Below are 57,671 nucleotides of genomic sequence, written 5' to 3'. Positions count from 1 at the left end.
GATGACCATGCGCAAAGACCTTATCGCGGCGGGCGTCGATCCTGCGGACATTGTGCTTGATTACGCTGGCTTCCGTACGCTTGACTCCATTGTGCGTACCCGCAAAGTGTTTGATACCAACGACTTTATTATCATCACTCAGCGCTTCCACTGCGAACGCGCCTTGTTTATTGCGTTGCATATGGGCATTCAGGCGCAGTGTTACGCGGTACCTTCACCCAAAAATATGCTGACAGTGCGCCTGCGCGAATTTGGCGCCCGCTTTAGTGCGCTGGCGGATCTCTATATTTTTAAACGCGAACCGCGTTTTTTAGGCCCGCTGGTACCTATTCCCACGCAGCATCAGGTGCCGAATGACGCCCAGGGGTATCCGGCAGTTACGCCGGAACAATTGCTTGAACTGGAAAAGAAAAAAGGGAAATGATCATGGATGTACAGACGATATTTGTCATATTAGCCTTTCTGCTACTCCCGCTTTTTTGCTTCCGTGAGGCCTGGAAAGGCTGGCGAACCGGCGCGGTAGATAAAGTTGTCAAAAATGCGCGAAAACCGGTTTATGTCTATCGCCATGCCGATCCCGTACAATATTGGTCTTATCTTTTTCTTTATACCGGTTGCGGTTTTTTATTTACTGGAATGATTATTTATCTTCTTTTTTATCGTTAATCTATTTATTATCCCTTTAAAATTGAGAATAGTTATTATTATGATATAAGGAACAAATGCTGTTTTGCATTCTGGTTTCATTTTTTTGTGAATTCTTTCACAGAATACCCTTCTTTCAATGCTTAGGCTGGCGGTAGATTTTAGATCATTAAAACGCGTTATTTGCGTTTCGCCTTAATTTATTCAAGCATTAAGGAAGATTATATGCCGCAACAAAATTATCTGGATGAACTCACGCCTGGTTTTACGCCATTACTGGCAATAAAAGAGGCTTCACGTTGTTTATTATGTCACGATGCGCCCTGTAGTCAGGCTTGCCCGGCGCAAACCGATCCGGGGAAATTTATTCGTTCTATTTACTTTCGCAATTTTAAAGGCGCAGCGGAAACTATCCGGGAAAATAATGCGCTTGGCGCCGTCTGCGCCAGAGTCTGTCCGACGGAAAAATTATGCCAGCGCGGATGTACACGTTCCGGGATAGATAAACCTATTGATATTGCACGCCTGCAACGTTTTATTACCGATTTTGAACAGCAGACTGCCATGCAGATTTATCAGCCCGGGAGTAAAACACGCGGGAAAGTCGCGATTATTGGCGCGGGTCCGGCAGGTTTGCAGGCAAGCGTGACGCTCACGCATTTAGGCTATGACGTCACCATTTACGAAAAACAGCCGCAGCCCGGCGGATGGCTGCGTCACGGCATCCCGGCATTTCGTCTGCCGCAAAGCGTACTCGATCAGGAAATTGCCCGCATTGTAGAAATGGGCGTCAATATTAAATGTAATTGTGAGGTGGGCGGGTCGCTATCGCTTGCACAACTCAAAGCCGAATATCGCGCCGTGCTGATGACCGTCGGGATGTCCTGTGGATCTGATTTACCGTTATTTGAGCAAGCCAGTCACGTAGAGATTGCCGTTGATTTTTTACAGCGCGCCCGTCAGGCCGACGGCGATATTAGCGTTCCGCGTAGCGCATTAATTATTGGCGGCGGCGACGTAGCGATGGATGTCGCCAGTACGTTAAAAATTCTCGGCTGCCCTTCCGTCACCTGCGTGGCGCGGGAAGAATTAGCCCAATTTCCCGCCAGCGAAAAAGAATTTACCAGCACGCAGGCATTAGGCGTATCGATTATTGATGGTTTTACGCCTGTCGCCGTCAGCGGAAATAAAGTGACCTTCCACCATGTACGCCACTCAGGAGAACTGACGCTGGAAGCGGAAAATATTATTCTGGCCGTAGGGCAGCACGCGCGACTGGATACCTTTGCGGAGATAAAAGCGCAGCATAATATTATCGACACGCATAATTATCAAACCGACGACCCGGCGATCTTTGCCGCTGGCGATATTGTTAAAGGTGATAAGACCGTCGTTTATGCGGTAAAAACCGGAAAAGAAGCCGCTCAGGCTATTCATCATTATTTAGAGGAGGCCTGCTCATGTTAACAAAAGATTTGTCTGTTACCTTTTGCGGCGTTAAGTTTCCCAATCCGTTTTGCCTTTCTTCTTCTCCGGTAGGCAATTGTTATGAGATGTGCGCCAAAGCCTATGATACCGGCTGGGGCGGGATCGTTTTTAAAACCATTGGTTTTTTTATTGCCAACGAAGTCTCTCCACGTTTTGACCACCTGACGAAAGAAGATACCGGTTTTATTGGTTTCAAAAACATGGAGCAAATTGCTGAGCATCCGCTGGAAGAGAATCTGGCCGCCATTCGACGGCTAAAACAGGATTATCCGGATAAGGTGCTGATTGCTTCCATCATGGGGGAAAATGAGCAGCAGTGGCAGGAACTGGCGCGTCTGGTTGAAGAAGCCGGCGCGGATATGATTGAGTGTAACTTCTCTTGCCCGCAGATGACCTCGCACGCCATGGGAAGCGATGTAGGGCAAAGCCCGGAACTGGTTGAAAAATACTGCCGCGCCGTAAAACGCGGTTCATCTTTGCCAATGCTGGCGAAAATGACGCCGAATATTGGCGATATGTGTGAAGTCGCGCTGGCCGCCAAACGCGGCGGGGCCGACGGTATCGCCACCATCAACACCGTGAAATCCATTACTAACATCGACCTGAACCGCAAAATCGGGATGCCGGTGGTTAACGGTAAATCCAGTATCTCCGGTTATTCAGGAAAAGCGGTGAAACCCATTGCGCTGCGTTTTATCCAGCAGTTGCGAATGCACCCTGAACTGCGCGATTTCCCGATTAGCGGTATCGGCGGCATTGAAACCTGGGAAGACGCTGCCGAATTTCTGCTGCTGGGCGCGGCGACCCTACAGGTGACGACAGGCATTATGCAATACGGTTACCGCATTGTAGAAGATATGGCGAGCGGCCTCAGCCACTATCTGGCCGATCAGGGATTTGCCTCATTACAGGAGATGATCGGGCTGGCGAATGGCAATATTATCCCGGCGGAAGAGCTGGATCGCAGCTATATCGTCTATCCGCGGATTAATCAGGAGAAATGCGTCGGCTGCGGACGTTGCTATATCTCCTGCTATGACGGCGGTCATCAGGCGATGGAGTGGGATGAACACAGCCGCACGCCGCATTGCAATACGGAAAAATGCGTCGGTTGTCTGCTGTGCGGTCATGTCTGCCCGGTCGCCTGTATTGATTTAGGCGAGGTCAAATTTAAAAAAGGCGAAAAAGAACACGCGTTAACGCTGTAGCTCACGGTATGAAGCCCGGCGCGCAGTTTCACTGCGCCGGGTTATCTGATAAGCAAAGTAATACGTCTGGATAACTACTTCTTACGCGCGTATTTCAGCGAGTCCAGCGCCACGGCGAAAATGATAATGCCGCCTTTGATAATATACTGCCAGTACGGGTTTACCCCGATATAGGTCAGGCCGTAGTTGATGACGGTAAAGATAATGACGCCGGTTACCACGCCGAAGACCGTACCCACTCCGCCGCTAAACGATACGCCCCCGACCACGCATGCGGCAATCGCATCCAGTTCATACATAAAGCCGAGGTTGTTGGTGGCAGAACCAATACGCCCTGCTTCCAGTAAGCCGCCGAAGGCATAAAACACGCCGGAGAGCGCATAAATCATCAGCAGGTTCAGCGCCACGTTTACTCCAGAAACTTTTGCCGCTTCCGGGTTGCCGCCAATAGCAAAAATGTTTTTACCAAAGCGGGTCTTATTCCACAACACCCAGACAAACGCTACCGCAATCAGGGCGTAAAAGGTGATGTAGGAGAGCCGGAAACTGCCCATCGCCACAAAGCCCTGCGCAAAGGTGGAAAAGCCGCTGTCAAAGCCGGAAATGGGCGAAGCGCCGACAAAGTCATAGTAAAGGGAGTTGATTCCATAAACGATAATCATCGTGCCAAGCGTGGTAATAAACGGCGTCACATTCAGGTAAGCAATGATGATGCCGTTCACCAGGCCAATCACCGCGCCAATCGCGCAGACAATCAGGATGACCAGCGCAATCGGCATGGTCGCCATTTCCGGAAACACTTTATTGGCGTTTTCCATTGATTGCAGTAATGTTGCCGCCACGACCGCCGCCAGCCCTACCTGACGCCCCGCCGACAGGTCTGTCCCCTGGGTGACGATGAGTCCCGCCACGCCCAGCGCGATAATAATACGTACCGAAGATTGCGTCAGAATATTACTTAAATTCAGCAAACTTAAAAAAGTCGGGTCCTGGAAAATAATAATCGCCAGCAACACTAAAAGAACGACGTAAATTCCGCCCTCTTTCAGCCAGGTCAAAAAGCTTTTCTTGTTTAACGCACTCATAAGGAGCCCCTGATCTTAAAGGTGCAAAGAAGCAAGACGCAAAATTTCGTTTTGCGTTGTTGTTTTAGTATCGACAATGCCGGAAACGAGACCGTTACTCATCACCAGGATACGATCGGTAATCCCTAACAGCTCCGGCATTTCAGAAGAGATAATGATGATCCCCTTGCCTTTTTTCGCCAGTTCCGCAATAAGCTGATAAATTTCAAACTTTGCGCCGACATCAATGCCGCGGGTCGGTTCGTCCAGCATTAATATTTCCGGCTGCGTTAATAGCCAGCGACCAATGATCACCTTTTGCTGATTGCCGCCGGAAAGCGAACCAATTTGCGTGCGATGCCCCGGCGTTTTTACCCGCATGGAATCAATGACCCATTGGGTGTCGCTTTTCATCCGGGAATTATCCAGTAACCCCACTTTATTTTTATAATTACGGATATTCGAAATTAATGAGTTAAATCCGATATCCAGATAGGCGTAAATTCCGGTGGAACGACGCTCTTCCGTCACCAGCGCAAAACCGTGGTTAATCGCTTCGTTCGCAGTGTGATTATTAATTTTCTTGCCATGTAAAGTGATTGTCCCGGACGACTTCTCACGAATGCCAAACAGCGTTTCGACGATATCGGTACGCTTTGCCCCAACCAGACCGGCAATGCCCAGAATTTCGCCCTTGTGCAAATCAAAGGAGACATCGCGAATGGAAGGCTGGCGCAGCGAGGTCAGGTTACGTACCTCCAGAATCACGTCGCCCGGCTTATTTTCTTTATCCGGGAAGCGCTGGTTCAGGGAACGCCCGACCATCATCGCAATGATCTTATCCATATCCAGCCCTTCCAGCGGCTGGGTGGCAATCCACTGACCGTCGCGCAAAATAGTAATTTCATCGCACAATTGAAAAATTTCTTCCATTTTATGCGAGATATAAACAATACCGCAGCCGCGTTCTTTCAGCTTGCGAATAATGGTGAACAGATGATTAACCTCTTTCTCAGTTAACGATGAGGTCGGTTCATCCATAATAACGATCTTAGCGTTATAGGAAAACGCCTTCGCAATTTCGATCATCTGCATTTGCGAAACGGATAACGTTCCCACGCGCGCGCGCGGGTCAATATCGATATCCAGCTCATCAAATATCGCTTTGGTATCCTGGTACATTTTATCCTGGTCGACAAACATACCTTTGGTGGGATAACGCCCCAGCCACATGTTATCCATGACCGAACGTTGTAATACCAGGTTTAACTCTTGGTGTACCATCGAAATCCCATTCTCCAGCGCTTCTTTCGCCGAATGGAAGTCCACTTCTTTTCCCTGAAATACAATGCTGCCGGAGTCTTTTTGATAAATACCGAAAAGACATTTTAATAATGTTGATTTGCCTGCGCCGTTTTCGCCCATTAATGCATGAATAGAGTGCGGACGAACGTTTAAGTTGACATTATCAAGCGCTTTCACGCCGGGAAATGATTTGTTAATGCCACGCATTTCCAACAAATATTCACCCGACGGCGGAGAAATCGTGCTGCCCATAATGATACCCTGTCGGCCTTTTTAATTATGACTATCCGCGCCGGATGGCAAAAGAAATACGTTATCCGGTCTGCGGCGCGTCACCCTTCCACGGTTTCAGGGCGCAACAAAATTGCGCCCACAGACGGAAAAGTTATTTTTGGGTAAATTCGCTCAGATTGTCTTTGTCCACGCCGACATAAGGCACGCGCACGATTTTGTTCTCAATCTTCCAGCTGGAGCCGTCAGCCGCGCCCTTGCCTTCGGCGAGGTTTTTCGCCAGATCGAATGTCGCTTTCGCCTGATTGTTGGCGTCATTCAGTACCGTACCGGCCATCGCGCCCGATTTCACCAGCGCCAGGGCTTCCGGTAACGCATCGACGCCAAAGACCGGAATCGACGATTTATTATGCGCTTTCAGCGCCTCTACCGCGCCCATCGCCATCGCATCGTTATTCGCGATAACCACTTCAATCTTGTTAGCGTTCGGGCCAGACAGCCAGGCATCCATCTTATCTTTTGCCTGCGCGGTATCCCACATAGCGGTGTCTAACGCCAGTTGCTCGGTCTGAATACCTTTATCATTTAACTCTTTCACCACATACGTCGTACGGGCTTCAGCATCCGGGTGCCCCGGCTCGCCTTTCAGCAGAACATACTGAATTTTACCGTCTTTATTCAGATCCCAACCCTGATTCGCCTGCCAGTGTTTGGCAATCAAGTCGCCCTGAATCACACCGGATTCTTTAGAGTCAGTCCCGACATAATACGCCTTGTCATAGCTGTCCAGCGCTTTGCGGGAAGGCTCTTTGTTAAAGAACACCACCGGCACATTTTGCCCGCGCGCTTTCTCAATCACCGTACCGGCGGCTGCCGGGTCGACCAGGTTAATCGCCAGAGCTTTAACCCCTTTCGCCAATAAAACGTCAATTTGATCATTCTGTTTGGACTGATCGTTTTGCGAGTCATTCATCAGTAGCTGAACATCCGGCGCGGATTTGCCATCTTTTTCAATAGCCTTACGCACCACGGACATAAAGTTATCGTCATATTTATAAATCGTCACGCCAATACGAGTATCAGCCGCGTGTGCGTGCGCGCCGAATAACAGACTTGCCATCACGGCAGAAAGGGTCAGTACCTTCTTATTCATGGTAGCTCCGGTTTTATTATGTAGGGTATAGCGTAAAAAAATGCCCGGCTGTTCAGCACGTTAACGCATGTTACTGAACGCCGAAGCGTATTTAGAGCCTATCCCACCAGGCGTTATTGGCGCAGCCAGTTTGGACACGGACAGCGCGCAAAAACCGGAGCGTACACGTAGTACGTGAGGTTTGACTCGCTACGCTCGCCCTTCGGGCCGCTGCTAGCGGCGTTCAAAACGCTAACGCGTTTTGGCGAGCACTGCCCAGGTCCAAAATGGCAAGTAAAATAGCCCTAATGGGATAAGCTCTTATTCAACTCTTTATTTTTGTCCGGTAGTCGCGGGATATTGTGATAACGGTTTTTATAAGCGAAATACCCCAGCAAAACTGACAACTAACTGTTACACATTAGTTACAGTGCGACAAACGTTGTCATCATAGCTATCACAATGTTAATAAACTGTGAATTTACTCACAGATTGAAAACGGTTACATGCGGGGCGTAATCAGTTAGTGATCAGTACCGCATTCTGTCGCCATGCCACCGAATGGCGCCGCACCAGGGTCGGCATAAAGCAGTACGTCGCCGTGATATCCAGCGTGCCTGCGGCCCCCTGTAACGCCAGCTCGGTCGCGATTTTCGCCATAGAAGCAATAGGATAGCGCACGGTAGTCAACTGAGGATCGGTATAACGAGCAATAGGGATATCATCGAAACCGATGACAGACAGATGCAAGGGAATGGCGATGCCGTTATCTTTTAACGCCGTCAGCGCGCCCGCCGCCATGTTATCGTTATAGGCAAATACCGCCGTCAGTTGCAGATTGCGTCCCAGCAACTCAACCATTGCCGACTCGCCGCCCTGCATGTCCGGCGTGCCGGTGCCTATCCAGCTCTCCGACGCAGCAATCCCCTGCTCTTGCAGCGCGTGTAACCACCCTTCTCTGCGCATCGCGTCATCTTCAATACGGTGGCTGGAGGCCAGGTAGCCGATGCGTTGATGTCCATTATTCAGCAACATTCGGGTCGCCATTCTGGCGCCGCTCACATTGTCGAGACAAACACAACGATGCGCATAACCCGGCACGATACGGTTAATCAGCACCATACCGGGGATCTGATCCATAAAGTCGCTCAGCTCGCGATCGGTTAAGGCTTTTGAGTGAACAATCAATGCGTTACAACGCTGACGGATCAAGACTTCAATCGCATGGCGCTCTTTTTCCGCCTCATGATAACTGTTGCCAATGAGAACATATTTCTGGTGCTGCTGCGCGACCAGATCTACGGCTTTCACCAGAGCGCCGAAAAAGGCATCGGAAACATCCATGACCACGACGCCGATGGTGTCGCTCACCTGGGTGGCCAGCGCTTGCGCATTCGCATTTGGCCGATATCCCAGCAGGGTGACGGCCTGCATAACGGCGTCACGGGTGTCGGGACTGACCAACGCGCTGTTATTCAGTACGCGGGAAACGGTCGCTACAGACACGCCAGCCTGGCGCGCTACATCACGAATGGTGATCATATTCACTGCCCTGTTTGAGTTCAAAAATGCTCACAAATGCCCCGTTAACAGGCGGCTATTTTGTCAGCACCCTGCCCAGGACTACGTGAGAAACATCACAGGGATGGAAACGGTTACAGCGATTTTGTTAATGAATGTGATTCAGATCGTTATCTGAGCGATCCTGACGCGCGCAACGTGAGTTGACGCCATAACCACTCGACCGGTCCCTGTCGCCAGAAACGTAGCCAGATGACGGAAAAGAGAAGGTTTATTGCCCATACCGGAACGACAAAGAACAAGAGTTCCAGCCGATTGAATTCCATAAATAAGCCAAACTGATAAAACAGCGTGGTACAGATGATCGTCTGCAGCAGATAATTGGTCAGCGCCATTCGCCCTACGCAGGCAATGGCAAGCGTCAGTCTGCATCGGCTAAGCTGCGGCCAGAAGCCAAACATCAGCGCGGCATAGCCCAGCGTTTGCAACGGCGCGCTCAGTTCGCGCGGCGCCTGCAATAAGAAGGCGCACCAGCGGTACGCCCAGTCCAGCCGCCATTGTAAGATGACCGCAGGCAGGTTGATCATTAGCCCTAACGCCACCAGCAGAGCCCCGGTACGGCGATAGTGCCGCAGACTGTACTGACCTTTCAGCCAGCCGCTACGCATTAGCGCGGCGCCCAGCAGCATCATACCCGCCAGTTGCCAGCCATACTGCGCGCCGAGCGCCAGTAAACTATTCGACAGCATCTCTGCCCGGTTGCTGATAGCCTCCATGCCGCCATTCAGCTTCCAGTATTTTTCATACAATATTGCCGACGCATCCGGCGTCCAGGCGCGGCTGGTTTCGCTACTCGATACCACGCCCAGCAGCAGTAGCACGCCAATCCCGACCAGATAAAGGAGTATGCCAGTATTGAACAGGCTTTTTACCGAAGGCGCGTCGCGTACCAGTCGCCAGCAAATTAACCCGACCAGACCGTAGGCCAGCAGAATGTCGCCGTCCCAAAAGAATAACGCATGGATAAAACCTAACAGTACCAATAGCGTTAAGCGCGACTGAATCCACTGTTTACCACGCGGAAGCAGCATTTGTAGCCCCGCGCCAAACAACAACGCGAACAGAGTAAGAAACTTAGCCTGCGCCACAATATCGAGAATCGCCCAGGACCAGGCGTCTTCGGGAACGATCGCGCCGTACCAGGCGGGATTGAGATAAGCCGCCTTCGGCAATCCAAAGGCGCTAATGTTAAGAAGCAGGATACCGAGGATAGCGACGCCACGTACAAAATCCAGCGTGACATTACGTTCCATCGTCTCCGCCTTAATCATGGATGATGGCGAACGGCACGCAGAAACTCCTGGCGCGTATTCTGGCTGGACTTAAACAATCCGCCCAGCGACGTCGTCGTCGTGGCGCTGGTTGCGTCACGAATACCGCGCGCTTTCACGCAGTAATGCACCGCATCAATCGATACCGCTACATTATTGGTGCCGAGCAAGGTTTGCAGCGCCGTCAGAATTTGTTGGGTCAAACGTTCCTGAACCTGCGGACGCTGGGCGAAGAATTGCACGATGCGGTTAATTTTCGACAGGCCGATCACGGAATCTTTGGGGATATACGCGACGGTCGCTTTGCCATCAATGGTCACGAAGTGATGTTCACAGGTGCTGGTCAGCGTGATATCGCGGACGGTGACCATTTCATCCACCTTCATTTTATTTTCAATGAGGGTAATTTTCGGGAAATTGGCATAGTCGAGGCCGGCGAAAATCTCGTCAACGTACATCTTAGCGATACGATGCGGCGTTTCCATCAGACTGTCATCGCTCAAATCGAGATTCAGCAACTGCATAATCTCAGTCATATGCCCTGCGATAAGACTTTTTCGCGTTTCATTATCCAGTTCATCCATAGGCGGGCGCAGCGGCGTTTCCAGCCCCCGGGCAACCAGCGCGTCATGAACCAGGGCCGCTTCTTTACTGAGTGATGGCATTAATCGTGTTCTCCTGCAGGTGTGGCGCCTCTGCCCTGCATGGGGCAAAGTTTGTCAATATTGTGACAGTGTGATTATTGTGCGTGAGGTAGCGCACATAATCCAGTATTCACGCCCATAATTGTTGAAATTGTCGCTGCCTTTCATGACATCTTTTCCGGTGCGAGAATGCTGGCAGGACAAAGGGCATATTTGTTAACGCAACGTTATTTAAATGATGAAGCATGTTTATGTATTACGGAAGTGAAAGTTACTCACAACGCGGTGAATAATCTGTATTATGAAGAATCTGCATACCTTATCAGGTTCACTATAAAAGGAGCCCCCGCATGGAAATGCTCGAAGAGCACCGATGTTTTGGCGGCTGGCAGCAGCGCTGGCGTCATCATGCCGCCACGCTAAACTGCGCCATGACATTCAGCATTTTTCTTCCGCCGACTCAGGATAATGAACCGCCTCCGGTACTGTACTGGTTGTCCGGGTTGACCTGCAATGATGAGAATTTTACCACCAAAGCAGGCGCGCAGCGTATCGCAGCAGAACTGGGCATTGTATTGGTGATGCCGGATACCAGTCCACGCGGTGAACAGGTCGCCGACGATAGCGGATACGATTTAGGCCACGGCGCCGGGTTTTATCTCAATGCCACACAGCCGCCCTGGGCCAGCCATTATCGCATGTACGATTACCTGCGCGATGAGCTTCCGGCGCTTATCCAGACACAGTTTAACGTCAGCGACCGTTGCGCCATCAGCGGGCACTCGATGGGCGGCCACGGCGCATTAATCATGGCGCTGAAAAATCCGGGCAAATACACCAGCGTCTCTGCTTTTGCGCCTATCGTCAACCCCAGCCGCGTGCCGTGGGGAATCAAAGCGCTTACCGCTTATCTCGGCGAAGATGAATCAGCCTGGACTGAGTGGGATAGCTGCGAATTAATGCTGGCCAGCCAGCCGCAGGACGCCATTCCTGTGCTCATCGATCAGGGCGACAGCGATCAATTCCTCGCCGATCAACTTCAGCCCGCCGTACTGGCGGAAGCCGCGCGGCAAACCACCTGGCCGATGACGCTACGAATCCAGCCTGGCTACGATCATAGCTATTATTTTATTGCGTCCTTCATCGAGGACCATCTGCGCTTTCATGCCCGGTATTTACGGGACGAGCGTGAGACGTCACCAACATAATGAATTTTCCAGCGCCGCGCTGTAATTCACCTCCTCCGACTGCGGCGCGGAAGATTTATTATTTAAATCCGCGGCCTGCTGGCGTACCTGAAGGCGGCCGCTGCCCTCTCCACCTTCATAACTTTCGTGAAAATTACGCAGCTCGGATTCAAACAGCACCGCATCAAGATTATGCAACTTATCCAGCGCCCGCAGGAGAGAAATTAACGTATCAAGATTGAGCCCTCCCCCCTTCTCGATACGCTTGATGGTGGCGATGCCAACGTGCGCGCGATCGGCAAGCTGCTGCTGGGTCATCGAAAGAGACAGACGCGTCTCCTTTAAGCGGGCGCACAACGACAGGATAATCTCGTCGTTATTCATCGTATTGTATTTCACGCTGTTACCCTCTCTTGCGCGGCTGAATTTTCCCCAGCGAACCATGATACGTTTCACGGTATTTAGCGCTCATGTCTTTACCGGTCTCGTACATCGCAGCAATGATCTCATCGAGCGAAATACAGGGTTCGCTTACGCGACTCATCGCCATCGTCGCCGCGTTTATCGCTTTCACGGCAGAGATGGCATTTCTCTCTATGCAGGGAATTTGTACCTGCCCGCCCAGCGGATCGCAGGTCAATCCCAGATGATGTTCCATGGCAATTTCAGCGGCGCTCAGCGTTTGCTCCACGGATGCGCCCATCAGTTCAGCCAGGCCCGCCGCCGCCATTGAGCACGCCACGCCGATTTCCCCCTGACAGCCAACTTCAGATCCCAGAATAGAGGCGTTTTGTTTAAACAATATCGCGATAGCGGCAGCGGTCAGGAAGAAACGGGTCAGAGCACCGGGCTCCAGCGGCGTGACAAATTTATCATACCAGCAGAGCGCTGCCGGAATGATGCCGCACGCGCCATTGGTTGGCGCGGTAACAATCTGTCCGCCGCTGGCATTTTCTTCGCTTACCGCAATCGCGAAGGCATTGACCCAGTTCAGCGCGGTTAAAAAATCGCTGGCGGAGCGGTTAGCCTGTAACGTCTTATGTAACGCACAGGCGCGCCGCGGTACCTGATAGGGACCGGGTAATACCCCCTCAGTATGCAGGCCGCGATAAACCGCCTGCTGCATCACGTCCCATATTTGCGCCAGATAATTCTGCAACATCTGTGGCGAGTGGCGGCACAGCTCATTTTTCATCATCAGCGCCGCCACGGACAGGCCATTACGTCGGCACAGCGCCAGCAACTGCGCGGCATGACTAAATTCAAAGGGCGACACTGTACGCAAAGGAAGCGATGGCGTCAGCGGCTCGCCATGTTTGCGAACCTGTCCGGCGCCGGTCGAAAACCAGGTCTCTTCATACACCGTGAAATAATCATCTCTGGCGCGAAACGTCATGGCATAAGGATGGCCTGGATGCGCCTGGTGATTGGCGATAATCTTGACTTTTATCGTGATTCCGCCCGCGTCGGAGAGCGGGAGTTCGATTTTGTTTTCATTTTCCGCACGCTTAATCACCGCCATATGCGAACGGAGATCGACATTCTCCGGCTGGCAACCCAGCAGCCCAAGATAAAGGGCGGTATCCACATTGTGGCACTTGCGGCTTAACGATAACGCGCCATACAGCTCGATTTCAATTTCCCGAATTAGCGGCAACGTCTCTTGTTCTCTGAGCAATGAAATAAAGTGACAGGCGGCGCGCATCGGCCCTACGGTACGTGAGCTGGATGGACCTATTACTATTTTGAATATATCAAGGCAACTCTCCATCGTTATATCAATCCTTTCAGTGTCATTCGCGTTCAGTAATAAATAACATCCTCGCACAGTTGGCATATCAAAAGTGATACCTTTTGTGTCTGAACTTTACCTGGTATCAAAAACAACGCTTTTTTAGCCCTTTTCTGGCTGTGATATCTGTGATAGCACGAGATTCCACACCACAAAAGAGCCATTATAATACCCGTAAATTAAGGGAGTTATCATATGAGCATTATTTATTTTATTACTACACAGGATATCGATACGTTTCAGAAAAAATTACAGGAAACGTTATTTAATGCCGTCACCATGCCGTTTCCGCTATTATTTGATAAACGTTATGCCGCGCTTATCAATACCGCTTATTTAAAGCTTACGCTGCCAGCGGAATGTCTGACGCCTGAATTTTATCGCTATTTACGCGAACTCTCATTGCAATGGCAGTTTGATTTTTTTATTAAGCCGCAGCCACTGCCTGCTAACGGTATTATCGCGTTTGATATGGACTCGACATTTATTGCGGAAGAAGGCGTGGATGAAATTGCCCGCGAGCTTGGCATGTCGACGCAAATCACCGCCATTACCCAACAGGCGATGGAGGGCAAGCTTGATTTTAACGCCAGTTTTACCCGACGTATCGGAATGTTGAAAGGCACACCGAAAGCAGTGCTGAACGCCGTATGCGATCGCATGACCCTTTCGCCAGGCCTGTTAACTATTCTGCCAGTCATCAAGGCCAAAGGATTTAAAATCGCGATTATCTCCGGGGGACTGGATATATTCACCCAGCGTCTAAAAGAACGGTATCAACTGGATTATGCCTTTTCGAATACGGTTGAAATACGCGATAACGTTCTGACGGATAACATTACCTTGCCGATTATGAATGCCGCAAACAAAAAACAGACGCTGGTTGATCTGGCTGCCCGGTTAAATATTGCCACGGAGAATATTATTGCCTGCGGTGATGGCGCCAACGATCTGCCGATGTTAGAACATGCTGGCACCGGTATTGCCTGGAAGGCGAAGCCGGTTGTACGGGAAAAAATCCACCATCAAATTAATTATCACGGTTTCGAATTGCTTCTTTTTTTTATTGAAGATGAATTATAACGCGACTCACCTCGCCGGAAGGGAATTTTAAAATGAGTATAAAAACATTTATTTTCAGCCAGCCCGATAAGCCGATTGTAAAAGAGAAAAAAGAGATAGACCAGACCTATAAAAAATTTCGTTTTGAGATTATCGCCTCGGTCTTTATCTCTTATGCCGTCTTTTATCTTACCCGTAAAAACTTCTCCGCCGCGATGCCGGCCATGCTGACGGAAACGTCGCTGACCGCAGAAGACTTCGCCATTATGTCTTCTATTTTTTACATTCTTTATGGCGCGATGAAGTTTGTCGGCGGGATGCTGGTCGATAAAATTAACCCGAAAGCCATGACCGGCCCGGTGCCGATTGGCGTGGGGATTGTAAATATTCTGTTCGGCTTTTCCGACAGCGTGGCGGCATTCTACGTGCTGTACAGTCTCAACGCGATATTACAGGGCACCAGCTTTCCGCCGATGGCGAAAATTATGGCCTCGTGGTTTTCGAAAAACGAACGGGGACGCTGGTGGGCTATCGTTGAAGCGGCGCACAATATCGGCGGCAGCCTCGCGCCGCTGCTGACCAGTTTTGCTATCGCCTTTAGCGGTAGCTGGAAAATGGGGTTTTATGTTCCCGGCGCCATTTCGCTGCTGATGGGGATAGTGGCGCTATTTACCATTAAAGATCGTCCCGGTACGTTAGGTTTGCCCAACGTGGGGCAGTGGCGTAACGACCCGACGGAACTGGCCCAGGTCAAGGCCAGCCCGGTCAACCTGAGCTTCTGGCAGATTTTTGTAAAATATATCCTGACCAATCCACTAGTATGGATCATTATTATCGGCGATATGTCAGTTTATATTGCGCGCACTATTCTTAACGACTGGCCGCAGATTTACTATTCGCAGGTTCACGGCTGGAGTCTGATAAAAGCGAACTCGATTATTTCCTGGTTTGAGGCGGGCGGACTGGCAGGTGGGTTGCTGGCAGGCTACTTGTCTGACTTTATGTTCAAAAGTAACCGCTGGATGACCGGATTAATCTTCGCGTTGGCGCTGTGCATATGCATCGTGCTGGTGCCGCTGGTTCAGGATACCTCTTACACCCTCACCGCGATTCTGTTCACCATCATGGGCTTCGCCTTATACGGACCGCATATGCTTTTTGCCGTCGGCTGTCTGGATGTGACCCATAAGGATGCGGCGGGATCGATTACCGGCTTTCGGGGATTGTTCAGCTATGTCGGCGCGGCAATGGCCGGTGTGCCGGTAATTATGGTGAAAAATAGCTGGGCGTGGTCGGGCGTTTATATCTATGCGTTAATCGCCATTCTGCTAACGACTCTGTCGCTGGCGTTGCTCTCCAGGCTACATCGGTTATAACATTCTGGCGATAGCGGCAAAACGCGGCTGTCGCCAGTCTCTGTCAGAAACGGTAATCCACCGCCATAAAGTAACGACGTCCGTCTTCGGTATAACCGTAGTCGTCGCGTTTGAGATCTTTATCGCCCACGTTCAGAACGCCCGCACGCAGTTTAACGTTTTTCGTCGCCTGCCATGCCGCGCCGGTATCCCAGACCACGTACCCGCCCGGCGTTTTCGCTGTTGCGCTGTCGGCCCGCTTACGCCCGGTATAATTCCCTGATACGTAGAATGACCAGTCTTCGAGCTGCACCGGTTTCCAGTCCAGCGTACCGTTCGCGGTGTGGAACGGCAGATCGGAAAGCGGCTTGTTCCCGCCATTACTGACGTCGCGTCCGTCGTTATAGGTGTAATTCAACGACAGTTTCCACGCCTCGTTAAACGGAACTTTCAACTCGGTTTCCACGCCCTGAATACGCGCTTTATTCACGTTGTAATAACGGAAGACCGGAACGCGCTGTCCCCGACTGTTGGTTTCGAAACCGACAAAGTTGGAATAGCCGGGCGCGGCGTTAACGTCAGGGGTACGACTAATGCTGATGCGATTGTCCACATCGTTACGGAACGTGGTAACGCTCGCTTCCACGCCCTCCAGTATGCCTTCTTCGCCCCGGTAATAAAGGCCGAGCTCCCAGCTGTCACTGGTTTCAGGTTTCAGATCCGGGCTACCGACAATGCGGCATCCGCCACGGCAGGAGTTGGTCGCCCAGTCCGGACTTAATTGCAATAGCGACGGCGCTTTAAAGGCCGTGGCCCACCCACCTTTCACCGTCAGGGTATCCGTTGCGTTATAGACCAGATAAGCACGCGGGCTCCAGTGATCGCCATAGGTTTCATGGTCATCCATACGAATACCGGTGGTCAGCGCCAGCGGTTCGAAGATGCGCCACTCATCTTCAAGGAACAGAGCATACTGGCTGGCGGAGGTTTTAGTACTGGAACCGCCGGTCAGGTTCACCGCATCGCTCAGTTTATCGTGACGCCATTCGCCGCCGAAGGTGAGGAACTGGTTGACAGACGCTAACGGCAGAACGTATTTCCCGTCAATCGAATTGCTTTCTGACGTGATAGGGCTACTGTTGCCGGGGTTTTTGTTTTCCACTTTTTCGCCGTAGAATTTGAGCTCACTATTGCCGAGATCCCAACGTCCGTTATGGCTCAACGCATAGTTTTGCCGTTCCAGACGGTTTTTATCCAGCGAGTCGGAGTCCCGGTCCTGGCGATCAAAACCGTAGCCTGCGGTAACGTCATGATTTTCGTTTGGTGTCCAGGCAAACTCGACGTTTCCATCCCGGCTGGTAAATCCTTCAATGCGCGGCGTTTCACCCGTAGCGGTGGTGGCGGAACTCTGCTGCTCGTCTTTTTCGCGTTTCGCCAGGCTACCGTAGGCTTTCATTCCCAGCACGCCGTCGATCAGCGGACCGCTGGTAAAGAACTGACCGTTATAGGTATCGCCACGGTCGCGATGTTCCTGAATAGTGGAGTCAACCGTGACGCTGCCGTGCCATTTCTGACCAATTTTTTTGGTGATAATGTTGACCACGCCGCCCAGCGCATCGGAGCCATACAGCGAGGACATGGGGCCACGCACCACTTCAATACGTTCGATAGCGTCAACCGGTATCCAGTTCAGATCAAAATCATTATGGCGGAAGACCGCGTTACGGGAGTTAACGCGCTTACCGTCGATCAGGATCAGCGTATAACTGCTGTCCAGACCACGAATACTCACGCCTTTACGGTTATCCCCTTCGTTAGTGAGCTGTACGCCCGGCACCTCTTTCAGGACATCTTTCAGGTTTTGCACGGGCCTGCGCTGTAAATCTTGCTGGGTAATGACGCTGATACTTGCTGGCGCATCTTTCAGATTTTGTTCGATGGCGGACGCGGTAACGACCATGGTTTCACCATCATCCGTTGCCGCGGCAACCGGCCAGGCCAACGTAACTGCGGACATACAAAGCCCTACCCGAACGAAAGGGTTAAACCTAAACATTCCATTTCTCCATGAGGTAAATACGACAAAAAAATCGGTTATCGCTCACAACGCATTACGTTTCGCCTGCGATAACGGTTATCACGGCGAACTCTTTTTATGCAGGCGAGTCGGGCTCATTAGTGACGGTCGCGCCCGAATCTTCATCCTTTCTGATTTTGAGTGTAACGATAAAGCAAACGATAATAATTATCAATTTAATTGTTAATGATTATGTCATTTGAACCAATCATAAAGAAAAAACAAAAAACCCTCTCGAATGAGAGGGTTAGAAGGGTCAGGTTCAGGCAGTCCGTGCCGGATGGCGGCATAAAGCCTTATCCGGCCTATGACGAGAATACTACGTTACTTTTTAACGCGTTCCGGGAAGTGCATTTCGCTATAGCGCACGAAATGCGTACCTTTTATCAGCTTGTAGCCGAACCAGATAAGCAGGAACAGCGGAATACCGATATAGGTCGCCGCGACGCCGCCCCAGTCGATGGTATCTTTCAGGAACGCTTCATAGTTCTGCCCCAACGTAATAATCAGGCACAGTACAAAGGCGAAAATCGGCCCCAGCGGGAAGAACCCGGAACGGTACGGCAAATCATTCACATCATACCCTTGTATCACGTAACCGCGACGGAAGCGATAATGGCTAATGGCAATCCCCAGCCAGGCGATGAAGCCCGTCATACCGGAGGTGTTCAACAGCCACAGATAGACCGTCTGGTTGCCGAACATTGAGGTCAAAAAGCAAAGACCGGCAATCACGGTGGTGGCATAAAGCGCATTGCGCGGTACGCCGCCGCGGGACAATTTCGCAAAAATACGCGGGGCCTTACCGTCACAGGCCAGGGTGTAGAGCATACGGGTCGAGGCATACATCCCGGAGTTACCCGCAGACAGTACCGCCGTCAGGATAACCGCATTCATTATCGCCGCCGCAGACAACAAGCCCGCATGCTGGAACACTAAGGTAAACGGACTGACGCTAATGTCTTTGACGTCGTTACGCAGCAGGTTTGGATCGGTATAAGGAATGATCAGGCTGATAATCAAAATCGCGAAAACATAAAACAGCAGAATACGCCAGAACACCTGACGCACCGCGCGTGGAATATTCTTCTCCGGGTTTTCAGATTCCCCGGCGGCAATACCAATCAGCTCAGTTCCCTGGAAAGAGAAGCCCACGATCATCGCGACGCCAATCATTGCCGCAAAACCGCCAGCAAAAGGCGCATCGCCCGTCGTCCAGTTGCTCCAGCCGACCGGCTCAACACCTTTAAAGATACCGATAATCATCGCTACGCCAACGATGATGAAGATAATAACGGTCGCGACTTTAATTAACGAGAACCAGTACTCCGCTTCGCCAAAACCGCGCACGGAAATGTAGTTCAGCAAGAAAATGACGCAGAGGAATAGCGCGCTCCAGATCCAGCCCGGCGTGTCCGGGAACCACCAGCCCATCACCAATTGCGCGGCAACCAGGTCAACAGCGATAGTCACCGCCCAGTTGTACCAGTAGTTCCAGCCCAGCGCGAAACCAAAGCCTTCTTCCACATAGTTCTGACCATATGTCGCAAACGAGCCAGATACCGGCATATAGGCCGCCAGCTCGCCAAGACTGGTCATCAGGAAGTAGACCATCAAACCAATCAGAATATAAGAAAACAGCGCGCCGCCTGGCCCCGCCTGAGAAATTGTCGCACCAGATGCAACGAAAAGACCTGTCCCGATGGAGCCGCCAATGGCAATCATCGTCAGGTGACGCGCCTTTAATTCGCGACGTAGCGCGGGCGCTTCTGTGGTTTTAGTTTTGGAACCCATGTGAAAATGCTATCCATCCAAAAAATGAGGCGCGATTGTAACAGACGAAATACTATCCTTCCGACACAAATGCGCGGTTATAAGAGACCTTCATGACCGGCCACGGATTATAAGTAAAGCAGAGAATAACGTATACGTAAGCGGATACTAAAAATGGCGATGCCGCCCGGGCAGCCCTCCTCTTCACCTTTATTCACAGTAACTCAAAAAACGCTGCAACGCGTTAGAAAGATGTTTCTGCCGATGATGAACACGCCACAACGTGCGCACCAGGCGCGGTAACGGCACCGCGACTTCGCCCAGGGTTCCCGCCTGAAGTTGTTCAGCAATCACCCGGCGCGATAAACAGCTTATCCCCAGTCCATGACGCACCGCATGTTTGATCGCTTCTGAATTCCCCAACTCCATCGCCATATGAAAGCGCGGCAAATGCGACAACAGCAAATAATCGACAATTTCCCGCGTACCGGAACCGCGCTCGCGTAAAATCCATGGGGATGCCGCAAGCTGTTCCAGCGTCACCGGCCCCTGCGTCAGCGGCGAGGACGGCGCGGCAAAGACCACCAGCTCATCTTCCAGCCACGGCTCAGAAATAATCTCTGTACTGTGACATGGTCCTTCAATCAGGCCGATATCAACCCGAAAATCCAGCACCGCGTTAATCACGTCCTGGCTGTTTCCCACGCTGAGTTCCAGCGGTAAGGCCGGATAATGCTGGCGATAGCGGGCAATCATGGCGGGTAAAATGTAATTGCCGATGGTGCTACTGGCATAAACCCGTATCGCGCCGTTATCTTCACGAAATAGCTGCTCAATTTCTACCGCTTGCTCCAGCAACGCCAGCGCGCGCGGGTATAACAAGCGCCCATGTTCGTTGACCACCAGCCGTTTCCCCACCCGATCAAACAACTGTACGCCGAGCTGACCTTCCAGATCGGTGAGCGCGGCGCTAACGGCGGACTGCGATAATGACAGCATGACCGACGCCTGGGTTGTTGAACCGCTTTTCAGTACTTCAGCAAACACTTCAAGTTGTCGTAGCGTAATATGCATAGTCGTATCCCACCGATAGCGTTTCACTTACCACTTATAAAGATTAATTATAAATATATAATCAATTTTATTTTTAAACCAGATCACCGTAACCTTATTGTCCATATACAGGAGAAGGTTATGACAGAACTCACCTTGCAGAATCATCGTCGTACAATGTGGCATTTTATACCGGGGCTCGCTCTGAGCGCCGTCATTACAGGAGTCGCCCTGTGGGGCGGCGCTATCCCTGCCGTTGCAGGCGCGGGGTTCAGCGCCCTGACCCTGGCTATCCTGCTGGGTATGGTTATCGGGAATACCGTCTATCCACAAATATGGAAACAATGCGACGGCGGCGTGCTGTTTGCAAAACAACATCTGCTGCGTTTAGGGATTATCCTTTACGGCTTCCGCCTTACCTTTTCACAAATCGCCGACGTGGGCATTAGCGGCATTGTGATTGACGTATTAACGCTTTCCAGCACGTTCATGCTGGCCTGCTTCTTAGGCCAAAAAGTCTTTGGTCTGGACAGGCACACCAGCTGGCTGATTGGCGCCGGTAGCAGTATCTGCGGCGCGGCGGCGGTACTGGCGACAGAACCGGTGGTAAAAGCGGAAGCCAGTAAGGTTACTGTAGCCGTCGCGACTGTCGTTATTTTCGGCACCATCGCTATTTTCCTTTACCCGGCAATGTATCCGCTGCTGGCGCACTGGTTCAGCCCGGAAACTTACGGCATCTATATCGGCTCAACCATGCATGAAGTCGCGCAAGTGGTCGCAGCGGGTCATGCCGTTAGCCCGGATGCGGAAAATGCGGCAGTTATCGCTAAGATGCTGCGTGTCATGATGCTGGCGCCGTTCCTGATCATTCTGGCGGCACGCGTTAAACAGCTTTCACCGGCGACCGGCGCGGAAAAAAGCAAAATTACCATTCCGTGGTTTGCTATTTTCTTCATCGTAGTGGCGATCTTCAACTCTTTCCACCTGCTGCCGAAAGCCGTGGTGGATATGCTGGTGACGCTGGACACGGTGCTGCTGGCGATGGCAATGGCGGCGTTGGGTCTGACCACTCACGTTAGCGCATTGAAAAAAGCGGGGGCGAAACCGCTGCTGATGGCGCTGGCATTATTCGCCTGGCTGATTATTGGCGGTGGCGCCATTAACGTCCTAATCCATAGCCTTATCGCATAAATTATTACGTTTCACGCCTGTTAACCCGTTATCATAGCGTTCGTAATGAACCGTTAGCGGGTTTAACAGGAGTCTTTTATGAAATACATCGGAGCGCACGTCAGCGCTGCTGGCGGTCTGGCTAACGCCCCTGCCCGCGCGGCTGAAATTGGCGCAACGGCCTTTGCGCTTTTCACAAAAAACCAGCGTCAGTGGCGTGCCGCCCCCCTTACTCCCCAGGTCATTGATGACTTTAAAATCGCCTGTGAAAAGTATCATTTTTCAGCGACGCAAATCCTTCCCCACGATAGTTACCTGATTAATCTGGGCCATCCGGTCAGTGAAGCGCTGGAAAAATCACGCGATGCCTTTCTCGATGAAATGCAACGCTGTGAACAACTCGGCTTAACCTTGCTTAATTTTCATCCCGGTAGCCATCTGATGCAGATTGCACAGGAGGATTGCCTGGCGCGGATCGCGGAATCTATCAATATTGCCCTCGCGCAGACCGAGGGCGTTACGGCGGTTATCGAAAATACAGCCGGTCAGGGCAGTAATCTGGGGTTTGAGTTTGAACAGTTAGCCGCCATCATCGACGGCGTGGAAGATAAGTCGCGCGTTGGCGTCTGTATCGATACCTGCCATGCCTTTGCCGCCGGATATGATCTGCGTACGCCAGAGGCGTGCGAAAAAACATTCGCCGAATTCGGGAAAATTGTCGGATTTCAGTATTTGCGCGGAATGCACCTGAACGACGCCAAAAGCGCCTTCGGTAGCCGCGTTGACCGCCATCACAGTCTGGGTGAAGGCAATATCGGCCACGATGCGTTTCGTTGGATTATGCAGGATGGGCGTTTTGACGGTATTCCGCTGATACTGGAGACCATCAATCCTGATATCTGGGCGGAAGAGATTGCGTGGTTAAAAGCCCAGCAAATTGCCGAAGCGATGGCCTGACGCTCAATGTTCTTCAGGCAATAAAAAAGGCAGAGCGCGCTCTGCCTTTTTTAGCGTGTTTCTCTTATGCCGCTTTTGCCGTGACTTCCGTCTCCGGACGTTTCAGGACGGCATAAGCCAGCCCTGCCACCAGCGTACCGGCCACAATTGCCAGCAGGTATCCCAATACCGGCGTAATTGCGCCTGGGATAAGCAGAACAAACAGACCGCCATGCGGCGCCATCAATTTTGCGCCTACCGCCATAGAAATGGCCCCGGTCAACGCGCCGCCAACGATACAGCACGGCAGTACACGCATCGGGTCGCGTGCCGCAAACGGAATAGCGCCTTCAGTGATAAAGCACAGCCCCAGCACCAACGCCGCTTTACCGCCTTCCTGCTGCGCTTTGTCGAACTTACGGCGCGCCACCATCGTCGCCAGACCCAGCGCTAACGGCGGTACCATACCTGCGGCCATGATCGCCGCCATCGGCGCGTAAGTTTGCGTACTCAGCAGACCAACACCAAACGCATACGCCGCTTTGTTCACCGGGCCACCCATGTCGGTACACATCATCCCGCCGAGAATCGCGCCCAGCAGCACCGCGTTTGCCGTCCCCATGGTTTGCAGCCAGTGGGTGAGCCCTTCCAGAATCCCGGCAACCGGTTTACCGATCAGGTAAATCATCGCCAGCCCCACCACCAGACTGGAAATTAACGGGATGATCAGGATTGGCTTCAGCGCTTCCATACTTTGCGGAAGTTTCAGTTTGGTACTGATAAGCTTCGCCATATACCCGGCAAGGAAGCCGGCAATGATCCCGCCGATAAAACCGGAACCGGTGCTAACCGCCAGCATACCGCCAATCAGACCTGGCGTAAGGCCTGGGCGATCCGCGATGGAGAAAGCGATATAGCCCGCCAGTACCGGCACCATCAGCGCAAACGCCGAACCGCCGCCAATCTGCATCAGCGCCGCCGCCAGCGTGTCCGGCACCTTAAAGGCTTCAATACCAAAGGCGAAGGAAAGCGCAATACACAGTCCCCCGGCAACCACCATAGGCAGCATGTAAGAAACGCCCGTCAACAGATGCCGGTATGCGCCAGCGCTCTCTTTCTTCCCTTCGGTCGCCGCTTGCGATGCCTTACCCGCCGGTTGATACGGCGTCGCTTCCGCTACGGCTTTATCCAGCTCCTGCGCCGTCTTTTTCAGCGCCAGGCCGGTCGACGTGCGGTACATCGGGAGACCGGCAAACTTCGCCAGATCCACTTCGATATCCGCCGCCACAATCACTAAATCCGCTTCCGCCACCTCTTCCGGGGTGATGGCATTGCCGGCCCCCACGGAGCCGCGCGTTTCGACTTTTACCCACCAGCCGCGTTTTTTCGCTTCTGTTTCAATGGCTTCAGCCGCCATAAAAGTATGAGCGACGCCGGTCGGGCAGGCCGTTACCGCGACCACGCGTTTCGGACCGCCGCTCGCCGCAGGAGCAGCCGCAGCAGGGGCGCTGTAAGGGGTCGCATGGCTTTTGGCTTCACTCAGAAACAGTTCCGGATGCGCGACGGCGCGACCAATATCCCCCAGCCAAACCTTTTTGCCGTTCAGAGCATTGTCGTTCGGCAGAGATTCGCCCAGCACGATCGCCAGCTCAGCATCATTCGGATTGTCGATAATTTCCAGATTTGCTTTATGCGCCGCCGCTCCAAGCAGGGTTTTCGCCATGTAAGCGCGAGCCTGGCCGAGATTAGCGTCAATTATCAGCAGCGTTTTCATTATGCCTCTCCTGCTGTCAGTTAAACGGTTGTAAGTCGACACGCGCCATCATTGCGGCCAACTGAGGACGATCGGTAATACCCACATTGCTCTGGCTGACCGCCAGCGCGGCAACCGCCGTCGCCAGACGCAGCGTATGTTCGCTGGACTCGCGCATCAGCAGGCCGTAAATCAATCCGCCAACCATGGAATCGCCTGCGCCGACGGTACTTACCACGTCCACTGCCGGTGGTTTAGCGATCCATTCTCCTGAGGCGTTAACCCACAGCGCGCCTTCCGCCCCCAGCGAAATCACCACATGAGCGATACCCTGTTCGCGTAACGCGTGCGCCGCATCAATTACATCTTTCATTTCCGGGAGCTTACGACCCGCCCAAATTTCCAGTTCGCGGCGATTCGGTTTCACCAGCCACGGCGCAGCTTTAAGACCGGCGACTAACGCTTCACGGCTACTATCAAAGATAATGCATGGACACTGGCTGCGCAGACGCGTCATCCAGTCGGTGAACGCTTCCGGACTCACGCCAGCCGGTAAGCTACCGCTGACGCAGACCATATCGAACTGGCCCAGCCAGCTCAGGGAGTCGTTAACAAAGCGTTCCCAGTCTGCGGGGGTCACGTCAAAGCCGGAAAAGTTGAAGTCGGTCACTTCGCCATCTTTTTCCGTCAACTTCACGTTGATGCGGGTCCGGCCCTGAACCACCTGAAAGCGGTTAGCGATGCCCAGTTCGCTGAATAATTGCTGAAAACCGTCCTGGTTATCTTTACCGAGAAAACCGCCGACGGTGACGTCGATGCCTAAGTCTTTCAGCACTTTGGCAACGTTAATGCCTTTGCCCGCCGCGTGCAGACCCGTGGTTTTCACCAGGTTCACTTCGCCGCGTTCGATTTCAGGGCAAAACCCAACCAGATCGTAAGCCGGATTAAGGGTAATGGTGGCAACACGCCTGCTCATTATGCGCCCTCCCCGAGACCGGCGGCGATCGCATCGCCAATCGCTTTCAGCGCCTGTTCAGCATCTTCACCCTGCGCGGTAAAGCGCAGACGATGGCCTTTCTTCACGCCTAACGCCACCACTTTCATCAGACTACGTCCGTTTGCCGGTTTGCCGGTTCCATCAAGGTTTGTCACGGTAATTTCACTGTTAAATTGTTTAATCGTATTCACCAGCATGGTGCCCGGACGGGCATGGAGACCATGCTCATTACGCACTACAAATTCCGCGCTCAGTACGTCATCCGTCAGCGCATCATCACTGGTCAGCAACGCCAGCAGCGTCGCGGCGTCAGCGCTCAGCAGACGATCGGCTTTATTGTTCAGCAACAGGTCGCCGAGGCGTTTTAGCACGGCAATCGGCTGCTCATCGTTCATCGCGACAGTGACTAATAAGGCTGCTTTTTCACCCTCTACGTCAAACGCCTGGGTCGCACGGCTTACCGCAACAGCGCTGCGCAAATTGCCTTCCGCGCTGTCGTTCAGCCAGATGCCTTGTCCCAGATTCATCGGACTATCGTTAATCGTTTTTGCGACGAACGCCGCATCAACCGCTCCCGCCTCTTTCAGACGCGCCGCATTTAGCGCCTGCAATGTGACCAGCGAGCTGGCGATGACATCCAGCGTCATCGTCTCGTTATCAAGTTTTAATTGTTCACTTTGCTTCTCGCCCATCAGCAATGCGCGCAGCTCTTCCGCCGTTGTCGCGGATTTCAGCTGTTCAGCCACGGAGTCATCGCTTAGCACATGCGTCAGCTGACGCAGCAGGCCGAGGTGTTCGTCCGAACTGGCGGCAATACCAATCGCCACGTAGGCGACCTGGCCTTCTCCCCAGGTAACGCCCTGCGGGAATTGAAAGACCTGGACGCCGGTTTTCAGCACCTGATCGCGCGTGTCTGTTGTGCCATGGGGAATCGCAATACCATTGCCAAGAAAGGTCGAGGTTTGCTGTTCGCGCGCCAGCATACCGTCAACATAGCCGCCCGCCACATTCCCCGCCTGCGCTAACGCGGCGGCGATTTGCCGAATGGCCTCTTCTTTATTTCCGGCCTGCTCGCCCGGATGAATGTCCTGAACCGATAACTGGAACATGTGTCTCCTCTCCTGCTGAATTGAAACGATTCAGCCACTATGAGAAAAAAAGCGCCAATCTGAGTTATCAAAAAAACCAGATCTCGCTGAAACGTTTCAAGAAGTCTGGATCTTTCTGCTTCAGCACGCAAGAAAAGTTACCGGTTTTGTAGCAATTTTTTGAGGTGAAGCACATTTTTTCTCCAACAGACCCTCAATAGCTGACGCATAAAAGGCTTCAGCTTTTTTCTTTCAGCTTGCGTCAGCACGCCCTGGTAACAAACTGGAATGCTATTTTGATTTTTCGTGTCGATTTTGATTCAGACGCCTGTTTATTTTCTGACGGGCAGCGTAAACTCCGCCTCTCTTCACACCACTGATATAGAAACATGCACAACAGTCCCGCCGCCGCTGCGCCTAAATCGTTTGACCTGACGTCTACCGCCTTTTTGATCGTCGCTTTTCTCACCGGTATTGCCGGTGCGTTACAGACGCCGACGCTCAGTATTTTTCTGACGGATGAGGTTCACGCCCGTCCCGGCATGGTGGGTTTCTTTTTTACCGGCAGCGCGGTTATCGGCATTATCGTGAGCCAGTTTCTGGCGGGTCGCTCAGATAAAAAAGGCGATCGCAAAAAACTGATCGTTTTCTGTTGCGTGCTGGGCATGTTGGCCTGCGTGTTGTTTACCTGGAACCGCAACTACTTTATTTTGCTGTTCATCGGCGTCTTTCTCAGTAGCTTCGGCTCTACCGCCAACCCGCAGATGTTTGCGCTGGCCCGAGAACATGCCGATCGTACAGGTCGTGAAGCGGTGATGTTCAGCTCAATCCTCCGCGCCCAGGTCTCATTGGCCTGGGTCATTGGGCCGCCGCTGGCCTATGCGCTGGCGATGGGTTTTAGCTTTACGGTGATGTATTTGAGCGCGGCGGTAGCTTTTATCGTCTGCGGCGTCATGGTGTGGTTCTTTTTACCGTCAATGCGCAAAGACGCGCCGCTGGCGACCGGCACGCTGGAAGCACCGCGTCGTAATCGCCGCGATACGCTGTTGCTGTTTGTCATCTGTACGTTAATGTGGGGAACTAACAGCCTGTATATCATTAATATGCCGCTGTTTATCATCAATGAGCTGCATCTTCCGGAAAAACTTGCAGGCGTGATGATGGGCACCGCCGCCGGGCTGGAGATTCCCACAATGCTGATTGCAGGTTACTTCGCCAAACGGCTGGGAAAACGCCTGTTAATGTGCATCGCCGTTGTCGCCGGACTGTGCTTTTATGCGGGTATGCTGCTGGCGCACGCACCGGCAACGTTGCTCGGCTTACAGTTGCTGAACGCGATTTACATCGGCATTCTTGGCGGGATTGGCATGCTCTATTTTCAGGATCTCATGCCAGGCCAGGCGGGTTCAGCCACCACGCTGTATACCAATACCATTCGCGTCGGCTGGATCATTGCCGGTTCGCTGGCGGGAATCGCCGCAGAAATCTGGAATTATCATGCGGTCTTCTGGTTTGCGTTAGTCATGATTGTCGCCACCATGTTCTGCCTGGCGCGTATTAAAGATGTTTAACTTGCAAGCCTGATACTTTTACTCTTCGACACATTCAGCGCAGAGTTTATCTCTGCGCAATGTTCATGCGCGGTCATTCATTGTCTTTTTCTCAAAACGATATTCTGTAAGCGCCCTCCTACATAAAAGACCGGTTATTGAGAAAATTACGCCCATCAGTCCGCAAAGAACCAACACCAGCCGCATCTTATATTTTGGTGTGACAGCAACATCTATCACTTCAATGTTAGCATTATTTTTAACCGCCTCCGACAACAAGGATAGCTTTGTATATGTTTCCGTTTGTAACATATTTTTATGCACGCTATAACGTTTAATGTCACCATCATCGATATACCATGCTGCCATTTTATCGACGCTATTTTTCAGGGTGGAAATAATATTATTGACGCTTTCTTCCCTCCCCTGCGCCTTAAAAAGGACAAGCTGATTTTTCGCGTCAAAACTTATTTTATTTTTATATTCCGTAGGCAAGAAACGGCTAAACTGGTTAAGGATAACCGTTGTTTTACATTGAATATCATTAGTATAGCCACATAACGCATAGGTAGCAGGCGTATCCAGATTAGGTTTGATTGTCATACTCACAACCTTTGTATCATGCTGCACGCTCACAAAAACATAGCCAATGGCAACAAAAATAAAGGTAGCGATCATGATACTTAGCCATTTTCTTATAAGGAATAAGGAAACGTCGACTAAATCAATTTCACTATTTTCTCCCCGCATTTCACATCCCTTTTAAAACGCTAATAGTCAACCCGAATACTGAAATAACAAAAAGCAACACCAGCGTAAAAATAAACGCCCTAGCTGCGAACGTATATTTCTTCATAAGATAAAACCCACACATAAGAATTCGAGTATTTTAAAGGAAAATAACAATACATTCACACTGGTTATATCGATCGGTAAATACATCAATGATAGATATAAACTATCAAATTCATGATATCGATCGTTATAAATAATTAAAATCGATCAAAATTCCTCTTTTTAATAGATAAAAACTATCATATAAATAAAATTGATCGTTTTTGTTTTATGTGACGGTTCATTCGGTACACGTTCAGGCACCAACGGGGTTGAGCGGCGACATCTACCGCTTCAGAAGCCACGAAATAAGGGAATCATGTATTACGCTATTTAATGGTAAAAGGAGGTAATTTGAGGCGCAGCTTTTGCAGACTATTTCGGGATATAACGTAAGCCCCTGCACGTTTATCAAAAACGGCATAGCTCATGGTAAGGTTTTCTGTTCGAGTTCCAGCAAATAAATAATGGCCTCTTCCCGGGTCGTTAAACACATGTCCCCTGTCGGTTGCAAACCAGAGCACACTTTTGGGCGTAAAGGCGAGCCAAAGATAAGACACAAGTTATCTTCCGAAAGCTGCACGCATCTGGTATTCATCGGCTTGCCATTCGGCATTCCGGGTATCGGCGACGAAATTGAAGGCGCAATACAGCAAGCGCCACAACCGCTACGACAGTCCATGCTCAGCCCTCTATTTATAACCAAATGAAAGATAACAGAATTTGTCCAAAGAAAAATCCAGATTTAAAATGTAGACGTCATCATGATCAGGCCTGCCCTCAGACATTCCGAAGACAAGGCTGGAAACAGAAGGGACAACACAGCACACTTCCCCCCTCCGGGCGACATGCCATCGCGTATTCTCGTTGAACGCGGAGCGGAAAGCGGGCGAACAGTATCACCTTTTTTGCACCAGCAAAAGTGACAATTCCACTTGCCTGGACGGCCCGGCGCGAGTAGTTTTACGCGATATTTTAGATAATCTCTACAACAGGATCTCCTCGATGCCAAGAGCGAACGAAATCAAAAAAGGTATGGTACTGAACTACAACGGCAAATTGCTGATTGTGAAAGATATCGACATTCAGTCGCCTACCGCCCGTGGCGCCGCCACACTGTATAAAATGCGTTTTTCCGATGTCCGCACCGGTCTGAAAGTGGAAGAACGTTTCAAAGGCGACGATATCGTTGATACCGTCACCCTGAGCCGTCGCGGCGTTGACTTTTCTTATGTCGATGGCAACGAATATGTGTTCATGGATAAAGAAGACTATACGCCGTATACCTTCACCAAAGATCAGATTGAAGAAGAGTTGCTGTTTATGCCTGAAGGCGGAATGCCGGATATGCAGGTTCTGACCTGGGACGGCCAACTGCTGGCGCTAGAGCTTCCGCAGACTGTGGATCTGGAAATCGTCGAAACCGCGCCGGGTATTAAAGGAGCGTCCGCCAGCGCACGTAACAAACCCGCGACATTAAGCACCGGTCTGGTGATTCAGGTTCCCGAATACCTGAGCGCAGGTGAGAAAATCCGCATTCATATCGAAGAGCGCCGTTATATGGGGCGCGCGGATTAAGTTTCGCATTTTTCGGCTGCGCCCCAGGGCGCAGTCTGACCCTTTTCTTTATTGACTGTTCTGCACCAGGCAAGAGAAACGTTAAAAATTTAACATTTTCTGCTCTTAAGATGGCAGAAGCACGACTTCGTCAACTCAGCACTTCTCTTTTTCACGTTTATTCGCCAGGATTATTAAAAGTTGTTATGTTGTATCAATATTCTGGAGCTGACGTGACCAAAACCAATCTTATTACTGGATTTCTCGGTAGCGGAAAAACCACCTCTATCCTTCATTTATTAGCTCATAAAGATCCGGCTGAAAAGTGGGCCGTCCTGGTTAATGAATTTGGTGAAGTGGGTATTGACGGCGCGCTGCTTGCCGACAGCGGCGCACTGCTAAAAGAGATCCCCGGCGGCTGCATGTGCTGCGTCAATGGATTGCCTATGCAGGTGGGGCTCAACACGCTGCTGCGCCAGGGCAAACCTGACCGGTTGCTGATTGAACCAACCGGACTGGGGCACCCAAAACAGATTCTGGATTTATTAACTGCGCCGGTTTATGAGCCGTGGATTGATTTACGCGCTACGCTCTGCATCCTTGACCCTCGCCTGCTACTGGACCAACAGAGCGTCGCCAATGAAAATTTCCGCGATCAGCTCGCCTCAGCCGATATTATCATCGCCAATAAGACCGATCGCGCCACGGCGCAGAGCGATGCCGCCCTGCAACAGTGGTGGCGACAGTACGGCGGCGATCGTCAACTGATTCATGCCGAACATGGACAGATAGACGATAAGCTTCTGGATTTACCGCGACAAAATCTGGCGGAACTGCCGGCCAGCGCCGCGCATTCTCACACTCATGCCAGTAAAAAAGGACTCGCCGCGCTAAATCTGCCCGCACAGCAGCGCTGGCGACGCAGCCTCAATAGCGGACAGGGTCATCAGGCCTGCGGCTGGATTTTCGATGCCGATACCGTGTTTGACACCATTGGCCTACTCGAATGGGCGCGTCTGGCGCCGGTGGGCCGGGTGAAAGGCGTTATGCGCATACAAGAGGGGCTGGTACGCATCAATCGCCAGGGCGATGACCTGCACATCGAAACACAGAGTGTCGCGCCGCCGGATAGCCGGGTTGAACTTATCTCAAACACAGAAACCGACTGGAATACGTTACAGACGGCCTTGTTGAAGCTTCGTTTAGCGACACACGCGTAAGGTTGCCACCGTTTAAAAACTATGGCGAAATGACGATGAAAACCCGCTATTCCTTGATAATTCTGCTTAATGCCGCCGGTCTGGCGCTGTTTTTGTCATGGTATCTTCCCGTCAATCACGGCTTCTGGTTCACCATTGATTCCGGCATATTCCACTTCTTTAACCAGAAACTGGTGGAAAGCCACGCGTTCCTCTGGTGGGTCGCTATTACCAATAATCGGGCGTTTGACGGCTGTTCGCTGCTGGCGATGGGCGGACTGATGCTCAGTTTCTGGCTAAAAGAAAACGCATCGGGCCGGCGGCGCATTGTGATAATCGGATTGGTCATGCTGCTAACAGCGGTGGTGCTTAACCAACTCGGTCAGGCGCTGATCCCCGTCAAGCGCGCCAGCCCAACGCTCTCTTTTGAGCATATTTATCGCGTCAGCGAGTTGCTGCACATCCCGACAAAAGACGCGTCAAAAGACAGTTTCCCAGGCGATCACGGTATGATGCTGCTGATATTTTCCGCCTTTATGCTGCGTTATTTCGGCAAAACGGCGGGGATTATCGCCCTTATTATATTTGTGGTTTTCGCGTTTCCGCGCGTTATGATTGGCGCTCACTGGTTCACCGATATTGTGGTCGGGTCGCTCACGGTTATTTTGATTGGCCTCCCCTGGTGGCTGATGACCCCGCTCAGCGACCGGGCGATAGCGCTTTTTGAGAATTATCTCCCGGGCGGAAATAAACAAATTTTAAACAAATAACCTATGTAATTAACATTACCTTCAGCGATAGTTTTACATCGTTGAAGGTAATTTATGATGATATTCCCCCAGCCCATCATTTTTCGGTCATATTATTCCTCTGCAAAATGAACAGTTTGCCCGATTTTTAAACGATTTGCGCTTAATTTGACCCGTGCTGATAGTTCACTTTTCGTATCATAAATTCTTATAAAAAATCACGCGAAATCGCTCGCAATGACAGCAACAATCGGGTAATCTCAAACTCGTTTTGCCTCGCCAGATAATTATTCTCATTGCGAATAAATTTGTGCGTTCCGCCACAGATTTGTGCACAAAGAATTGTCTCAAGCTGTGCAGGTAATTAGTCTCATCACGTTTGGCATTTTTATAACGATATTTATCGTTAAGGACTTCAAGGGAAAACAAACAACATGGTCAAATCTCAACCGATTTTGAGATATATTTTGCGCGGGATTCCTGCGATTGCAGTTGCGGTTCTGCTTTCTGCTTGTAGCACAACCACCAATACCGCAAAGAATATGCATTCTGAGACGCATGCTGTGGGCAATAGCGATAGCTCTTCACTGCAAGCCTCTCAGGATGAATTTGAAAATATGGTGCGTAACCTCGACGTTAAGTCGCGGATTATGGATCAGTATGCTGACTGGAAAGGCGTGCGTTACCGCCTGGGCGGCAGCACTAAGAAAGGCGTCGACTGTTCCAGCTTTGTACAGCGCACCTTCCGTGAACAGTTTGGTTTAGAGCTTCCGCGTTCAACCTATGAACAGCAGGAAATGGGCAAAGCGGTTTCACGCAATAACCTGCGTACGGGCGATCTGGTTCTGTTCCGCGCCGGCTCCACTGGTCGTCATGTCGGTATTTATATCGGCAATAACCAGTTTGTCCATGCGTCTACCAGTAGCGGCGTCATTATCTCCAGTATGAACGAACCGTACTGGAAAAAACGCTACAATGAAGCGCGTCGAGTTCTGAGCCGCAGTTAATCTTCATCAGGCAGCACCTCCCTTGGCTTACCTGATGAGACGACATAAAAAGCACTGCTTCAGCAGTGCTTTTGCTTATTATCCCTTCTGAACCCGTTTTGCCGAATGGCGACGTGTCGCCTCTTATCCAGCCTATAACACACGAATGTAGGTCTGATAAACATAGCGCCATCAGACATTCAGGTCGTTTCCCCCAACGGCTACTGCGACAATACGCTTTCCTGCACATCACGAAAAGCATGACTATCCGGGGTAATCCAGGCTATAGTCTTATAAATCAACCAGTTTAACCGGCATCCGCCTTTTCAGGTCACACCAGGAATTATGCTTACACGCGACTCCTCTTCCGGTCGGAAAATCCTGCTTACCTGTATCATTACGGGGATAGCGGCAGCATTACTTATTGGTAGCCTGCAATTTTTCCTGTCGTGGCATAAACGGGATGTTAAATACAATACGCTCCTTTCTGATGTACAACATTACCTGGCCAGCTATTTCGCCGACCTGAAAGCCACCACCGATATTCTTCAGCCGTTGACGATCAACACCTGTCAGCAGGTTGGCGCAGAACTCACCTCAAGAGCCGCTTTTAGCCTTAATGTCCGCGCCTTCTTATTGATTAAAGATAAAAAAGTGTTCTGCTCTTCCGCCACTGGCGCCATGAATATGCCGCTTCAGCAACTGGTACCGGATATAGATATCCGCAAAGACGTTGCTATGGCGATTCTGCCCGGCACGCCAATGATGCCCAACAAACCGACAATGGTGATTTGGTATCGAAACCCATTATTAAATGACAGCGGCGTATTCACATCGCTGAATATTAACCTGACGCCCTACTTACTCTATACCACGCGCCAGGACGATTTTAACGGCATCGCGCTGATTGTCGGCAATACCGCGCTGTCGACCTTTTCTTCGCGTCTGCTGACCGTCGCGGAGCTGCCGGGCACGCCATCACGACAGGCAACTATCAACGGCCTGCCGCTTAAAATACAGCTTTATGCCGATAGCTGGACCTACAATGACTTGTGGTATGCGTTGATGCTGGGCTGCATTAGCGGCATCGTAGCAGGGTTTATCTGTTACTTTATCTATGCCCTCCGGACGCGACCGGGCAAAGAGATTTTAACGGCGATCAAACACGAGCAGTTTTATGTGGTTTATCAGCCCGTCGTCGATACTCGTACGCTGAGCGTCACCGGACTTGAAGTCTTACTGCGCTGGCGTCACCCTACGGCAGGAGAGATTCCGCCGGATGCCTTTATCCACTATGCCGAAGCGCAGCAACTTATCGTACCGTTAACGCAGCATCTGTTCGAGCTGATCGCCCGCGACGCGCCCACGTTACAGAAGGTGATGCCCGTCGGTGCCAAATTTGGCATTAACATCGCGCCGGAACATCTGCACAGCGACAGTTTTAAAGAGGATATGCACCGGCTCAGGGACGCCCTGCCCGCGCACCATTTTCATATCGTGCTGGAAATCACTGAACGCGATATGCTCCAGCAGTATGAAGCGGCCAAACTGTTCGAATGGCTGCATTCCGCCGGGTTTGAAATCGCTATAGATGATTTCGGTACAGGCCATAGCGCCCTGATTTATCTGGAGCGATTTACTTTAGATTATCTGAAAATCGATCGCGGTTTTATCCAGGCGATCGGCACGGAAACCGTCACGTCGCCGGTTCTGGATACCGTGCTGACGCTCTCCAGACGCCTGAATATGCTGACGGTGGCCGAGGGCGTTGAAACGCCGGAGCAGGCCCGTTGGCTACGCGATCACGGTGTTAATTACTTGCAGGGGTACTGGATTAGCCGTCCTTTACCCCTTAAAGATTTCGTGCTGTGGATGTCGGCGCCTTCCGTGCCTGAATGGTAGTCCCCTTACGGTTTTAACGGATTCACATCAGACGCAACGTCACTTATTATTCAGCGAAACGCCTGCCGGTTTGCAGCGGGCAATACGATAAGGAAACCGCCTTCAGATGATTGCGCGCGTAATGCTTCTGCTTGTCGCACTGGTTAGCGCTGGCGCCCAGGCCCAGGAAATCAAAGAAAGCTACGCTTTCGCCGTACTCGGCGAACCTAAGTATGCTTTTAACTTTGATCACTTTGATTATGTGAATCCTGCTGCGCCGAAAGGCGGTCAGATGACGCTTTCCGCCATTGGTACGTTCGATAATTTCAATCGCTATTCGCTGCGCGGCAATCCCGGCGTACGTACCGAAGCCCTTTACGATACGCTTTTTACCACCTCGGATGATGAACCCGGAAGCTATTACCCGCTGATTGCCGACCATGCCCGCTATGCCGCCGACTATTCCTGGGTGGAAATCTCGATTAACCCCCGCGCTCGTTTTCACGATGGCACGCCCATTACCGCCCGCGATGTGGCCTTTACCTTTCATAAGTTTATGACCGAAGGCGTACCGCAGTTCCGTCTGGTCTATAAAGGTACTACCGTGAAGGCGATTGCGCCTTTAACCGTGCGAATTGAGCTGGCGAAGCCTGGTAAAGAAGACATGCTTAGTCTGTTTTCATTACCGATCATGCCCGAAAAATTCTGGAAAAATCACAAGCTCAGCGATCCGCTTTCAACGCCGCCCTTAGCCAGCGGCCCATACCGGATTACTCAGTGGAAAATGGGCCAGTACATTGTCTATTCACGCGTCAAAAACTACTGGGCGGCTAATCTGCCGGTCAATCGTGGACGTTTTAACCTCGACACTATCCGCTACGATTACTACCTTGATGACAATGTCGCTTTCGAGGCGTTTAAAGCGGGCGCATTTGATCTACGGCTGGAAAACGACGCTAAAAACTGGGCAACGCGCTACATCGGTAAAAATTTCGATAATCATTACATCATTAAAGAAGAGCAGAAAAACGAGTCGGCGCAGGACACACGCTGGCTGGCCTTTAACATTCAGCGCCCGGTATTTAAAGACCGGCGGGTACGTGAAGCTGTCACCCTGGCCTTCGATTTTGAGTGGATGAATAAAGCGCTGTTCTATAATGCCTGGAGCCGAACCAACAGTTACTTCCAGAATACCGAGTACGCCGCCAGAAATTATCCTGACGCCGATGAGCTGGTATTACTCGCGCCGATGAAAAAAGATCTTCCTCCTGAAGTCTTCACTCAGATCTATCAGCCGCCGGTCTCTAACGGCGACGGCTACGATCGCGAAAATCTTCTTAAAGCTGACGCCTTGTTGACGCAGGCCGGATGGGTGATCAACGGACAGCAACGGGTCAATAGCGTCACCGGTAAGCCTCTGACGTTTGAACTTCTCCTTCCTGCCAGCAGTAATAGCCAGTGGGTTCTGCCCTTCCAGCATAATCTTCAGCGTCTGGGCATTACGATGACTATCCGTCAGGTTGATAATTCTCAGCTCACCAACCGGATGCGCAGCCGCGACTATGACATGATGCCGAGGCTATGGCGGGCGATGCCCTGGCCCAGCTCCGATCTACAAATCTCATGGGCGTCGGAATACATTGACTCCAGTTATAACGCTCCCGGCGTACAAAGCCCGGTGGTGGATAAACTGATCGCGCAAATTATCGCAGCGCAGGGTGATAAAGCGAAACTGGTGCCGCTGGGACGGGCGCTGGATCGCGTGCTGACCTGGAACTATTACATGCTGCCGATGTGGTATATGGCGCAAGACAGGCTCGCCTGGTGGGATAAATTCTCCCATCCGGCGATTCGCCCGGTATATACCATCGGGTTAGATACCTGGTGGTATGATGTCAACAAAGCCGCCAAACTACCGGCAGCCAGGAGGTAGTAAGAATCAATGGGCGCCTATCTTATCCGCCGTCTGTTACTGGTGATCCCCACGCTATGGGCCATTATTACCATTAACTTTTTTATCGTGCAGATCGCTCCCGGCGGCCCTGTCGATCAGGCTATTGCCGCGATTGAATTTGGCCAGGGCGGCGCGTTGCCCGGCGCCAGCGGCGAAGGCGTTCGCGCCAGTCATGCGCAAACCGGCGTCGGCAATATCAGCGACAGCCATTATCGCGGCGGCCGGGGACTCGATCCGGAGGTGATCGCGGAGATCACCCATCGCTACGGCTTCGACAAACCGCTGCATGAGCGTTATTTCAAGATGCTACGGGACTATCTCTCTTTTGACTTCGGCGACAGTCTGTTTCGCAGCGCATCCGTACTAACGCTGATCAAAGATAGCCTTCCCGTCTCCATTACCCTGGGATTATGGAGCACGCTGATTATTTATCTGGTGTCTATCCCGCTGGGGATCCGCAAAGCCGTCCATAACGGCAGTCGCTTTGATGTGTGGAGCAGCGCGTTTATCATTATCGGTTATGCGATCCCCGCCTTTCTGTTCGCTATTTTATTAATCGTCTTTTTTGCCGGCGGCAGCTACTACGATATCTTTCCGCTACGTGGCCTGGTCTCCGCCAACTTTGACACGTTACCGTGGTACCAGAAAATCACCGATTATTTGTGGCATATTACGCTACCGGTGTTGGCGACCGTCATCGGCGGTTTTGCCGCCCTGACGATGCTGACGAAAAATTCGTTTCTCGACGAGGTGCGTAAACAGTATGTCGTTACCGCTCGCGCTAAAGGCGTGAGTGAAAAAAACATTCTCTGGAAACATGTTTTTCGTAACGCCATGCTGCTGGTGATCGCCGGGTTTCCCGCCACTTTTATCAGTATGTTTTTCACCGGCTCGCTGCTAATTGAAGTCATGTTCTCGCTCAACGGCCTGGGGCTGCTGGGTTATGAAGCAACCGTTTCGCGCGACTATCCGGTGATGTTCGGCACGCTTTATATCTTTACCCTGATTGGCTTATTACTGAATATCCTGAGCGATATCAGCTATACGCTGGTCGATCCACGCATTGATTTTGAGGGACGATAATGCCGCGATTAAGCCCGGTCAATCAGGCCCGCTGGGCGCGTTTCCGCCATAATCGCCGGGGCTACTGGTCACTATGGATTTTCCTGGTCGTGTTCAGCCTGAGCTTATGCGCGGAACTGATTGCTAACGATAAGCCATTGCTGGTGCGCTATGAAGGCCAGTGGTATTTTCCGCTGGTAAAAAATTACAGCGAGCGCGATTTCGGCGGCCCGCTGGCGACAACGGCAGATTATCAGGACCCCTGGCTACAACGGCAGCTTGAGAATCGGGGCTGGGTGTTGTGGGCCCCCGTACGCTTTGGTGCCAATACCATTAATTTTGCCACCACGCAGCCTTTCCCCTCCCCGCCTTCGGCGAAAAACTGGCTGGGCACCGATGCGAATGGCGGCGACGTTTTCGCCCGCATCCTGTACGGCACCCGCATTTCTATTTTATTCGGCCTGATGTTAACGATTTGCTCCAGCGTCATGGGCGTACTGGCGGGCGCGCTACAGGGCTATTATGGCGGCAAAGTCGATTTATGGGGACAACGTCTCATCGAAGTCTGGTCGGGAATGCCGACCCTGTTTCTGATTATTTTACTTTCCAGCGTAGTGCAGCCTAACTTCTGGTGGCTGCTGGCCATAACCGTACTGTTTGGCTGGATGAGTCTGGTGGGCGTAGTGCGCGCCGAGTTTTTACGGACCCGCAATTTTGACTATATCCGCGCCGCGCAGGCGCTTGGCGTCAGCGATCGGGACATTATCCTGCGCCATATGTTGCCTAATGCGATGGTCGCTACCCTGACATTTTTACCGTTCATTTTATGTAGCTCCATCACCACCCTGACGTCGCTGGATTTTCTGGGATTTGGTCTGCCGCTTGGCTCCCCTTCTCTCGGCGAACTTCTTTTACAGGGGAAAAACAACTTACAGGCTCCCTGGCTGGGGATCGCCGCCTTTCTGTCTGTCGCCATTCTGCTATCGCTGCTGATTTTTATCGGCGAAGCGGTACGCGACGCCTTTGATCCTGCTAAGGCGGTATAAGATGACATCTCCATTGCTTGCGATTGAAAATTTATCGGTAGGTTTCCGTCAGCAACAGCACGTGCGTCCTGTCGTTAACGCCATTTCGTTACAGGTGAACGCCGGGGAAACGCTGGCGCTGGTCGGCGAGTCCGGGTCAGGAAAAAGCGTGACGGCGCTTTCCATTCTGCGTCTTTTGCCTACCCCTCCCGCCGTCTACCTCTCCGGCGATATTCGCTTTCACGGCGAATCATTGCTTCATGCCAGCGAGCAGACGTTACGCGGCGTGCGCGGCAATAAAATCGCCATGATTTTTCAGGAACCGATGGTTTCACTTAACCCACTGCATACGCTGGAAAAACAGCTCTATGAAGTGCTGTCGCTCCATCGGGGAATGCGTCGGGAGGCGGCAAGGGCGGAGATGATCGGTTGTCTGGATCGGGTCGGTATCCGCCAGGCGAGCCAGCGTCTGCGCGATTATCCGCATCAGCTTTCCGGCGGCGAACGCCAGCGCGTCATGATAGCCATGGCGCTGTTAACACGGCCGGAATTACTGATCGCCGATGAGCCGACCACCGCTCTCGACGTCTCCGTACAGGCGCAGATTTTATCTCTACTGCGGGAACTCCAGCGCGAGCTCAATATGGGATTGCTGTTTATCACCCATAACCTCAGCATTGTAAAAAAACTGGCGGATTCAGTGGCGGTAATGCAACACGGCAAGTGCGTAGAGAACCAACGCGCCGACACGCTGCTCTCCGCGCCGACCCATCCGTACACGCAAAAACTACTCAACAGCGAACCCACAGGCGATCCGGTTCCGCTCCCCGCCGGGCAGACGCCGTTGCTGGAAGTGGACAGGCTGCGCGTCGCCTTCCCAATCCGCAAAGGCATTCTGAAGCGCGTCGTGGATCATAATGTGGTGGTTAACAATATCAGTTTCACCCTGCATCCAGGCGAAACGCTGGGTCTGGTCGGCGAGTCAGGATCGGGAAAAAGCACCACCGGTCTGGCGCTGTTACGGCTTATCCGCTCCGAAGGCCGCATCGTGTTTGACGGTCAATCACTGGATACGTTAAACCGCCGCCAGCTTTTACCTATTCGCCACCGTATCCAGGTCGTATTCCAGGATCCGAACTCATCGCTAAACCCGCGTTTAAACGTGTTGCAAATTATCGAAGAAGGCCTGCGCGTCCACCAGCCTACGCTTTCAGGCGCGCAGCGCGAACAGCAGGTGAAAGCGGTCATGATGGAAGTCGGCCTGGACCCGGAAACGCGGCATCGTTACCCCGCTGAGTTTTCCGGCGGCCAGCGTCAACGTATCGCCGTCGCCAGGGCGCTGATTTTAAAACCGTCGCTTATTATTCTGGATGAACCGACCTCATCGCTGGATAAAACCGTTCAGGCGCAGATTCTTGCCCTCCTGAAATCGCTCCAGCAAAAGCACCGTCTGGCCTATATCTTCATTAGCCACGATCTGCATGTAGTACGCGCGCTGTGCCATCAGGTTATCGTGCTGCGGCAGGGGGAGGTGGTTGAACAGGGGCAATGCGAGCGCGTGTTTACCGCACCGCAACAGGCCTATACGCGTCAGCTACTCGCGTTAAGCTGACGCCTAAAAAGGATTATTGTTAGAAAAAGGTTCCGCTATCGCCACGCCGAAATTTTTCAGCCGACAGGTGGCGGCAAACTCATCCTGACGATTAACGAACAGGCACGGTTCCCCTTCGCACTCCAGCACGGAGCAAGGAACTTCAATATCGCTTAGCGCCTGACTGAGCTTATGCATCACTGACCACGCGCTATCGCCTGCCGGACTCAACAGTTTAAGCGCCACCAGACTATTCTCGGTGCTCTGCCCGTTTTGCGGAATCGGTTCAACCTTTGACCCCGCAAAACCCGCCGACCAGCGATAGTTTTGCGGCAGACGGTGAACAATTGAGAGCTGTAATGTATTCACTTTCTTTCCCCGGAAGCACAATTACTTCACAATTTACTTACATTTATATTAACACATCATTGACAACCCGTCCTTAAACAGATTGCTAACGCCCTTCTCTCCGTCAGTGGCTCTACAGCAAGCGGGAGTTAAAATAGTTTTACCGACGCGGAGATAGCGGCGGGCTATATGTACCCGTTTCTGCGATCTAACTCAACCTTTTTAACTACAATGATGTGACTTTTTACATAAATGGATTTTACATAAAATAAACATAAATGAGGAAAATGATGAATTGGTAATTGATATACATCAACTATGAAAGCCGTTTGGCTTTGCCATCGTGTAGCGGATAGCGTCCCCCAACGCCGCCTGCGCATTCTTCGGCGCCATTGAGGGACAGCGCGCCCGTCACCGTTTTTTGGGACGGCTGGCGTAGAGATAAAACAGAATGGAACAGGCGGCGCAAAGCGCAATCGACCAGATCATCGGCCACGCACTGGTAAAGGTAGCCAGCGACAGCAACGCGCCGACGATAGCGCCAATACCAAAGCGGAAAGTGCCCGCCAACGAAGACGCCGTTCCGGCCATATGCGGAAACTCATCCAAAATGACCGCCATCGCATTGGACGAAACCATCGACACACAGCCGACAAACGCCGCAACGCCAACCACCAGCGCCCAGAATCCAATGCCCATCAGCGCGCTGAAAACCATCCACACCGCCATCGCAAACTGAATCCATAGCCCGGCCCGAAACATGTTTAGCGCCCCTACCCGTCTGACAAAACGGCTGTTGATAATCGTCATCACAAACAGAAATACGATGTTCAACGCGAAGTAGTAGCCGAAATCCTGCGGCGGAACATGATTAATTTCGATATAAACAAACGGCCCCGCGCTCAAAAAAGAGAACATACCGGCAAAACTAAACCCGCTCGCCAGCATATAGCTCAGTACGCGTTTGTGGCGAAACAACGCCGCAAAGTTACCTATTGTGGTACGAATATGAAAAGGCTGACGCCGCTCAACGGGCAGCGTCTCTTTAATCAAAGCAAAGATCATGACTGACGCCAGAATCGCCGCAATGGCCAGTATCCAGAAGATATAGTGCCAGCTTAACCATACCAACACCCAGCCGCCGACAATGGGCGCCATTAACGGCGCTATCGTAGTGACCAGCATGACAAATGACATCATGCGCGAAAACTCTTCCTTTGGATAAATATCCCGCATCAGCGCATTGATGACGACGCTTGCCGCCGCGGCCGCTAAACCGTGGAAAAAACGCATCACGATCAGTTGATCGATAGTCTGCGCCAACGCACAGGCGACCGCCGCAGCGGCAAATACCAGCGTCCCGCCCAGGATGACCGGCTTACGCCCGAGGCTATCCGCCATCGGTCCATAGATAAGCTGCCCCAGCGCAAACCCCAGAATATAGGTGCTGAGCGTCATCTGCGCGCTACCGGCAGGCACGCCGAATTGCGCAGAAATCACCGGCAGCGCTGGAAGATACATATCAATCGACAGCGGCATTAACATGGCCAACAGGCCAAGAATAAAGACAATAGCAAAGGAAGAGTGCTGCCGGGTGGTCACATCGAACTCCTGAATTTAACGAGATAGTTAGCCGACGCTGGCGATTTCTTCTTCAGTCAACGGGCGGTACTCGCCGGGAGCCAGATTCTCATCCAGCGTAATGGCGCCAATCCGTTCGCGGTGCAGTTCCACAACGTGATTGCCTACTGCGGCAAACATCCGCTTCACCTGATGATAACGGCCTTCGCTGATGGTCAGCCGGACCTGCACAGGCGTTATCACCTCCAGCGTAGCGGGTTTAGTGAGATCTTTTTCATTATGCAACTGCACGCCTTTCGCAAATTGCGCTGCCGTATCGTCGGCCACCGGCGACTCCAGGGTCACCAGATAGGTTTTTTCACAGTGATGGCGCGGCGACGTAATGCGGTGCGACCACTGACCGTCATCTGTCATTAACACCAGACCGGTAGTATCGATATCCAGACGTCCTGCGGCATGCAGCTTATACGCCACCGGCTCATCCAGGAAATACAGCACCGTTGGATGATCGGGATCATCGGTTGAACAAACGTATCCCTGCGGCTTGTTAAGCATAAAATAGCGTGGCCCGTGTTGCTGCGCTAAGGGATTGCCGTCATACGCAACCGCATGTTCCGGGAGCAGTTTGAAGGCCGCATTTTTAATGATGTCGCCATCGACGGTAACGCGGTTACCACGAATTTCACGCCCGGCAATAGCGCGGCTGACGCCAAGCTGCTGAGCGATAAATTTATCAAGTCGCATGTGTGTGATTTAGCCTGTAATAATACGGAAATCGGGCATTCTACCCGAAAAAAGGGAATTGCTATCCGCTCAGTATAGCGGGCTAACTATATCCCTCAAGGGAAATGATTCATGGCATACTATTCCCGGAACCGTTTAACGTAGTGAGACCATGATTTTTACACTCCGCCCCTACCAGCAAGAAGCCGTAGACGCCACGCTCAGCCACTTTCGCCGCCACCGTACGCCCGCCGTGATTGTTCTGCCGACCGGCGCAGGTAAAAGCCTGGTGATCGCCGAACTGGCGCGCGTCGCCCGCGGACGGGTACTGGTGCTGGCGCATGTGAAAGAGCTGGTCGCGCAGAATCACGCCAAATATTGCGCGCTGGGGCTGGAAGCGGATATTTTCGCCGCCGGACTCAAACGTAAAGAGAGTCAGGGCAAAGTCGTGTTCGGCAGCGTACAGTCGGTGGCGCGTAATCTTGACGCCTTCCAGGAGGAGTTTTCGCTGTTGATTGTCGATGAATGCCACCGCATCGGTGACGATGAAGACAGTCAGTATCAGCAAATCCTCACTCACCTGAGTAAAGTTAATCCTCACTTACGTCTGCTTGGGCTAACCGCCACGCCCTTCCGCCTCGGAAAAGGCTGGATTTATCAATTTCATTACCACGGTATGGTGCGCGGCAACGACAACGCGCTGTTTCGCGACTGTATTTATGAACTGCCGCTGCGCTATATGATTAAACACGGCTATCTGACGCCGCCTGAGCGGCTTGATATGCCAGTGGTCCAATACGATTTCAGCCGCCTGCAGGCCCAAAGCAATGGGCTGTTCAGCGAAGCCGACCTGAACCGTGAGCTGAAAAAGCAGCAGCGGATTACGCCGCACATCATCAGCCAGATTATGGAATTTGCGCAAACGCGCAAAGGCGTGATGATTTTCGCCGCCACGGTCGAACATGCGAAAGAGATTGTCGGTCTGCTTCCGGCGGACGACGCGGCGCTGATTACCGGCGATACGCCAGGGCCCGAGCGCGACGCGCTGATTGATAATTTCAAGGCGCAGCGTTTTCGCTATCTGGTTAACGTCTCGGTGCTGACCACCGGCTTTGACGCCCCACACGTTGATCTCATCGCGATTCTACGTCCCACCGAGTCAGTTAGTCTTTACCAACAAATTGTCGGGCGTGGTCTGCGCCTTGCGCCGGGAAAGACCGATTGCCTGATTCTTGATTACGCAGGCAACCCGCACGACCTGTATGCCCCGGAGGTCGGTAGCCCGAAGGGAAAAAGCGATAACGTCCCTGTCCAGGTATTTTGCCCGGCCTGCGGCTTTGCCAACACCTTCTGGGGGAAAACCACTGCCGACGGCACGCTGATTGAACACTTTGGCCGTCGCTGCCAGGGCTGGTTTGACGATGATGACGGCCATCGCGAGCAGTGCGATTTTCGCTTTCGCTTCAAAAACTGCCCGCAGTGTAATGCCGAAAACGATATTGCCGCCCGACGCTGCCGGGAATGTGACGCTATTCTGGTCGACCCGGACGATATGTTAAAAGCGGCGCTCAGGCTCAAGGATGCGTTAGTCCTGCGCTGTAGCGGAATGACGATGCAGCATGGGCAGGATGAGAAAGGCGAATGGCTGAAAATCACTTACTATGACGAGGACGGCGCGGATGTCAGTGAGCGCTTCCGCTTGCACACGCCCGCCCAGCGTACCGCTTTCGAACAGCTATTTATTCGCCCGCATACCCGCACGCCCGGCGTTCCTTTACGCTGGATCACGGCGGCGGATATTGTCGCGCAGCAGGCGCTGTTGCGGCATCCCGATTTTGTGGTCGCGCGGATGAAAGGCCAGTACTGGCAGGTGCGTGAAAAAGTGTTCGACTATGAAGGCCGCTTCCGCCGGGCGCACGAATTACGTGGTTAATTGTACTTTTCATTGATGTAACGGCGATTTGAGTATAGAATCCCGCCCGCCTTTGCATACGCAAAGCAGATCACTTACCTGTTGCTGGGTCGCCTGTAGCAGGAATTATTAAAGAGAGATTTAAATGTTTACTATCAACGCAGAAGTACGTAAAGAGCAGGGTAAGGGTGCGAGCCGCCGCCTGCGCGCCGCTAACAAGTTCCCGGCAATCATCTACGGCGGTTCTGAAGCCCCGATTGCTATCGAACTGGACCACGACCAGGTGATGAACATGCAAACTAAAGCTGAATTCTACAGCGAAGTTCTGACCCTCGTTGTTGACGGTAAAGAAGTAAAAGTTAAAGCTCAGGCTGTACAGCGTCACGCTTACAAACCGAAGCTGACTCACATCGACTTCGTTCGCGCGTAATCGCCTGGAAGTTGAAGAAAAACCCCGCCCCGGCGGGGTTTTTTTATGCGTTTAATTGAATTTGACGACATGCAGAGCAACGAGAACCCACTTTGCTTTTCTGCTTTCTTACACCTCGCCACATTCAATTAGCGCCTCCCCTAATCGAGGATCTGTAGTTTCCGCCGCGGTATTCATACCTTTAAGCCGATTGAATAATGCCCGTTGACGAACGCTGGCACTTTCCGGTTTCCATGGCAAAATTCGTATTGGTATCGTTTGTCCGTCATTCAACGCATCAAATACCTTTTCATTGGTCAGTAAGTCGCCGCAGCTCCATGTCTTGCTATCAAACTGAAAATCAAATAAGACATGGAGCTCCAGTTCATCTACACGCACTTGACGCTTTGCATTATCGATGCGTATTTCCACCTTCTCTTTATGCGTCAAAGTTGCATCAAGATTGAGTCCATACCGTTTCAACTGCCCCTTGACGTAATAGTAACGTATGCTGGACCAGGTTGATTTAAAAGCAAATCCAGTAATGAATAAACCACTTAACAAGAACAGCGGGCATATGAACAAGCTCAGTAACCAGTTGGTGCCATAAGTATAAAACAGTACCAACGAGAGAACGGTGAACACCATGCCGAGCATCAACATCATCAAAAATGCGACAATGTGCGCATACAAAACCTGCCGAAATAAACTGAAATTAACAGGCGGCTTCTGACGTATTCCTTTACTCACTACGGCGTCCTTTTATGTAGTATGCCTTTATTTCCCGCCCGACGTGCGTCGCTGCAACTGATCGCGCAAATTCGGCGGCGTCCCTTTGATAGTCAGGGTATCGGTCGCCGGGTCCCAGAAAATCCGCTCGCCCAGTAGCATCGCATCAAAGTTAATCGTTAACCCGCCGCCGCTGCCGGCATATTTGGTTAACTGGCGTAGCGTACTGCGATCTGCCGGGAAGCTCTCTTCCAGCTCATAGCCTTTTTCGGCGGTAAATTCGCTGAAGCTGACTTCACTGACGCCGGAAAGCTCTTTAGACAGCGATTCCAGCTCAATCTCTTCCCCGGCTTGTAATTGCTCATTGCAGTAGCTGTACACCTGCTGGCGCACGTTCTGACGTTCCGCTTTATCCAACTGCGCTTCTGCGGTGAAATCATCCACTGCCTGCAACAGGCCGCGATTCTGCGCTTTGGCGTTCAACCCTTCGCTGGCGCCGAGGAAATCCATAAAGAAGTCAGCAACCTTGCGCCCTACCCGACCTTTCAGGAACGTCAGATAGCGGGTCGATTGCGGATTAGTTTCCCACTCGGTAAGATCGATACGCGCCACGATATCCGCATGGTTGATATCAAGATAATGCGTCGGGTTAATGTCCAGATTTTCATTGACCCGCATACTGCTCAGGTTGTTCAGTACCGTAACCAGCAGATACTCCACCGCCAGGTAACGATAATGGCAGAACAATACAATGCCGCCGTCCGCAAAGGGATATTTCGCCAGTTCGTCACGCAGGCGTCCGGTCGCCGCCCGGCTAAAGGCAAGAAAATCTTCTTCCCCCTGACGTTGCAACCGCAGCGCTTGCGCCAGTTCACTCTCTTCATTAAACAGGCCATACGCCTTATTCTTGGCGCTATAGACCCGATGCAGTTCAGCCACCATCTCGACAACGGTGGTTGTCGGCTCCAGCAATGAATCGCGCAAGACCAGCTCAAGATTTTGCTCATCGCGCTTGATAAGCTGGTGCAGGGCAATCTGGTTGATATCCAGACTCATGATAAACTCTCCTTTAAGACCGGGCGGTATTCAACCACCGCCTGCCGGAAGACGCAAGCAATCGCCCTGTCATTTCAGGCGTTATCCGTAACGCGAATGATTTAGGGGATAAAAATGCAGAAAAAAAACTGTTGCTACGGTAATATGTTGCCCTTTCATGAACAAACAGATTTTGATTTATGCCACAACTCTCCCGCTATAGTGATGAACATGTTGAACAACTGCTGAGCGAACTGCTCAGTGTACTGGAAAAACATAAGGCGCCGACCGATCTTTCCCTGATGGTGCTGGGAAATATGGTCACCAACCTTATCAACACCAGCGTGGCGCCGGCTCAACGCCAGGCGATTGCGAACTCTTTTGCCCGCGCCTTGCAGTCTTCGATTAGCGAAGACAACGCGCACTAAAAAGCCGACTCCGGAGAAACAAGCGACAGGTATGGTAACTCATCGTCAGCGCTACCGTGAAAAAGTCTCCCAGATGGTTAGCTGGGGGCACTGGTTCGCTCTGTTCAATATACTGTTGGCTACGTTGCTCGGCAGCCGTTACCTGTTTGTCGCCGACTGGCCGACAACGCTTGCGGGTCGCATATACTCCTACCTGAGCATTGTCGGGCACTTTAGCTTTCTGGTGTTCGCCACCTATTTGCTTATTCTTTTTCCGCTCACGTTTATCGTGATGTCCCAGCGGCTGATGCGGTTTTTATCAGCCATTCTGGCGACCGCGGGTATGACGTTGTTGCTTATCGACAGCGAAGTCTTTACCCGTTTTCACCTGCATCTTAATCCCATTGTCTGGGAGCTGGTCATCAACCCTGACCAGAACGAAATGGCGCGCGACTGGCAGCTTATGTTTATTAGCGTGCCGGTTATCTTATTGATTGAGATGCTATTTGCGACATGGAGTTGGCAAAAGCTGCGCAGTCTTACGCGCCGCCGCCATTTCGCAAGGCCGCTTGCGGCATTCTTTTTCGTCTCCTTTATCGCATCGCATCTTATCTACATCTGGGCAGACGCTAATTTTTACCGGCCGATTACCATGCAGCGGGCAAACCTGCCGCTCTCTTATCCGATGACGGCGCGACGTTTTCTTGAAAAACACGGTCTGCTGGATGCGCAGGAATATCAGCGCCGTCTGGTAGAGCAAGGCAATCCGGAAGCGGTCTCCGTTCAGTACCCGCTCAGCAATTTGCACTATCGCGATATGGGCACCGGTCAGAATGTGCTGCTCATTACCGTAGACGGCCTGAACTATTCTCGCTTTGAGAAGCAGATGCCGGAGCTGGCTACATTTGCCGAGCAAAACATCGACTTCACCCGTCATATGAGTTCAGGGAATACCACTGATAACGGTATTTTCGGCCTGTTCTATGGCATATCGCCAGGCTATATGGATGGCGTGTTATCCACCAGAACGCCTGCGGCGCTCATTACCGCGTTGAATCAGCAAGGCTACCAACTGGGACTGTTTTCTTCGGATGGCTTCGCCAGCCCGCTTTATCGTCAGGCATTACTGTCCGATTTCTCGATGCCGGCAGCGCAAACGCAGTCTGATGTGCAAACGGCCAGCCAGTGGATAGACTGGCTTGGGCGCTACGCACAGGAAGATAACCGCTGGTTCTCATGGATATCGTTTAACGGTACTAACATTGATGACAGTAACCAGAAAAATTTTGTTAAGCGTTACGCCAGTGCCGCCAGCGACGTGGATGCGCAAATCAATCGGGTTCTGAACGCGCTGCGAGAGGCCGGTAAATTCGACAATACTGTCGTGATCATTACCGCAGGACGCGGCATACCGTTGACGCCGGAAGAAAATCGCTTCGACTGGTCGCAAGGTCATCTGCAAGTACCGCTGGTGATCCACTGGCCGGGGACGCCTGCGCAGCGTATTAATGTGCTTACCGATCATACCGATGTGATGACCACGTTGATGCAACGCCTGTTACATGTCAGCACGCCAGCGAACGAATATTCACAGGGCCAGGACATCTTTACCGTTCCACGTCGCCATAACTGGGTAACGGCGGCAGACGGCAGTACGCTGGCAATCACGACGCCGCAAATGACCCTGGTGCTCAATAATAACGGTCATTATCAGACCTATGACTTACACGGCGAGAAGATCAAAGATCAGAAGCCGCAGCTCAGTCTGCTGCTGCAAGTGCTAACAGAAGAGAAACGTTTTATCGCTAACTGATTAATTATAAATCAGTTAGCACCGTTTCCCCTTGCATTCGCGTTGGAAAGAGGTAGTATTAGCACCCACAAGTCGGCACGTAGCGCAGCCTGGTAGCGCACCGTCATGGGGTGTCGGGGGTCGGAGGTTCAAATCCTCTCGTGCCGACCAAAATTCCTCGAAGAACCAGCCTGTTACGGCTGGTTTTTTTATGCCTGTTTTCTGAACGGGGAAGCAACGGGGAATAATCGGGGAAAAACCCCGACACAAAACATCGACTTTACCGTAAAGTTTCAACTATTCACATCACCGGGCAGTCATCAAACTCCGCGTTCCTGGCATCATTAATGATGTACGTGATAACTCCAAATATTGCGTGTGAAGAATTGTAGCCATCACCATCTTCTGGCAGCGCTTCCTTTCTCCCGTTCTCCAGATTTATCAGGTGGGGCTGAGGGTGAGTTCGGTATCGCTTGATCCTGAATTCCCCATCTATCGCGCATATCAGCAGCGAGCCATCACAGGCTGAAAGCGACGCGTCCACAACAAGTAGCGCCCCCTGGATTATCCCTTCCCTGAAATGTGAACGCGATGCCCGCATGAAATAAGTCGCTGCGGGCTGGCTGATTAGCTGCTGATCGAGGGAGATCCTTGTTTCAACGTAATCACTGGCAGGTGAAGGGAAGCCCATGGCTATAGTCCTCCGTTTGGATTGAACAGCTGAAAGGTACGTCTCCCCTTCCTGCGTTGATACATCGCGGAATGTTGTCACATACCACTCGATCCATTCGTTAGCCTGCTTCATCGTCCAGTTCCAGTTAACCTTGCTCAGTTGCTGGACAAACCGCTGTGTGGTGACGGTCTTCCGGCCATTAGGTTCCTGCTGTATCGAAGCATACCAGGCTATTTCAATATTGATGGTTTGCCCGGAGCAAAAGATATCATTCTGGGAGAATTGACTAAGAGGGTTCACCGGATCTTCCCCGATGCTGATGTTCGGGTTAAACCGATGATGACACTACCGGCGATCAATACTGACGCCAGCAAGCATGAGAAGGAACAGATAAGCCGTACTGTTCAGGAAATGTTTGAAGAGGCTGAATTCTGGTTAGTGAGCGAGTAAAGTTTTTCAATATCCGCCATAGTTACGTTTTGATCGCGCTGTGGCGGATTTTCATTTTCGTAAACGTTCCCTTTTCCCATTCTCAAAATTTACAGGGTGCGATTGCGAATGTGTCCGGTACCGCTTAATCCTGAACTCCTCTCCATCTATGCAAACCAGCAATGAGTCGTCGCGTGGCGAAACGGACGTATCAATAACCAGCAAGATGCGCTGGTCAGTGACCTTCTTTGATGTAGTTGATGTAGTTGATGTAGTTGATGTAGTTGATGTAACAGGTCAATTTTAGGTGACGACTTTTATAAAAAAGTCTATCATCCATTATCTTAATTTCGTCTTGTGTGGCACCTTGGAATTATAGGTAAAAAATGATCTACAAGAAATTCAGACTCGATATAAATGGGCTAAGAGCTTTTGCATTGATAAGTGTTGTGCTGTATCACTTCGGTGTACCTTATGTGTCAGGTGGCTTTATAGGTGTAGATGTTTTCTTTGTAATTTCTGGTTTTCTTATGACTGGAATTGTCCTTGAACGCGTAGACCACAAAGGAGTACTTGATTTTTATATTGCAAGATTCCTAAGAATTGTACCAGCTCTGGTATTTGCAATTCTCTTGTTGATGATTTTCGGTTTATTTACACTAAGTACAAATGAATACGAAGCACTTAGCAAGAACGCAATATCGTCTTTACTTTTTTATTCAAATAATTATTACGCAATTCACTCTAGTTATTTCGACTCATCATCAGAGTTCAACTTTTTGCTTCACACCTGGTCACTATCAGTTGAGTGGCAATTTTATATCCTTTATTAGTCATTATAGTTAAAAAATTACGGTTTCCTGTTGGACTCTCATTATCTGTAATTTTAGCCATGTCACTTGCAATTACACTTATGCGAGTGACTGGAACCAAAGAAGATATTTTCTATCTTATCCCTACCAGGGCATGGGAAATGCTGGCTGGCGGCCTTGTATACATAGCATCTGTACGTTACAAAATGCCAGAATGGATAAAGCATTGTGAGGTTTATGGGATAGTCCTCATTGTTGTTGCTGTTGTTATACTGCACAGTAATGGTTACTGGCCAAGCTATTCAGCACTCGCTCCCGTGCTGGGTGCTTCGATGGTTATTCTGGCTAACAAACAGAACTCTTTATTCACATCAAACAGAATTGCACAGTGGGTGGGTAAGATTTCTTACTCAGTTTATTTATGGCACTGGCCTGTAATTGTAGCGATGAAACATTATGATATTGAGTTCAGCGCTATAAATATTTTCTTTGGTGTAATTGTGTCTTTTGCGCTTGGGGATATTTCATACAGAACAATTGAAAACACGCTCAGGAAACGAGTTAAGCTACAATTTAATATTGTATTATTTTCCTCTACTCTGGCTCTATGCTTGTTTGTCATGTTCACAAAAGGTGTTAGTTTTAGATTTTCAGACACCCTAAAGCAAGTCGTTGAGTATCGTATGGACAACTCTCCCTGGAGGCCTGATATTTGCTTCCTCAATCCAGATCAAGATTATTCAGCATTCTCAAAATGTCAGGATAAAATGACTGAAAAGTCTTTTGTTGTATGGGGTGACTCGCATGCCGCACATCTTATGCCAGGGCTGAAATCGGTATTTGGAAATTCACTTAACATTACGCAGAGAACTGCAAGCTTGTGCCCACCAATCATTGGGCTTCAAAAAGATGACAGGCCGTATTGCAAAGACATCAATGATATGGTAGCCAAGGAAATTTCAGACAACAAGCCTACTACGGTATTAATGTCCGCGTTGTGGCCTGTCTATCCTATGCGTGATTATCTGCCTGAGACTATTAAATTCCTGAAGGATAACAAAGTAAAAAACATCATCATTGTTGGCCCGTTCCCGGTTTGGAAGAAAACGATGATTGATACTATTGAGGATATGGGGATTAATTCCGGAAGGACCGTTCCATGGAGCATGACGGATGAAACCCGTAATCTGAGAGATAATGACAAATATCTTAGAGAGCTGGCGAAAGAGCATTCCCTTACTTATATTTCACCACTTGAGACTATGTGTACAGAAAGTTATTGCAAAGCAATAATAGGGAATAGAATTGCTTACCCTATACAATATGACAATGCGCACCTAACACCAGAAGGCTCAGGGTGGTTTATTGAGGAAGTGAAAAAGCAGATTTCAAAATAAACAGAGGGGCTTGCCCCTCTTTTTATTTTATAAAACTACAACAATAATGCAAATTATTTTATGTGTATAGCTTTTCTGATGGGGCATGCTATATTTTGTGCAACCGATGTATCAACCGCTTTCAGCGCATCGAGATAATCCAGCCACAGATTGTACTGCGCCAGTTCGTCGCCCGTCAGGCGCCCGAGAGCCGCTTTGCCCGGCCACCGCCTGCTGTTCATGTGCTCGTTGGCCTGATCGATTCTCTTCTTCTTTTCCTGATTTGCGGCAGAAATTAAATCATCTTGCGTTGGAGGTGGAATACAAACCCAGGCAATACGTCCATTTGATTAACCGAGATACATTCCCTTTGGTGGAGTTTTCATATAATACTTATCAACTTCTTCATCGGTCAGAGCATAAAAATCATTCGACCACAACCCACTGGCCTTATAAGCTGGAATGTTCTCCTCTGAAAAATATGTGTTTGATGTCGAGGAAAAACATATTATGCTCATGTCAATACCCCATGTAAATTACAGATATGGAATTATCGCCACCGGATGGATTAAATATACGAATAGCACCGTTGTTCTCAATCAAATATGTTGGGGATATCGTAATATCACCTTGTGCATCCTGAGGGGTAAGCGTGGCAGCCTTGAATACATAAGGAAATGTTGTTGGTAATGGAAAAACATACCCTGAAGGGCTATTCCCGGGAACAAAGCAATTTAAAGCCTGAAAGATTGCGCCACCGGGCAGAGAGGTATAGATCCCGGCAGGGTTGTCCCTGAGAACAAATGAAGAAATGTCCGGGTTCTGATTCGCACCGTTGCCCACGTCCCGTTGTGCGGCCGATTTCAATTGAACGTTTCGAGCACATGATTTTTATCTATTTATTCAGATATTCCGGCCAGTTAATATCAGGTGCAACATCTAGCGCCAGTCGGCGCAGCTTTGTTCGGTATTCACGTAGCGCAGTGAGTTCGGACAATTCAGCAGCCGTTATATCGCCATCGTCCTGAGCTTCTACAAGCTGATTGATTTTTGCTGTGACCGACGTCATACGCCTGTCGCGCTCTGCCGTAGCTAAAGCAACATAATCAATCTGAACAGGGGCAATAACGCCGTTGCTGTAGGTAAAATTCCCAGGCTGAAAACCATCGGGAATATCAGTATCAGCGAATTCCACAACAGAGCAATTCAGCGGAAATAGCTTAGTCGCATCTTTATCCGCAGCAATAATCAGCCCTGTTTTGTCATACTGGATTTTCAGCGTATCGGGCTGGAATAACTTCTGTAACACATACCAGTCAACACCTGATTCATCCTGGATACCCTCCCCGGCAAAGTACAGCTTTCCCCAGCCCTTCTTTGCATTCAGGTGATCCAGTACTTCCATCGGCTTCTCGCTACCGGCGCGCGGCGCGTTATCATCGAAAAAGTTGCGCCGCGCCCTGACTGAAGAAGTCTCCCCTATTTCACCTGTACATCATCCGTACTGTCTGATGTTGTTCGTCCGGGAATATCTTTGTCGCACCGCACCTCATTCACCTGGTGCATCAGTTACGACGCCACTGAACGTTCAGATAGCTCCCCAGCATCTCCTCCACAAGAGGTCGCAGGCCATCCAAAAATGTCTTTTTCGCGCTCTCCATCGCTCTTGCTCCGATAGTGCGCTCTGCATCGGTATTACCGACCAGCCCAGACGGTCTCAGCTCTGTGTCAGACAGCATCCGGTACGTTTCCTCATAATCCGATATTTGCTTTTCACGAAGCGCGTTAACGCGTTCCGGCGCTTTGCGCTCCAGCACTCTGTGTAACGGCCCCCACTGCAGTATCCACTCCCTGAACTCGCTTTTTTCAGCGGCTTTCACCTGAAGCTCCGCGTCCTGAAGGTCTGTAACCGTCACGCCGGATACGTCAAAGAAACGCATTTCTGACGTCACGCTGGTCAGCCCGAGTGATTTCTTCAGCTTATTCTGATACGCCAGCCAGACCTCAATTTCATCAACGAGAGCCAGCGTTCTGACCTTTTCCCGGGCAATCTGTTCCAGTTTTCCCAGACGGAACATCTCACGCCCCGTGGCAACCAGCGCCGCGAGATCGTTATCGTATTGCCCTTTTTCTGCATTATGTACCAGCTGTACGTTCTTCATCTGGTGCAAAAAAAATGTGACCCGGTCCTCGCAGCTTGAGGTTGCCTCTGTTGCCATAGCAAAGGTGTTTGCTCTCAACGCCTCATCTTCAGCCAGTTGTGCCAGCCAGGACGATATAGATACCAGCGAAATGAACCAGCGCCACATCCTTCGAGATACCCAATACGCCTTGGTTATATTTATTGCAGGGAACGCTGCCAGAATGTTTACTGCAATCATCGCTACCCTTAGCCTTAAATCCTCCTAACTCCAGATTATTTCTTGCCTGTAAAAAGAAAAAATCGCTGGGTTCACTGTATGTCAGAAAAGCCGTATATAAGTGCTCAACCCCTCCTCTTCTTATACTTTCTCCCGCAGCAAAAGAGATCTGATGCTTGTTGCCCTTGCCAAAAAAAACATTATCATTAGCAGAACATGCGAATGCACAAGGTAATAATAGATATATAAATATTCTCTTCATATACACTCCACCACCATTTCAATGTCAATAGTTATTTTTAACCGGCTAACATATTTAAAATTTTCTACGCCACGCTTACGCTCACAGAAACGGCTGATATAGCATCCACACTACGTTCTCCCCTTGAGTCGCCCCAACGGGTGCTCAAAACGCCGCGAGTGTTGTTCAGGCACATCCAGGATAAGTTATAAGTGAATGACGCTCATTCCTGACCACATTTTCATTTATGATAAGAATATCGTCAGAATCTCTTTATCGCATAAAAATACCTCTGCTATTGACTTAATATTTAATTTAACAGATGTCGCGGTTTATTCGTTCTGCTCAGATGTATTTCATTGACATTAATAAAACCATAAATAAATTCAGTTAAAATAATTTGTTAATAATGACAAGCTTTAGACGCTATGACTTTTAATAAGAAATTTCCTGCCAGTAAAGATAGTCTGGACTTACGGGTGCAAGGGCGCAGCAACATATGCCACACTTCTGTTATGTCACATTGTCCGAAAAAAGCGTCCAGACCAGTATTCAACTTCAGGGAGTATTCTGTTTTCTCTCACAACGGGTTGTTTTATCCTTTCTATCGTTCAGCTAATTACTCGCCTGTCACAGGTTTTACTACTTACCCATGCACTAATTAGGGTAAAATTTACGCGCTTGACAATGTGGCAAATCTGGACGATTTCCGCGCTGAAAACAATAATCATTCTAATAAAACTCAGGAGATATAGCATGCCTGAAGTAACACCTTTTCAGGTGCTTATTGTGGACGACCATCCACTTATGCGGCGAGGTATTCGTCAATTACTGGAACTGGACCCGGCTTTTCATGTCGTTGCCGAAGCGGGTGACGGGGCGAGTGCGATCGATCTGGCGAATCGCATTGAGCCCGATCTGATCCTGCTGGATCTGAATATGAAAGGTCTGAGCGGGTTAGATACCCTGAACGCGCTACGCCGGGATGGTGTGACGGCGCAAATTATTATTCTTACCGTCTCGGATTCCGCCAGCGACATCTACGCGCTGATCGACGCCGGCGCCGACGGTTATCTGCTCAAAGATAGCGATCCGGAAGTGCTGCTGGAGGCCATTCGCAAAGGCGCTAACGGCGGTAAAGTCTTTAGCGATCGGGTCAATGAATATCTGCGTGAGCGCGAACGGTTTGGCGCGCAGGAAGATCCCTTTAGTATCCTGACCGAACGAGAGTTAGATGTCTTGCATGAGCTGGCGCAGGGGCTTTCTAACAAACAGATTGCGTCAGTACTGAATATTTCTGAGCAGACGGTTAAGGTGCACATTCGTAATCTACTTCGCAAGCTAAACGTGCGCTCACGCGTCGCGGCGACCATTCTATTTTTACAAACACGCGGAATACAGTAACAAGCCAGGCCCGATGGCGCCACGCCACCGGGCCGTCAGGGTCTTATTTCTCCTGCGCCAGCCGGATACTGCGCTCTATCACCGCCCGCCGGGCGTCACCCGCCGGCAGCAGTTTCAGCATCATCTCCCAGGCCGCCACCGCCTCGCCAAAGCGCTGCTGCTCAAAGGCGCTGAACGCATACAGGCTTAACACCCGGATATCCGTGTGGTCGCGGCTCACCAGCCGGCGCAGCAGCTCCC

Annotated in this window: 49 protein-coding genes, 1 tRNA gene and 5 pseudogenes (1 of these 55 running past the window's edge); 27 read left to right on the top strand and 28 right to left on the bottom strand. The window is 51.0% G+C overall.

Going from position 1 to position 57,671, the window contains the following annotated elements; all coding sequences use genetic code 11:
- The 4 genes from sanA to preA form a co-directional block, all read left to right on the top strand.
- On the top strand, positions 1–424 hold the 3' portion of the coding sequence (gene sanA, locus J4728_RS06050; protein WP_000920081.1) for an outer membrane permeability protein SanA. It extends 296 nt beyond the left edge of the window; 424 of the gene's 720 nt are visible here — the last part of the coding sequence; its start codon lies off the left edge, out of view; the stop codon is at positions 422–424.
- Positions 421–666 (top strand): DUF2542 family protein, encoded by a 246-nt coding sequence (locus tag J4728_RS06045; protein WP_000605187.1) that lies wholly within the window; start codon positions 421–423, stop codon positions 664–666. The genes sanA and J4728_RS06045 overlap by 4 nt, the downstream gene beginning before the upstream one ends.
- 204 nt (positions 667–870) lie before the next feature.
- The gene (locus tag J4728_RS06040) at positions 871–2,112 is read left to right on the top strand and encodes an NAD(P)-dependent oxidoreductase (protein ID WP_001136406.1); all 1,242 of its coding nucleotides are present in this window, start codon (positions 871–873) and stop codon (positions 2,110–2,112) included.
- Positions 2,106–3,341 (top strand): NAD-dependent dihydropyrimidine dehydrogenase subunit PreA, encoded by a 1,236-nt coding sequence (gene preA / locus J4728_RS06035; RefSeq protein ID WP_000956097.1) that lies wholly within the window; start codon positions 2,106–2,108, stop codon positions 3,339–3,341. The genes J4728_RS06040 and preA overlap by 7 nt, the downstream gene beginning before the upstream one ends.
- Positions 3,342–3,415: 74 nt before the next feature.
- Here preA and mglC read toward each other — a convergent pair whose 3' ends face one another.
- From mglC to folE, 6 genes are all read right to left on the bottom strand, one after another.
- Positions 3,416–4,426, bottom strand: coding sequence for a galactose/methyl galactoside ABC transporter permease MglC (mglC, locus tag J4728_RS06030; RefSeq protein ID WP_001275101.1), 1,011 nt, complete (start codon positions 4,424–4,426; stop codon positions 3,416–3,418).
- 15 nt (positions 4,427–4,441) lie between these two features.
- A complete protein-coding gene (gene mglA, locus J4728_RS06025; RefSeq protein WP_000535908.1) occupies positions 4,442–5,962 on the bottom strand; it encodes a galactose/methyl galactoside ABC transporter ATP-binding protein MglA in 1,521 nt (506 codons plus the stop codon).
- Positions 5,963–6,095: 133 nt separating this feature from the next.
- Positions 6,096–7,094 carry a galactose/glucose ABC transporter substrate-binding protein MglB gene (gene mglB / locus J4728_RS06020; RefSeq protein ID WP_208211410.1) on the bottom strand — a complete coding sequence of 333 codons (999 nt, stop codon included), beginning with the start codon at positions 7,092–7,094 and terminating at the stop codon, positions 6,096–6,098.
- Between the two features lie 498 nt (positions 7,095–7,592).
- Positions 7,593–8,615, bottom strand: coding sequence for an HTH-type transcriptional regulator GalS (gene galS, locus J4728_RS06015; RefSeq protein WP_208211409.1), 1,023 nt, complete (start codon positions 8,613–8,615; stop codon positions 7,593–7,595).
- Positions 8,616–8,764: 149 nt separating this feature from the next.
- Complete coding sequence (gene yeiB / locus J4728_RS06010; RefSeq protein ID WP_001540444.1) at positions 8,765–9,907, bottom strand: DUF418 domain-containing protein YeiB; 1,143 nt, start codon at positions 9,905–9,907, stop codon at positions 8,765–8,767.
- A gap of 14 nt (positions 9,908–9,921) precedes the next feature.
- Positions 9,922–10,590, bottom strand: coding sequence for a GTP cyclohydrolase I FolE (gene folE, locus J4728_RS06005; RefSeq protein WP_001139611.1), 669 nt, complete (start codon positions 10,588–10,590; stop codon positions 9,922–9,924).
- A gap of 329 nt (positions 10,591–10,919) precedes the next feature.
- Between folE and fghA the strand changes: the two genes are divergently transcribed.
- Positions 10,920–11,777 (top strand): S-formylglutathione hydrolase, encoded by an 858-nt coding sequence (fghA, locus tag J4728_RS06000; protein WP_000425491.1) that lies wholly within the window; start codon positions 10,920–10,922, stop codon positions 11,775–11,777.
- On the opposite strand, the gene J4728_RS05995 is transcribed toward fghA, so the two are convergent.
- Together J4728_RS05995 and J4728_RS05990 are read right to left on the bottom strand one after the other, a co-directional pair.
- Positions 11,766–12,155, bottom strand: a complete 390-nt coding sequence (locus J4728_RS05995) for a helix-turn-helix domain-containing protein (protein WP_000876817.1) — start codon at positions 12,153–12,155, stop codon at positions 11,766–11,768. The genes fghA and J4728_RS05995 overlap by 12 nt on opposite strands.
- 4 nt (positions 12,156–12,159) lie before the next feature.
- On the bottom strand, positions 12,160–13,527 hold the full coding sequence (locus J4728_RS05990) for an L-serine ammonia-lyase (protein WP_001736633.1): 1,368 nt from the start codon (positions 13,525–13,527) through the stop codon (positions 12,160–12,162).
- A gap of 216 nt (positions 13,528–13,743) precedes the next feature.
- On the opposite strand from J4728_RS05990, the gene serB reads away from it, so the two are divergent.
- Positions 13,744–14,631 carry a phosphoserine phosphatase SerB gene (serB, locus tag J4728_RS05985; RefSeq protein ID WP_208211408.1) on the top strand — a complete coding sequence of 296 codons (888 nt, stop codon included), beginning with the start codon at positions 13,744–13,746 and terminating at the stop codon, positions 14,629–14,631.
- Positions 14,632–14,663: 32 nt separating this feature from the next.
- Complete coding sequence (locus tag J4728_RS05980) at positions 14,664–15,986, top strand: MFS transporter (protein WP_208211407.1); 1,323 nt, start codon at positions 14,664–14,666, stop codon at positions 15,984–15,986.
- Between the two features lie 43 nt (positions 15,987–16,029).
- Here J4728_RS05980 and cirA read toward each other — a convergent pair whose 3' ends face one another.
- The 3 genes from cirA to yieE all read right to left on the bottom strand — a co-directional run bounded on the left by cirA (position 16,030) and on the right by yieE (position 20,889).
- The gene (gene cirA / locus J4728_RS05975) at positions 16,030–18,021 is read right to left on the bottom strand and encodes a catecholate siderophore receptor CirA (protein WP_208211406.1); all 1,992 of its coding nucleotides are present in this window, start codon (positions 18,019–18,021) and stop codon (positions 16,030–16,032) included.
- A 345-nt stretch (positions 18,022–18,366) separates the two neighbouring features.
- The gene (gene lysP, locus J4728_RS05970) at positions 18,367–19,836 is read right to left on the bottom strand and encodes a lysine-specific permease (RefSeq protein ID WP_000534999.1); all 1,470 of its coding nucleotides are present in this window, start codon (positions 19,834–19,836) and stop codon (positions 18,367–18,369) included.
- 189 nt (positions 19,837–20,025) lie between these two features.
- On the bottom strand, positions 20,026–20,889 hold the full coding sequence (gene yieE, locus J4728_RS05965; protein ID WP_000548316.1) for a DNA-binding transcriptional regulator YeiE: 864 nt from the start codon (positions 20,887–20,889) through the stop codon (positions 20,026–20,028).
- Positions 20,890–21,009: 120 nt separating this feature from the next.
- Between yieE and J4728_RS05960 the strand changes: the two genes are divergently transcribed.
- Together J4728_RS05960 and nfo are read left to right on the top strand one after the other, a co-directional pair.
- Positions 21,010–22,059, top strand: a complete 1,050-nt coding sequence (locus J4728_RS05960) for a YeiH family protein (protein WP_000137966.1) — start codon at positions 21,010–21,012, stop codon at positions 22,057–22,059.
- 78 nt (positions 22,060–22,137) lie between these two features.
- Complete coding sequence (gene nfo, locus J4728_RS05955; RefSeq protein WP_079917712.1) at positions 22,138–22,995, top strand: deoxyribonuclease IV; 858 nt, start codon at positions 22,138–22,140, stop codon at positions 22,993–22,995.
- 64 nt (positions 22,996–23,059) lie between these two features.
- Here the strand turns inward: nfo and fruA are convergent, their stop codons facing one another.
- From fruA to fruB, 3 genes are read right to left on the bottom strand one after another with little or no spacing between them, the layout of a single operon-like run.
- The gene (gene fruA / locus J4728_RS05950) at positions 23,060–24,748 is read right to left on the bottom strand and encodes a PTS fructose transporter subunit IIBC (protein ID WP_000854409.1); all 1,689 of its coding nucleotides are present in this window, start codon (positions 24,746–24,748) and stop codon (positions 23,060–23,062) included.
- A 16-nt stretch (positions 24,749–24,764) separates the two neighbouring features.
- Positions 24,765–25,703 (bottom strand): 1-phosphofructokinase, encoded by a 939-nt coding sequence (gene fruK, locus J4728_RS05945; RefSeq protein WP_000091249.1) that lies wholly within the window; start codon positions 25,701–25,703, stop codon positions 24,765–24,767.
- Positions 25,703–26,833: a fused PTS fructose transporter subunit IIA/HPr protein gene (gene fruB, locus J4728_RS05940; RefSeq protein ID WP_000487287.1), complete on the bottom strand. Its 1,131-nt coding sequence runs from the start codon at positions 26,831–26,833 to the stop codon at positions 25,703–25,705. Before fruB ends, fruK begins: the two co-directional genes overlap by 1 nt.
- 368 nt (positions 26,834–27,201) lie before the next feature.
- On the opposite strand from fruB, the gene setB reads away from it, so the two are divergent.
- Complete coding sequence (gene setB, locus J4728_RS05935; RefSeq protein ID WP_208211405.1) at positions 27,202–28,383, top strand: sugar efflux transporter SetB; 1,182 nt, start codon at positions 27,202–27,204, stop codon at positions 28,381–28,383.
- A gap of 63 nt (positions 28,384–28,446) precedes the next feature.
- Here setB and J4728_RS05930 read toward each other — a convergent pair whose 3' ends face one another.
- The 3 genes from J4728_RS05930 to J4728_RS05920 all read right to left on the bottom strand — a co-directional run bounded on the left by J4728_RS05930 (position 28,447) and on the right by J4728_RS05920 (position 29,878).
- Positions 28,447–29,112 carry a GNVR domain-containing protein gene (locus tag J4728_RS05930; protein ID WP_023180837.1) on the bottom strand — a complete coding sequence of 222 codons (666 nt, stop codon included), beginning with the start codon at positions 29,110–29,112 and terminating at the stop codon, positions 28,447–28,449.
- 1 nt (position 29,113) lies between these two features.
- On the bottom strand, positions 29,114–29,236 hold the full coding sequence (locus J4728_RS05925; RefSeq protein WP_001519564.1) for a membrane protein: 123 nt from the start codon (positions 29,234–29,236) through the stop codon (positions 29,114–29,116).
- Positions 29,237–29,623: 387 nt separating this feature from the next.
- Entirely contained in the window at positions 29,624–29,878 is a 255-nt protein-coding gene (locus J4728_RS05920; RefSeq protein ID WP_001523448.1) for a YkgJ family cysteine cluster protein, read from the bottom strand.
- A gap of 323 nt (positions 29,879–30,201) precedes the next feature.
- On the opposite strand from J4728_RS05920, the gene yeiP reads away from it, so the two are divergent.
- The 9 genes from yeiP (at position 30,202) to yejF (ending at position 41,221) form a co-directional block, all read left to right on the top strand.
- Positions 30,202–30,774, top strand: a complete 573-nt coding sequence (gene yeiP, locus J4728_RS05915) for an elongation factor P-like protein YeiP (RefSeq protein ID WP_001136822.1) — start codon at positions 30,202–30,204, stop codon at positions 30,772–30,774.
- 212 nt (positions 30,775–30,986) lie between these two features.
- On the top strand, positions 30,987–31,973 hold the full coding sequence (locus J4728_RS05910) for a CobW family GTP-binding protein (protein WP_000169346.1): 987 nt from the start codon (positions 30,987–30,989) through the stop codon (positions 31,971–31,973).
- A gap of 29 nt (positions 31,974–32,002) precedes the next feature.
- On the top strand, positions 32,003–32,722 hold the full coding sequence (locus J4728_RS05905; RefSeq protein ID WP_000178095.1) for a phosphatase PAP2 family protein: 720 nt from the start codon (positions 32,003–32,005) through the stop codon (positions 32,720–32,722).
- A 413-nt stretch (positions 32,723–33,135) separates the two neighbouring features.
- A complete protein-coding gene (gene mepS / locus J4728_RS05900; protein ID WP_000241015.1) occupies positions 33,136–33,708 on the top strand; it encodes a bifunctional murein DD-endopeptidase/murein LD-carboxypeptidase in 573 nt (190 codons plus the stop codon).
- A 324-nt stretch (positions 33,709–34,032) separates the two neighbouring features.
- On the top strand, positions 34,033–35,589 hold the full coding sequence (locus tag J4728_RS05895) for a cyclic di-GMP phosphodiesterase (RefSeq protein WP_000957751.1): 1,557 nt from the start codon (positions 34,033–34,035) through the stop codon (positions 35,587–35,589).
- A gap of 106 nt (positions 35,590–35,695) precedes the next feature.
- Positions 35,696–37,501 carry an extracellular solute-binding protein gene (locus tag J4728_RS05890; protein WP_000561742.1) on the top strand — a complete coding sequence of 602 codons (1,806 nt, stop codon included), beginning with the start codon at positions 35,696–35,698 and terminating at the stop codon, positions 37,499–37,501.
- A 9-nt stretch (positions 37,502–37,510) separates the two neighbouring features.
- The gene (locus tag J4728_RS05885; protein ID WP_000501623.1) at positions 37,511–38,605 is read left to right on the top strand and encodes a microcin C ABC transporter permease YejB; all 1,095 of its coding nucleotides are present in this window, start codon (positions 37,511–37,513) and stop codon (positions 38,603–38,605) included.
- Positions 38,605–39,630 carry an ABC transporter permease gene (locus J4728_RS05880; RefSeq protein ID WP_001137761.1) on the top strand — a complete coding sequence of 342 codons (1,026 nt, stop codon included), beginning with the start codon at positions 38,605–38,607 and terminating at the stop codon, positions 39,628–39,630. The genes J4728_RS05885 and J4728_RS05880 overlap by 1 nt, the downstream gene beginning before the upstream one ends.
- A 1-nt stretch (position 39,631) precedes the next feature.
- Positions 39,632–41,221 (top strand): microcin C ABC transporter ATP-binding protein YejF, encoded by a 1,590-nt coding sequence (yejF, locus tag J4728_RS05875; RefSeq protein ID WP_208211404.1) that lies wholly within the window; start codon positions 39,632–39,634, stop codon positions 41,219–41,221.
- Positions 41,222–41,224: 3 nt separating this feature from the next.
- On the opposite strand, the gene J4728_RS05870 is transcribed toward yejF, so the two are convergent.
- The 3 genes from J4728_RS05870 to rsuA form a co-directional block, all read right to left on the bottom strand.
- Complete coding sequence (locus tag J4728_RS05870) at positions 41,225–41,569, bottom strand: YejG family protein (protein ID WP_001094639.1); 345 nt, start codon at positions 41,567–41,569, stop codon at positions 41,225–41,227.
- Positions 41,570–41,959: 390 nt separating this feature from the next.
- Positions 41,960–43,150, bottom strand: coding sequence for a Bcr/CflA family multidrug efflux MFS transporter (locus tag J4728_RS05865; RefSeq protein WP_000213349.1), 1,191 nt, complete (start codon positions 43,148–43,150; stop codon positions 41,960–41,962).
- A 27-nt stretch (positions 43,151–43,177) separates the two neighbouring features.
- Complete coding sequence (gene rsuA, locus J4728_RS05860; RefSeq protein WP_001234835.1) at positions 43,178–43,873, bottom strand: 16S rRNA pseudouridine(516) synthase RsuA; 696 nt, start codon at positions 43,871–43,873, stop codon at positions 43,178–43,180.
- A gap of 151 nt (positions 43,874–44,024) precedes the next feature.
- Between rsuA and J4728_RS05855 the strand changes: the two genes are divergently transcribed.
- On the top strand, positions 44,025–45,785 hold the full coding sequence (locus tag J4728_RS05855; protein ID WP_000578115.1) for a DEAD/DEAH box helicase: 1,761 nt from the start codon (positions 44,025–44,027) through the stop codon (positions 45,783–45,785).
- Positions 45,786–45,909: 124 nt separating this feature from the next.
- The gene (rplY, locus tag J4728_RS05850; RefSeq protein WP_079826103.1) at positions 45,910–46,194 is read left to right on the top strand and encodes a 50S ribosomal protein L25; all 285 of its coding nucleotides are present in this window, start codon (positions 45,910–45,912) and stop codon (positions 46,192–46,194) included.
- 108 nt (positions 46,195–46,302) lie between these two features.
- Here the strand turns inward: rplY and J4728_RS05845 are convergent, their stop codons facing one another.
- Positions 46,303–46,923 (bottom strand): hypothetical protein, encoded by a 621-nt coding sequence (locus J4728_RS05845; protein ID WP_208211402.1) that lies wholly within the window; start codon positions 46,921–46,923, stop codon positions 46,303–46,305.
- Positions 46,924–46,950: 27 nt separating this feature from the next.
- A complete protein-coding gene (gene yejK / locus J4728_RS05840; RefSeq protein WP_000050806.1) occupies positions 46,951–47,958 on the bottom strand; it encodes a nucleoid-associated protein YejK in 1,008 nt (335 codons plus the stop codon).
- 179 nt (positions 47,959–48,137) lie between these two features.
- On the opposite strand from yejK, the gene J4728_RS05835 reads away from it, so the two are divergent.
- The 3 genes from J4728_RS05835 to J4728_RS05825 all read left to right on the top strand — a co-directional run bounded on the left by J4728_RS05835 (position 48,138) and on the right by J4728_RS05825 (position 50,307).
- Positions 48,138–48,365, top strand: a complete 228-nt coding sequence (locus J4728_RS05835) for a YejL family protein (RefSeq protein ID WP_001135904.1) — start codon at positions 48,138–48,140, stop codon at positions 48,363–48,365.
- A 31-nt stretch (positions 48,366–48,396) separates the two neighbouring features.
- Positions 48,397–50,157, top strand: a complete 1,761-nt coding sequence (gene yejM / locus J4728_RS05830) for an LPS biosynthesis-modulating metalloenzyme YejM (protein ID WP_208211399.1) — start codon at positions 48,397–48,399, stop codon at positions 50,155–50,157.
- 73 nt (positions 50,158–50,230) lie between these two features.
- A tRNA-Pro gene (locus J4728_RS05825) sits at positions 50,231–50,307 on the top strand.
- 130 nt (positions 50,308–50,437) lie between these two features.
- On the opposite strand, the gene J4728_RS05820 is transcribed toward J4728_RS05825, so the two are convergent.
- Positions 50,438–50,941 (bottom strand): S24 family peptidase, encoded by a 504-nt coding sequence (locus tag J4728_RS05820; RefSeq protein WP_000806401.1) that lies wholly within the window; start codon positions 50,939–50,941, stop codon positions 50,438–50,440.
- Between the two features lie 27 nt (positions 50,942–50,968).
- On the opposite strand from J4728_RS05820, the gene J4728_RS05815 reads away from it, so the two are divergent.
- Entirely contained in the window at positions 50,969–51,259 is a 291-nt protein-coding gene (locus tag J4728_RS05815; protein ID WP_000884778.1) for a DinI family protein, read from the top strand.
- 365 nt (positions 51,260–51,624) lie between these two features.
- A pseudogene (locus J4728_RS05810) lies at positions 51,625–53,447 on the top strand (acyltransferase family protein).
- Positions 53,448–53,500: 53 nt separating this feature from the next.
- On the opposite strand, the pseudogene J4728_RS05805 reads toward J4728_RS05810, so the two are convergent.
- The 4 pseudogenes from J4728_RS05805 to pagL all read right to left on the bottom strand — a co-directional run.
- Positions 53,501–53,944: pseudogene (locus J4728_RS05805) on the bottom strand (tail fiber assembly protein).
- A gap of 377 nt (positions 53,945–54,321) precedes the next feature.
- Positions 54,322–54,765 (bottom strand): annotated as a pseudogene (locus J4728_RS05800) (tail fiber assembly protein); the annotation flags it as partial.
- A gap of 226 nt (positions 54,766–54,991) precedes the next feature.
- Positions 54,992–55,705 (bottom strand): annotated as a pseudogene (gene sspH2, locus J4728_RS05795) (SPI-2 type III secretion system effector E3 ubiquitin transferase SspH2); the annotation flags it as partial.
- Positions 55,704–56,054, bottom strand: a pseudogene (gene pagL / locus J4728_RS05790) (lipid A 3-O-deacylase PagL); the annotation flags it as partial. The pseudogenes sspH2 and pagL, both read right to left, overlap by 2 nt.
- A gap of 729 nt (positions 56,055–56,783) precedes the next feature.
- Between pagL and narP the strand changes: the two are divergent.
- The gene (gene narP / locus J4728_RS05785; protein WP_001115497.1) at positions 56,784–57,431 is read left to right on the top strand and encodes a nitrate/nitrite response regulator protein NarP; all 648 of its coding nucleotides are present in this window, start codon (positions 56,784–56,786) and stop codon (positions 57,429–57,431) included.
- A gap of 43 nt (positions 57,432–57,474) precedes the next feature.
- Here narP and J4728_RS05780 read toward each other — a convergent pair.
- A partial coding sequence (locus tag J4728_RS05780; protein WP_367301562.1) for a tetratricopeptide repeat protein occupies positions 57,475–57,671 on the bottom strand: 197 nt, incomplete at its 5' end.

Source organism: Salmonella sp. 32070601201500089SM (assembly GCF_017573605.1).
Lineage (GTDB): Bacteria > Pseudomonadota > Gammaproteobacteria > Enterobacterales > Enterobacteriaceae > Salmonella > Salmonella enterica.
The sequence above is the reverse complement of the archived record's forward strand: the minus strand, read 5'-3'. Positions and strand labels throughout refer to the sequence as shown.

Bases quoted from the DNA above. Each gene is read 5' to 3' on its own strand.
- setB (WP_208211405.1), top strand. From the start codon at position 27,202: ATGCACAACAGTCCCGCCGCCGCTGCGCCTAAATCGTTTGACCTGACG.
- J4728_RS05990 (WP_001736633.1), bottom strand. From the start codon at position 13,527: ATGGAGAGTTGCCTTGATATATTCAAAATAGTAATAGGTCCATCCAGC.
- mglA (WP_000535908.1), bottom strand. From the start codon at position 5,962: ATGGGCAGCACGATTTCTCCGCCGTCGGGTGAATATTTGTTGGAAATG.
- J4728_RS05930 (WP_023180837.1), bottom strand. From the start codon at position 29,112: ATGCGGGGAGAAAATAGTGAAATTGATTTAGTCGACGTTTCCTTATTC.
- nfo (WP_079917712.1), top strand. From the start codon at position 22,138: ATGAAATACATCGGAGCGCACGTCAGCGCTGCTGGCGGTCTGGCTAAC.
- J4728_RS06040 (WP_001136406.1), top strand. From the start codon at position 871: ATGCCGCAACAAAATTATCTGGATGAACTCACGCCTGGTTTTACGCCA.
- fruA (WP_000854409.1), bottom strand. From the start codon at position 24,748: ATGAAAACGCTGCTGATAATTGACGCTAATCTCGGCCAGGCTCGCGCT.
- mglC (WP_001275101.1), bottom strand. From the start codon at position 4,426: ATGAGTGCGTTAAACAAGAAAAGCTTTTTGACCTGGCTGAAAGAGGGC.
- J4728_RS06045 (WP_000605187.1), top strand. From the start codon at position 421: ATGATCATGGATGTACAGACGATATTTGTCATATTAGCCTTTCTGCTA.
- J4728_RS05835 (WP_001135904.1), top strand. From the start codon at position 48,138: ATGCCACAACTCTCCCGCTATAGTGATGAACATGTTGAACAACTGCTG.
- lysP (WP_000534999.1), bottom strand. From the start codon at position 19,836: ATGGGTTCCAAAACTAAAACCACAGAAGCGCCCGCGCTACGTCGCGAA.
- fruK (WP_000091249.1), bottom strand. From the start codon at position 25,703: ATGAGCAGGCGTGTTGCCACCATTACCCTTAATCCGGCTTACGATCTG.
- mglB (WP_208211410.1), bottom strand. From the start codon at position 7,094: ATGAATAAGAAGGTACTGACCCTTTCTGCCGTGATGGCAAGTCTGTTA.
- J4728_RS05905 (WP_000178095.1), top strand. From the start codon at position 32,003: ATGACGATGAAAACCCGCTATTCCTTGATAATTCTGCTTAATGCCGCC.
- yeiP (WP_001136822.1), top strand. From the start codon at position 30,202: ATGCCAAGAGCGAACGAAATCAAAAAAGGTATGGTACTGAACTACAAC.
- narP (WP_001115497.1), top strand. From the start codon at position 56,784: ATGCCTGAAGTAACACCTTTTCAGGTGCTTATTGTGGACGACCATCCA.
- yejF (WP_208211404.1), top strand. From the start codon at position 39,632: ATGACATCTCCATTGCTTGCGATTGAAAATTTATCGGTAGGTTTCCGT.
- preA (WP_000956097.1), top strand. From the start codon at position 2,106: ATGTTAACAAAAGATTTGTCTGTTACCTTTTGCGGCGTTAAGTTTCCC.
- yieE (WP_000548316.1), bottom strand. From the start codon at position 20,889: ATGCATATTACGCTACGACAACTTGAAGTGTTTGCTGAAGTACTGAAA.
- serB (WP_208211408.1), top strand. From the start codon at position 13,744: ATGAGCATTATTTATTTTATTACTACACAGGATATCGATACGTTTCAG.
- yeiB (WP_001540444.1), bottom strand. From the start codon at position 9,907: ATGGAACGTAATGTCACGCTGGATTTTGTACGTGGCGTCGCTATCCTC.
- galS (WP_208211409.1), bottom strand. From the start codon at position 8,615: ATGATCACCATTCGTGATGTAGCGCGCCAGGCTGGCGTGTCTGTAGCG.
- folE (WP_001139611.1), bottom strand. From the start codon at position 10,590: ATGCCATCACTCAGTAAAGAAGCGGCCCTGGTTCATGACGCGCTGGTT.
- J4728_RS05855 (WP_000578115.1), top strand. From the start codon at position 44,025: ATGATTTTTACACTCCGCCCCTACCAGCAAGAAGCCGTAGACGCCACG.
- J4728_RS05890 (WP_000561742.1), top strand. From the start codon at position 35,696: ATGATTGCGCGCGTAATGCTTCTGCTTGTCGCACTGGTTAGCGCTGGC.
- yejM (WP_208211399.1), top strand. From the start codon at position 48,397: ATGGTAACTCATCGTCAGCGCTACCGTGAAAAAGTCTCCCAGATGGTT.
- J4728_RS05925 (WP_001519564.1), bottom strand. From the start codon at position 29,236: ATGTGTGGGTTTTATCTTATGAAGAAATATACGTTCGCAGCTAGGGCG.
- mepS (WP_000241015.1), top strand. From the start codon at position 33,136: ATGGTCAAATCTCAACCGATTTTGAGATATATTTTGCGCGGGATTCCT.
- yejK (WP_000050806.1), bottom strand. From the start codon at position 47,958: ATGAGTCTGGATATCAACCAGATTGCCCTGCACCAGCTTATCAAGCGC.
- J4728_RS05980 (WP_208211407.1), top strand. From the start codon at position 14,664: ATGAGTATAAAAACATTTATTTTCAGCCAGCCCGATAAGCCGATTGTA.
- cirA (WP_208211406.1), bottom strand. From the start codon at position 18,021: ATGTTTAGGTTTAACCCTTTCGTTCGGGTAGGGCTTTGTATGTCCGCA.
- J4728_RS05880 (WP_001137761.1), top strand. From the start codon at position 38,605: ATGCCGCGATTAAGCCCGGTCAATCAGGCCCGCTGGGCGCGTTTCCGC.
- rplY (WP_079826103.1), top strand. From the start codon at position 45,910: ATGTTTACTATCAACGCAGAAGTACGTAAAGAGCAGGGTAAGGGTGCG.
- J4728_RS05885 (WP_000501623.1), top strand. From the start codon at position 37,511: ATGGGCGCCTATCTTATCCGCCGTCTGTTACTGGTGATCCCCACGCTA.
- J4728_RS05920 (WP_001523448.1), bottom strand. From the start codon at position 29,878: ATGGACTGTCGTAGCGGTTGTGGCGCTTGCTGTATTGCGCCTTCAATT.
- J4728_RS05895 (WP_000957751.1), top strand. From the start codon at position 34,033: ATGCTTACACGCGACTCCTCTTCCGGTCGGAAAATCCTGCTTACCTGT.
- fruB (WP_000487287.1), bottom strand. From the start codon at position 26,833: ATGTTCCAGTTATCGGTTCAGGACATTCATCCGGGCGAGCAGGCCGGA.
- J4728_RS05820 (WP_000806401.1), bottom strand. From the start codon at position 50,941: ATGAAGCAGGCTAACGAATGGATCGAGTGGTATGTGACAACATTCCGC.
- fghA (WP_000425491.1), top strand. From the start codon at position 10,920: ATGGAAATGCTCGAAGAGCACCGATGTTTTGGCGGCTGGCAGCAGCGC.
- rsuA (WP_001234835.1), bottom strand. From the start codon at position 43,873: ATGCGACTTGATAAATTTATCGCTCAGCAGCTTGGCGTCAGCCGCGCT.
- J4728_RS05960 (WP_000137966.1), top strand. From the start codon at position 21,010: ATGACAGAACTCACCTTGCAGAATCATCGTCGTACAATGTGGCATTTT.